52 protein-coding genes (2 of these 52 cut by a window edge) are annotated in these 57,671 nt (G+C 53.5%); 31 read left to right on the forward strand and 21 right to left on the reverse strand.

Annotation, left to right across the window (positions count from 1 at the left end; genetic code table 11):
• Together ABXG94_RS00280 and ABXG94_RS00285 are read left to right on the forward strand one after the other, a co-directional pair.
• Positions 1-423 carry the 3' portion of a dihydroxyacetone kinase subunit L gene (locus ABXG94_RS00280; RefSeq protein ID WP_353531647.1) on the forward strand. The gene continues 180 nt to the left of window position 1, outside the view, so only the last 423 of its 603 coding nucleotides appear in the window; its start codon lies off the left edge, out of view; its stop codon occupies positions 421-423.
• A gap of 152 nt (positions 424-575) precedes the next feature.
• On the forward strand, positions 576-1,607 hold the full coding sequence (locus ABXG94_RS00285) for a GlxA family transcriptional regulator (protein WP_353531648.1): 1,032 nt from the start codon (positions 576-578) through the stop codon (positions 1,605-1,607).
• Positions 1,608-1,735: 128 nt separating this feature from the next.
• On the opposite strand, the gene ABXG94_RS00290 is transcribed toward ABXG94_RS00285, so the two are convergent.
• Complete coding sequence (locus tag ABXG94_RS00290; RefSeq protein WP_353531649.1) at positions 1,736-2,641, reverse strand: LysR family transcriptional regulator; 906 nt, start codon at positions 2,639-2,641, stop codon at positions 1,736-1,738.
• 208 nt (positions 2,642-2,849) lie between these two features.
• Between ABXG94_RS00290 and ABXG94_RS00295 the strand changes: the two genes are divergently transcribed.
• Positions 2,850-3,548, forward strand: coding sequence for an oxygen-binding di-iron domain-containing protein (locus ABXG94_RS00295; protein ID WP_353531650.1), 699 nt, complete (start codon positions 2,850-2,852; stop codon positions 3,546-3,548).
• Positions 3,545-4,312: an MBL fold metallo-hydrolase gene (locus ABXG94_RS00300; RefSeq protein WP_353531651.1), complete on the forward strand. Its 768-nt coding sequence runs from the start codon at positions 3,545-3,547 to the stop codon at positions 4,310-4,312. The genes ABXG94_RS00295 and ABXG94_RS00300 overlap by 4 nt, the downstream gene beginning before the upstream one ends.
• A gap of 294 nt (positions 4,313-4,606) precedes the next feature.
• Here the strand turns inward: ABXG94_RS00300 and ABXG94_RS00305 are convergent, their stop codons facing one another.
• From ABXG94_RS00305 to ABXG94_RS00350, 10 genes are all read right to left on the reverse strand, one after another.
• On the reverse strand, positions 4,607-5,026 hold the full coding sequence (locus ABXG94_RS00305; RefSeq protein WP_353531652.1) for a c-type cytochrome: 420 nt from the start codon (positions 5,024-5,026) through the stop codon (positions 4,607-4,609).
• Between the two features lie 15 nt (positions 5,027-5,041).
• Entirely contained in the window at positions 5,042-5,959 is a 918-nt protein-coding gene (locus ABXG94_RS00310) for an FAD:protein FMN transferase (RefSeq protein WP_353531653.1), read from the reverse strand.
• Between the two features lies 1 nt (position 5,960).
• Positions 5,961-6,533 carry a nitrous oxide reductase accessory protein NosL gene (locus ABXG94_RS00315; protein WP_353531654.1) on the reverse strand — a complete coding sequence of 191 codons (573 nt, stop codon included), beginning with the start codon at positions 6,531-6,533 and terminating at the stop codon, positions 5,961-5,963.
• A complete protein-coding gene (locus tag ABXG94_RS00320; protein WP_353531655.1) occupies positions 6,530-7,357 on the reverse strand; it encodes an ABC transporter permease in 828 nt (275 codons plus the stop codon). Before ABXG94_RS00320 ends, ABXG94_RS00315 begins: the two co-directional genes overlap by 4 nt.
• Complete coding sequence (locus ABXG94_RS00325) at positions 7,357-8,247, reverse strand: ABC transporter ATP-binding protein (protein WP_353531656.1); 891 nt, start codon at positions 8,245-8,247, stop codon at positions 7,357-7,359. Before ABXG94_RS00325 ends, ABXG94_RS00320 begins: the two co-directional genes overlap by 1 nt.
• The gene (locus ABXG94_RS00330) at positions 8,216-9,544 is read right to left on the reverse strand and encodes a nitrous oxide reductase family maturation protein NosD (RefSeq protein WP_353531657.1); all 1,329 of its coding nucleotides are present in this window, start codon (positions 9,542-9,544) and stop codon (positions 8,216-8,218) included. Before ABXG94_RS00330 ends, ABXG94_RS00325 begins: the two co-directional genes overlap by 32 nt.
• Complete coding sequence (gene nosZ, locus ABXG94_RS00335; RefSeq protein ID WP_353531658.1) at positions 9,541-11,481, reverse strand: TAT-dependent nitrous-oxide reductase; 1,941 nt, start codon at positions 11,479-11,481, stop codon at positions 9,541-9,543. Before nosZ ends, ABXG94_RS00330 begins: the two co-directional genes overlap by 4 nt.
• A gap of 16 nt (positions 11,482-11,497) precedes the next feature.
• A complete protein-coding gene (locus ABXG94_RS00340; protein ID WP_353533972.1) occupies positions 11,498-13,630 on the reverse strand; it encodes a 4Fe-4S binding protein in 2,133 nt (710 codons plus the stop codon).
• Between the two features lie 67 nt (positions 13,631-13,697).
• Positions 13,698-14,075, reverse strand: a complete 378-nt coding sequence (locus ABXG94_RS00345; protein ID WP_353531659.1) for a hypothetical protein — start codon at positions 14,073-14,075, stop codon at positions 13,698-13,700.
• Positions 14,076-14,255: 180 nt separating this feature from the next.
• On the reverse strand, positions 14,256-15,260 hold the full coding sequence (locus ABXG94_RS00350) for a LacI family DNA-binding transcriptional regulator (protein ID WP_353531660.1): 1,005 nt from the start codon (positions 15,258-15,260) through the stop codon (positions 14,256-14,258).
• Between the two features lie 104 nt (positions 15,261-15,364).
• Here ABXG94_RS00350 and ABXG94_RS00355 point away from each other — a divergent pair, with 104 nt between their 5' ends.
• The 4 genes from ABXG94_RS00355 (at position 15,365) to ABXG94_RS00370 (ending at position 21,337) form a co-directional block, all read left to right on the forward strand.
• The gene (locus ABXG94_RS00355; protein WP_353531661.1) at positions 15,365-17,695 is read left to right on the forward strand and encodes a DUF1989 domain-containing protein; all 2,331 of its coding nucleotides are present in this window, start codon (positions 15,365-15,367) and stop codon (positions 17,693-17,695) included.
• Positions 17,696-17,723: 28 nt separating this feature from the next.
• The gene (locus ABXG94_RS00360) at positions 17,724-18,689 is read left to right on the forward strand and encodes an ABC transporter substrate-binding protein (RefSeq protein WP_353531662.1); all 966 of its coding nucleotides are present in this window, start codon (positions 17,724-17,726) and stop codon (positions 18,687-18,689) included.
• A 66-nt stretch (positions 18,690-18,755) separates the two neighbouring features.
• Positions 18,756-19,820 carry a quaternary amine ABC transporter ATP-binding protein gene (locus ABXG94_RS00365; RefSeq protein WP_353531663.1) on the forward strand — a complete coding sequence of 355 codons (1,065 nt, stop codon included), beginning with the start codon at positions 18,756-18,758 and terminating at the stop codon, positions 19,818-19,820.
• Positions 19,820-21,337: an ABC transporter permease gene (locus tag ABXG94_RS00370; protein ID WP_353531664.1), complete on the forward strand. Its 1,518-nt coding sequence runs from the start codon at positions 19,820-19,822 to the stop codon at positions 21,335-21,337. Before ABXG94_RS00365 ends, ABXG94_RS00370 begins: the two co-directional genes overlap by 1 nt.
• A 115-nt stretch (positions 21,338-21,452) precedes the next feature.
• Here ABXG94_RS00370 and ABXG94_RS00375 read toward each other — a convergent pair whose 3' ends face one another.
• Complete coding sequence (locus ABXG94_RS00375; RefSeq protein WP_353531665.1) at positions 21,453-22,112, reverse strand: GntR family transcriptional regulator; 660 nt, start codon at positions 22,110-22,112, stop codon at positions 21,453-21,455.
• 206 nt (positions 22,113-22,318) lie between these two features.
• Here ABXG94_RS00375 and ABXG94_RS00380 point away from each other — a divergent pair, with 206 nt between their 5' ends.
• The 6 genes from ABXG94_RS00380 (at position 22,319) to ABXG94_RS00405 (ending at position 29,723) form a co-directional block, all read left to right on the forward strand.
• Complete coding sequence (locus ABXG94_RS00380; protein ID WP_353531666.1) at positions 22,319-23,533, forward strand: mandelate racemase/muconate lactonizing enzyme family protein; 1,215 nt, start codon at positions 22,319-22,321, stop codon at positions 23,531-23,533.
• A 38-nt stretch (positions 23,534-23,571) separates the two neighbouring features.
• Positions 23,572-25,500, forward strand: a complete 1,929-nt coding sequence (locus ABXG94_RS00385; RefSeq protein ID WP_353531667.1) for an ABC transporter substrate-binding protein — start codon at positions 23,572-23,574, stop codon at positions 25,498-25,500.
• 118 nt (positions 25,501-25,618) lie between these two features.
• Positions 25,619-26,602: an ABC transporter permease gene (locus tag ABXG94_RS00390; RefSeq protein WP_353531668.1), complete on the forward strand. Its 984-nt coding sequence runs from the start codon at positions 25,619-25,621 to the stop codon at positions 26,600-26,602.
• Positions 26,599-27,738: an ABC transporter permease gene (locus tag ABXG94_RS00395; RefSeq protein ID WP_353531669.1), complete on the forward strand. Its 1,140-nt coding sequence runs from the start codon at positions 26,599-26,601 to the stop codon at positions 27,736-27,738. Before ABXG94_RS00390 ends, ABXG94_RS00395 begins: the two co-directional genes overlap by 4 nt.
• Entirely contained in the window at positions 27,713-28,747 is a 1,035-nt protein-coding gene (locus tag ABXG94_RS00400; protein WP_353533973.1) for an ABC transporter ATP-binding protein, read from the forward strand. The genes ABXG94_RS00395 and ABXG94_RS00400 overlap by 26 nt, the downstream gene beginning before the upstream one ends.
• A complete protein-coding gene (locus tag ABXG94_RS00405) occupies positions 28,740-29,723 on the forward strand; it encodes an ABC transporter ATP-binding protein (protein WP_353531670.1) in 984 nt (327 codons plus the stop codon). Before ABXG94_RS00400 ends, ABXG94_RS00405 begins: the two co-directional genes overlap by 8 nt.
• 54 nt (positions 29,724-29,777) lie before the next feature.
• On the opposite strand, the gene ABXG94_RS00410 is transcribed toward ABXG94_RS00405, so the two are convergent.
• The 3 genes from ABXG94_RS00410 to ABXG94_RS00420 form a co-directional block, all read right to left on the reverse strand.
• A complete protein-coding gene (locus ABXG94_RS00410; RefSeq protein ID WP_353531671.1) occupies positions 29,778-30,698 on the reverse strand; it encodes a sugar kinase in 921 nt (306 codons plus the stop codon).
• On the reverse strand, positions 30,698-31,405 hold the full coding sequence (locus ABXG94_RS00415; RefSeq protein ID WP_353531672.1) for a FadR/GntR family transcriptional regulator: 708 nt from the start codon (positions 31,403-31,405) through the stop codon (positions 30,698-30,700). The genes ABXG94_RS00410 and ABXG94_RS00415 overlap by 1 nt, the downstream gene beginning before the upstream one ends.
• Before the next feature lie 142 nt (positions 31,406-31,547).
• On the reverse strand, positions 31,548-33,167 hold the full coding sequence (locus ABXG94_RS00420; RefSeq protein WP_353531673.1) for a GMC family oxidoreductase: 1,620 nt from the start codon (positions 33,165-33,167) through the stop codon (positions 31,548-31,550).
• Between the two features lie 234 nt (positions 33,168-33,401).
• Between ABXG94_RS00420 and ABXG94_RS00425 the strand changes: the two genes are divergently transcribed.
• The 8 genes from ABXG94_RS00425 (at position 33,402) to ABXG94_RS00460 (ending at position 42,403) form a co-directional block, all read left to right on the forward strand.
• Positions 33,402-34,871 (forward strand): aldehyde dehydrogenase family protein, encoded by a 1,470-nt coding sequence (locus ABXG94_RS00425; RefSeq protein WP_353531674.1) that lies wholly within the window; start codon positions 33,402-33,404, stop codon positions 34,869-34,871.
• Positions 34,872-34,929: 58 nt separating this feature from the next.
• Positions 34,930-35,904, forward strand: a complete 975-nt coding sequence (locus ABXG94_RS00430; RefSeq protein WP_353531675.1) for an ABC transporter substrate-binding protein — start codon at positions 34,930-34,932, stop codon at positions 35,902-35,904.
• 64 nt (positions 35,905-35,968) lie between these two features.
• Positions 35,969-37,492 (forward strand): sugar ABC transporter ATP-binding protein, encoded by a 1,524-nt coding sequence (locus tag ABXG94_RS00435; RefSeq protein ID WP_353531676.1) that lies wholly within the window; start codon positions 35,969-35,971, stop codon positions 37,490-37,492.
• Positions 37,489-38,496 carry an ABC transporter permease gene (locus tag ABXG94_RS00440; protein ID WP_353531677.1) on the forward strand — a complete coding sequence of 336 codons (1,008 nt, stop codon included), beginning with the start codon at positions 37,489-37,491 and terminating at the stop codon, positions 38,494-38,496. The genes ABXG94_RS00435 and ABXG94_RS00440 overlap by 4 nt, the downstream gene beginning before the upstream one ends.
• 5 nt (positions 38,497-38,501) lie before the next feature.
• The gene (locus tag ABXG94_RS00445) at positions 38,502-39,497 is read left to right on the forward strand and encodes an ABC transporter permease (RefSeq protein ID WP_353531678.1); all 996 of its coding nucleotides are present in this window, start codon (positions 38,502-38,504) and stop codon (positions 39,495-39,497) included.
• 1 nt (position 39,498) lies between these two features.
• Positions 39,499-40,599 (forward strand): mandelate racemase/muconate lactonizing enzyme family protein, encoded by a 1,101-nt coding sequence (locus ABXG94_RS00450; protein ID WP_353531679.1) that lies wholly within the window; start codon positions 39,499-39,501, stop codon positions 40,597-40,599.
• On the forward strand, positions 40,596-41,636 hold the full coding sequence (locus tag ABXG94_RS00455) for a zinc-dependent alcohol dehydrogenase (RefSeq protein WP_353531680.1): 1,041 nt from the start codon (positions 40,596-40,598) through the stop codon (positions 41,634-41,636). The genes ABXG94_RS00450 and ABXG94_RS00455 overlap by 4 nt, the downstream gene beginning before the upstream one ends.
• Positions 41,637-41,638: 2 nt before the next feature.
• A complete protein-coding gene (locus ABXG94_RS00460) occupies positions 41,639-42,403 on the forward strand; it encodes an SDR family oxidoreductase (protein WP_353533974.1) in 765 nt (254 codons plus the stop codon).
• On the opposite strand, the gene ABXG94_RS00465 is transcribed toward ABXG94_RS00460, so the two are convergent.
• Positions 42,404-43,360 carry a LysR substrate-binding domain-containing protein gene (locus tag ABXG94_RS00465; protein WP_353531681.1) on the reverse strand — a complete coding sequence of 319 codons (957 nt, stop codon included), beginning with the start codon at positions 43,358-43,360 and terminating at the stop codon, positions 42,404-42,406. It abuts the gene before it with no gap.
• 128 nt (positions 43,361-43,488) lie between these two features.
• Here ABXG94_RS00465 and betC point away from each other — a divergent pair, with 128 nt between their 5' ends.
• The 8 genes from betC (at position 43,489) to ABXG94_RS00505 (ending at position 50,622) form a co-directional block, all read left to right on the forward strand.
• Positions 43,489-44,988, forward strand: a complete 1,500-nt coding sequence (betC, locus tag ABXG94_RS00470; protein ID WP_353531682.1) for a choline-sulfatase — start codon at positions 43,489-43,491, stop codon at positions 44,986-44,988.
• A gap of 269 nt (positions 44,989-45,257) precedes the next feature.
• Entirely contained in the window at positions 45,258-45,944 is a 687-nt protein-coding gene (locus tag ABXG94_RS00475; RefSeq protein WP_353531683.1) for a Crp/Fnr family transcriptional regulator, read from the forward strand.
• 106 nt (positions 45,945-46,050) lie between these two features.
• A complete protein-coding gene (locus ABXG94_RS00480) occupies positions 46,051-46,218 on the forward strand; it encodes a periplasmic nitrate reductase, NapE protein (protein WP_353531684.1) in 168 nt (55 codons plus the stop codon).
• Positions 46,219-46,226: 8 nt separating this feature from the next.
• Positions 46,227-46,727 (forward strand): ferredoxin-type protein NapF, encoded by a 501-nt coding sequence (locus tag ABXG94_RS00485; RefSeq protein ID WP_353531685.1) that lies wholly within the window; start codon positions 46,227-46,229, stop codon positions 46,725-46,727.
• Entirely contained in the window at positions 46,724-47,008 is a 285-nt protein-coding gene (locus ABXG94_RS00490; RefSeq protein WP_353531686.1) for a chaperone NapD, read from the forward strand. Before ABXG94_RS00485 ends, ABXG94_RS00490 begins: the two co-directional genes overlap by 4 nt.
• Positions 47,001-49,499: a nitrate reductase catalytic subunit NapA gene (gene napA, locus ABXG94_RS00495; RefSeq protein WP_353531687.1), complete on the forward strand. Its 2,499-nt coding sequence runs from the start codon at positions 47,001-47,003 to the stop codon at positions 49,497-49,499. The genes ABXG94_RS00490 and napA overlap by 8 nt, the downstream gene beginning before the upstream one ends.
• Before the next feature lie 11 nt (positions 49,500-49,510).
• The gene (locus tag ABXG94_RS00500) at positions 49,511-49,972 is read left to right on the forward strand and encodes a nitrate reductase cytochrome c-type subunit (RefSeq protein ID WP_353531688.1); all 462 of its coding nucleotides are present in this window, start codon (positions 49,511-49,513) and stop codon (positions 49,970-49,972) included.
• On the forward strand, positions 49,972-50,622 hold the full coding sequence (locus ABXG94_RS00505; protein ID WP_353531689.1) for a NapC/NirT family cytochrome c: 651 nt from the start codon (positions 49,972-49,974) through the stop codon (positions 50,620-50,622). The genes ABXG94_RS00500 and ABXG94_RS00505 overlap by 1 nt, the downstream gene beginning before the upstream one ends.
• Positions 50,623-51,194: 572 nt before the next feature.
• On the opposite strand, the gene ABXG94_RS00510 is transcribed toward ABXG94_RS00505, so the two are convergent.
• The 5 genes from ABXG94_RS00510 to ABXG94_RS00530 form a co-directional block, all read right to left on the reverse strand.
• A complete protein-coding gene (locus tag ABXG94_RS00510; protein WP_353531690.1) occupies positions 51,195-53,180 on the reverse strand; it encodes a TRAP transporter large permease subunit in 1,986 nt (661 codons plus the stop codon).
• Positions 53,181-53,209: 29 nt separating this feature from the next.
• Positions 53,210-54,274, reverse strand: coding sequence for a C4-dicarboxylate TRAP transporter substrate-binding protein (locus ABXG94_RS00515; RefSeq protein WP_353531691.1), 1,065 nt, complete (start codon positions 54,272-54,274; stop codon positions 53,210-53,212).
• A 49-nt stretch (positions 54,275-54,323) separates the two neighbouring features.
• On the reverse strand, positions 54,324-54,947 hold the full coding sequence (locus tag ABXG94_RS00520) for a nuclear transport factor 2 family protein (protein ID WP_353531692.1): 624 nt from the start codon (positions 54,945-54,947) through the stop codon (positions 54,324-54,326).
• Positions 54,948-54,964: 17 nt separating this feature from the next.
• Positions 54,965-56,443: an aldehyde dehydrogenase family protein gene (locus tag ABXG94_RS00525; protein WP_353531693.1), complete on the reverse strand. Its 1,479-nt coding sequence runs from the start codon at positions 56,441-56,443 to the stop codon at positions 54,965-54,967.
• A 78-nt stretch (positions 56,444-56,521) separates the two neighbouring features.
• Positions 56,522-57,241, reverse strand: a complete 720-nt coding sequence (locus tag ABXG94_RS00530) for a GntR family transcriptional regulator (RefSeq protein WP_353531694.1) — start codon at positions 57,239-57,241, stop codon at positions 56,522-56,524.
• Between the two features lie 188 nt (positions 57,242-57,429).
• Here ABXG94_RS00530 and ABXG94_RS00535 point away from each other — a divergent pair, with 188 nt between their 5' ends.
• Positions 57,430-57,671, forward strand: the beginning of a protein-coding gene (locus ABXG94_RS00535) for a maleylacetate reductase (protein ID WP_353531695.1). It continues 826 nt past the right edge of the window; 242 of the gene's 1,068 nt are visible here — the first part of the coding sequence; its start codon is at positions 57,430-57,432; its stop codon lies beyond the right edge, outside the window.

Here is a 57,671-nt window from a genome sequence, read left to right on the forward strand (position 1 = left end):
GGCATGGCCTGCATGGAATGCGCAAAAGCCATGACAAAGGTTTCCGGGTCCTCTTTTGGGACGTTGATGGGCATTTCATTGATGGCCGTCGCGAAACAAACAAAAGGCGAATCTGACATTGAATGGGAGCGCCTGCCGGATCTCTTACAAGCTGCTCTGGACGCGATGATCGCCCGTGGCGGCGCGAGCATTGGCGACAAAACAATGTTGGACTCTCTGACCGCTGTGATCGCAAGCACAGCTGATAAATCGACTGCAGAAGACGCCTTGATTGCAGCGACAACCGCGGCAGATAGCGCCTTGGTAGAGTTCCACGACAAGACTTGCAAGATTGGCCGTGCCCGGATCTTTGGCGACAAAACCAAAGGCATGGATGATCCAGGAATGGTTGCCATCAAATCAATGGTTGATTGCTTTAGCTAAAAACAGGCCCTCTGCGAACACGAAATGTGTCGTTCGCTGAGGGCAAAGGCAATCTCGTCGGTCGTGAGGTGTCTGCAAAATGTTGAATTTTCGCTAGGTCAGCTGAATTGGCTTGGGGCCGACGCGGCATAACCATCAGACCGGGACATGATGTGGTTAACACAAGCACCAAGATAAACACCCAGTTTGGTCCGCCCGTTGTATTTACGGACCTTTCCTTCGAGCTGTTCCTGCAGGATGGGTTTTCAGAACTTGAAGTTTCATCGGTGGTCACGACACTTGAATTTGCCAATCGTATTGGATCATCTATCCAGTTTGAGTGGAAATTTGTTTCTGATCGCTCGGGCTTGATACATGGAAGGTCAGGCATGTCAGTGCGGGCCAAAGCTTGTGTATTTGATCAGAATTTGCCTGATCAATTGATCGTAGTGGGCGGCGATAAGGTCAATACCGAAGCTTGGAGCCCGCGGGTTCGCGAAATGCAGCGTACCAAAAAGCCAGTTGCGTTTTTCTCTGATGCCGCAACAGCTTATATTAGATCTTCCAGTGCTTCCGAGCAAAGGCTCACCACACATTGGCAAGACGTGAAATTACTTTGCGAACTAGGGTATTACCCTGAATTAACCACCAAATATGTAGAACAATCTAGGGGCATTCTAACCTCAGCGGGTGGAAATTATACTACCGAGCTGACGCTGGGGATGATCGCGGCCTATCTTTCGGCCAAGGAATTGGCCAATCTTAGTGCTTTGCTCATTGTAAAAACCGTCAGAGACGGACGTGGGGAACAGCCCAAGGGGCCAGGCTATTTGACTAACGCGTTTTCACCCTCAATTTGCCGCGCCATTCGCTGTATGGAAGAGAATATTTCGCCACCATTTTCCGTGTTGGAAATCGCTGAGGTTGTTGGCATGTCGGTGCGACAGCTCGAACGGCAGTTTGCAGAGGCTTTTAACACGTCGCCGGGACGCTTCTACCGAAGGGTGCGCGTTGAAAGAGCGCATCTGTTAGTGACGGAGTCGGAAATGAAGCTAATCGACGTGGCAGTTGCGGCGGGGTTTTCATCGATCTCCAGTCTAACGTCGGCATTTGTTGCCGAATATGGCATGCCCCCCAAAAAGCTGCGCGGTGTGCAGGCCATTTCCCTGGATTTGTCCGCTGAAAAGACCATAGAACAACAATAGGACGCAATAATACCTTCCGCATAGGGCGCCAAGCAATCTGAGATATCAGGACCAGTTCAACGCATGGGCCAAATTGCAAGCGAGACGCGCCAAAAATCTGTTTGCACATCACACCTCCATCAACAGACCTATAGGGCCGCACTGGACAGTATTTTGATACATTTTGTCGTCAGTTTTTTGCCGAGTCCACGGGATGTCGGAACCGCATAGAGGGTAGCGCTACATTTTTGCCAACCAAACCCAAGGGGCACCAATTGCCCTGAATCCAGATATTGGTCGGCGAAGCCGCGCCACGCCAACACGACGCCTTCACCGCGCGTGGCGGCTTCCAAAGCATAAACATAGTTATCAAACTTGCGATCAGGCGCCGGTGGCAGCGCGACGTGTTGCAGTTCGAACCAATCTGTCCAATTCGCCCAGCCCAAGTTGTCTTTTGTCAATGCCAAGCGCCTGATCCGTTGCCAAAGCGCTGGGTGCTCGCTCAATTCTGCCTTGTGCCGCTCGATGAAGTCAGGCGATGCAGCTGGGGTTATTTCTTCATGTACGATTGCGGCGTAGGGCAAAGGAGGGGGTGCGGTGCGATATTCAAAAACAATATCCGCGCCCGCATCAATCGCAGCAGGGACTGCAGGGTAATCGCAGGTAACAATGCGAATATGTGTTTGTTGCCCAAGCGCCGATTTTATTTCGCCATACCGCGGCATAAGAACCAGATGCGATACTTCATGGGTGCAGGCGATCACCAACTCATTTTTTGAAACCTGCACGCGGTCTGCAGCCTCTCGCAGCTTTGCAAGAGCTTCTGCTACGCCTTGCGCATGGATCCTGCCTGCTTGGGTCAAAGCAATGCCACGTCCGTCTCTGGTGATCAGCGCGACGCCCAAATCTGCCTCAAGCTGACTTAGATGCCGGCTGACAGCAGACTGAGAAGTGTTCAAAGATTCAGCGGCACGGGTCACATTCCCTAGTTTGGCAACTCGCTCTAAGGCACTTAGGGCGCGAATAGATGGGAGCCTTCGATTTGATGTATTCATATCAATTTTGATATCGAAAAGGGTGGAAAAAGCAATAGACCACCAACCGTTGATCTTTGAATACTGGGGCACGCGCAGGGACCAGTTTGGGCGAAACCAAATGTGAATACCCAGCTATTGAAGGGTTAGAACAGACCCGCCATTTAAAAAGGGAACGCATAAAATGCTTCGGCTTGTAAAGCACGATTTATACCAAATTGGAGAGAGCGTGAAAGGCGCAGACGGCTATTTCGAAGCCGTTCGCGTTTATATACTGCTAAATGATGGCTGCCCTTTGTTGTTTGACTCGGGATCACACATTCATCGCAGAGAGATCATGGCGCAGCTGCGCGAATTGCTTGGCGCTACCGCACCCGGATATGTTTTTCTGACGCATACAGAATTGCCGCACACCGGCAACATTCGTGCCATTCTGGATGCTTGGCCAGAAACCCAGCTGGTATGTTCCAGCGCGATTTTGCCCCATGTAGAACTGCCTTGGTGGGTAACAGCTGATCAAGTCCAATACGCTTATGCCGGAACCGAAGGCACTTATGGAGGGCGGTCGATTTCGTTTTTGGACGGAATTTTGAAGGATCAGCCCGGCACACATTGGATGTTTGACAATCGTACCGGCACCCTATTCACAGCAGACGCTTTTGGATACCTCTACCCGGCTACAGCGGATTTGGTTTTTGACGACGAACTTGAAGACAGTGTCTCTTGTGACTGGTTGAAGCGGTATCACGAAGCCGCTTTTCGGTTCCTACCCATGGTCAATGGCGCAAAGGTGAATGCTGATATCGCTAGGGTTTTCAAAAAACGCGATGTCAAAATCATAGCACCGACTCATGGCAACGCCATGCGCGGAAACATTGAACAGTGCCTTGCGCGATTCAAACAAGCGATATTGGAGACCTCAGCATGACAACGAAAGTATTTGGAGAAGGTATTTCCAGAGTTGGAATCCGTGAGATCACACCGAACATATTTTGGATATGTCATTGTGTGGGGAAGGGGGCTGCAGAATTCAATGGAGGCTTTGCCGCGGATTTCGCCAAGATCAATCCAAATTTTGATCCCGAAGCAAACGACATCATCTATAGCTCTTATTTGTTCTTGGATGAGAAAACGTTCATGATCGATACGCTGGCCCCGGCCCAGCATGAAACCGTTTTGCAGGCTTTGGATAGCCTGCTGCAAGGTCGAAAACTGGACTACCTTTGGATTAGCCACACCGAGCTGCCGCATGCCGCGAATACAGTTGCAATCCGCCGCGCGCACCCGGAGCTGGAGCTCTTGACTGTTGGTGGTCACGATCACTACGAAGTGCACGGTCTCGAAGATGCCAAGCTATTGAATTATGGCGATAAGATCGATTTAGGTGAGCACACTGTGGAAATCATCAAACCCCTGTTTGTCGATCACGCTTTGACCCAGTGGATTTACGAACACAACAGTGGTTTTATGTGCCCGGTTGATTGGGCCCTAAATGCGCATAACGAACATCAGTGTTTCCATTTTATGGACGAAATGGCGAAGACTGGCTATTCGTCCGAGCGGTTTATGCACGACATATCGATCACGAATTGTGTGGTGTTTCCATGGCTTCGATGGGCCGATCCTGATCAGGTCGTGGCAATGATCGACGCGTTTTACAAATCGTACGACATTCGTATTTTTTGCGCCTAGCCACACCAATGTCATTCGCAAAGACCTCCCAGAGTACTTGGCTGCCCTGCGAGAGGCCATGCGCCGTGTCGTCATGCATGACTATGAGTTGGTTTATTAGGGTAAAATGAAATTAGCGCGTTGAGTCCGATTTAACTACAGGTCACGCCTGACGGAGTGGCCATTTTTCTTTGGTCAGCAAGAGTTTTTCGGTCCAAGCTCTGCAATAATAATAACCTTTCGGTGTAAGGTATTTGTTCGGAAACGGCCTGTTTTGTCTTTTGAAACAGGCCCTATCCGATTTGAGTTTTGTGCTTAGCTAGACCCCGCAGACGCCAGAAAGGCTGCCACGTCGTCTCCCCCCTTTTTAAGCTTCAAAGTCATTTTGGACTTTGCAGAAGGGTCAGAAAGCACCTCTTTAAGCCAGCCTTTTGGGTCCAAAACAAACGCAGCCAGGTTTTCTTCATCCCACACCAGACCCGCCGCTGCCGCTGCCTGCATCGAGGCGCTATAGTTAAAGCCTTCTTCGGATCCCACAGTGCGTCCGATCACGCCAAACAGATTTGGTCCGGTCTTGCCGCCTTTCATGATTTTTGTGCCATCATCAGCAGTGATCGCATGGCAAGATTTGCACCGTTTAAAGTTTTTCTCACCAAGGGCAGCATCGCCAGCCAGCGCCGCGCCCGCGAAAAAAGGGACTACGGCCAATACGCCAAAATACTTTCCAACGTTCATCGGAATCTCCTGTCTTTAAGTTGTGTCCTGACGGGTTTGCACGTTTTCAAGACGCGCGTCTTTGTGCTGGCGCAACAATTGGTGTGCTTGCGCCTCATTCGCTGCCAAACAAAGCCCGGTTGAAAGCGCATCAGCCAAAGCCGCGCTCTCGGCTTGCACGGATATTTGCGTGATGTTGGACTTTAGGGGGGTGTCGCTGCGCGGGTCAAGGATATGCCCAATCGTGCCGGCTTGGTCCAATTTAGTTCCATAGGGCGCAGACGTGGCCAGAGCACGTCCTGACAAGGCACGTGGCTTGGTGGTGCCAGCAATGGTAACCGGCCAGCCTGATAGTCCCTTGGGCGTGCCCAAGGCGATGATTTCGCCGGTGTCGATCAGGACGTCTGCGACCCCAAGACGACGCATTATACGCGCCAGCCGATCTGCGATATAGCCTTGCGCAATGCCATTAAGTGTAAGTTGTTGACCCCGGCCCAGGGATATTCTGCTGTTATCAATGCGCATACCTTCAAAACCAATGGCCTGGCGCGCCGCGCGCAAGGTTTGTGGATCAATTGCCTTGTACTGGCTTTCTGCCAGTGCGGCCCAAAGCTGTTGAACCGTCGGGTCAAATCGCCCTTCGGTGACCCGGTGGGCCTGTTGCGCCACGCTCAGGCATTCCAAAAGCTCGAACGAGGGGGCTTGCAATGTCCCATGTTGGTTCAGCCGTACAATCTCAGACCCTTTGCGATAAAGGCTAAAGATGTCCTCTAGCCGATCGATCTCCGCCAAGGCCGTTGACGTGATGTGTTTGGCATCTGGATGGTCCAGAATAATCTGGGCATGGGCACCCAGCGCCGTGCCTTGCCATTTAAAGGCGTGAACTGATGCGGCTGGAGCAATTAGGCAGGCTGCGCTTGCCAATCGCAGGAAGCGACGACGTGAAACACTCATATCAGTTGGTCCGTTGGGATGAGGACAAGGCCCGCAAGCGGCTGGCGATGTCTGATGAATCTGTTGCGCTGCTCGCGGGTAAAGACGGCGCTGTTGGTGCAAGCACTTCGTTTGTCGTTATTTCACTGTATCGTTTAACAGTACCGCCGTGCAGCAAGACAAAATTTTCGGCCGCCGCGATGTTAGAAAACGGAACAAACTCAGGCGCGTTCATGCCGCCTAGTTTGTCAGAACCGATCACGTAGTAGGCTTCTGTCAATGGCATCCAACTTTCAGGAGTTGCCCAATTCGCGGCACCCGCCATGTCCTGAACATAGGCCACTTGGATTGCATGGCTTTGCTCTGGCATATGCAGATAGGCAATCGCGTCGCGCACCTGAGAAAAGAATATTGGGCCAGGCATGCCATCCAGATGAATTTGTCCCTTGGGTCCATCATGCGTCAACAGATCCATCTGGCAATAAAACCCAAGTGCTTCTTCGGTCATCTCCACCGCTTGCGGAAGTGCTGCATGCTCTTCTTTGCAAGCCGTAAGCGAAAGGGCCGCAAGACATAAAACAGCGATGCTTTTCATGGTTCCACCTTTCCAAATGCCAATCTGGCCATGCCAGCCGCAGCAACAAGCCAGATTACCAGCGACGCCAGAGGCTTCCAGATGGCAATTGACTGCGCAGCACCGGCCAGCCCAGATGCCGCCCCAACCGCATCTGACGCCGCCAGATTATATATCCGCAATGCGTCAGCAGGATTGGCGACCAATAACCAGGGAAATATTTTGGTGGTGAAAACTCCGCCGTCGTCTGCAACGATGGCCGCAAGCAGACCCAGATCATATAACACCACAGCAACCAACCACAGCCCAATCGCCAGCCCGGCCGCACCAGATGGGCGGCGCGATAGGCTGGAAATCATCTGACCCAGCGATAGGAAAATTGCCCCCAACAGAGCCGAGCTCCAGATCAGGCGCACTAGGGCCGGAATGCCGTCAAAAGCGGTGGCACCACTGAAATAAAATGCCACCAACGCTGCAGCCCCATAACCCAAAGACACGGCCACCGTAACTACCGCTAGTTGCGCTGCCAATTTGCCGATCAATATTTCGCCCCTGCTGACCGGATAGGCCAAATAAAGCGGCAGTGTGCCGCGCTCAAGCTCGCCTGCAATGGCATCAAACGAAATGATCAAAGCAATCAGGGGTACCAGATAAACCGACAAGGAAGTTAGACTTGCGACAGTCACCGATAAACGGTCTGTACCCACAGCGCCGGTCGGGGCCGAACCCGCAACCGATAAAATCACCGAAAACAGCACCATCATAAGCGCCGCTATGCTCAGCCAACGATTGCGCCGTGCGATGGCAAATTCGACGCGAAAAATGGAAAGGATGCGATCAAACATCACGCGGTTCTCCGGCTGAATTGAACATAAACATCATCCAGGCTGGCAGGCTGGAAATCAAAATCCCGCAGGGTATCCCGCACCGCGGTGATACGCGTCAAAATTTCCAGCTTGGCATTGGGAGCGCAGGTTAACGTAAATACCCCATCCACGTCCTGCGCTTCAGGGAATGCAGCTGCGACCTGAGACAGACAGTTTTGATTGGGATAGAGATGAACCGTAAGGGGCAGGGCAGCTTGGGTCCGCAAGCTCTCCAAAGTGCCCTCAGCCACTTTGCGTCCCTGAGAAAGGATCGTGATACTGTCAGAACGTAATTCGATTTCAGACAAAGCGTGTGACGACATCAAAATCGCTGTGCCCTGTGACGCCAATTCGTCCAACAAGGTGTAAAACTCATGACGCGACACCGGGTCTAAACCGGATGTTGGCTCATCCAATATCATAAGGCGAGGGTTGCCGATCAGGGCCTGTGCCAAGCCAACCCGCTGACGCATACCTTTGGAATAGGTGCCAACGCGGCGCCGCGCCGCCTCTGCGAGCCCGACTTTTTCTAACAGCAAATCTGCCTCGCTGGCCGCACGGCCGCGAAGGCGCAGAAAATGGCGAATTTGCTCCCGCCCCGTAAGCGCTGGGTGGAAGGCGACATTTTCCGGTAAATAAGCTGTTATCGCCCGCGCAGCGGAAGATCCCGGCGCGTGACCGTCAATCGAGATTTGGCCGCTTGTGCTAGGGATCAGTCCCAATATCAGCTTCATCATCGTCGATTTCCCGGCCCCATTGTGACCCAGCAAAGCAACACGTTCACCGGGGGCAAGGGACAGATCCACATTGTGCAAAGCGGTCTGCTTGCCAAAGCGTTTAGTGAGGTTGGAAAGGTCTAGAATCGACATCGTTTCCTCCTTTTGCCCAAAGTGGTTCTGCGCTGGCCAGCCGTTGAAATGTCGATGGCACATTCAAAGGCGGGGCGCTGATCATCGGATGGCTGTCGACAACACCGCCGGTGGCCGTGGCAGGAAATTGCGCCTGGCTCCAACGTACCAATTGCACAGCAGGGGTGCCCAGCAGCAATTTGGCGGCGGGTTGTGACCACAGGATGTGGTCCATCAAATCGTTTGGTCGATAGGCGCTGTCAGCGCGCGCATCACCATCCAAATCAAACGAAGGATGGTCAGACCAGAAGTTCCCGCGTTTTTCAAAGCTCCACTCAACATCGCTGGTGCCCACATATTTGACTTGTGTGCGGTTGCCGATAAAGGCATTGCCGGTGATGGTATTGCGCTCAGAACCAGCGGTGAAGTGAATGCCAATCTCGCAGCCATCAAAGCGATTTTCAGCCAACAGATTGCTATGAGCATTATAAATAAACGCGCACTTGCGAGCCCCACCCAGAACCTGATTGCTAAAGACATCGGACTGGTTGGTGTAGTTCAGCATCAGGCCGTAATCGCGGTCATTGATCGAAATGTTGTCACGGGCAATGATGCGGTCAGAATACATCATTGCGAAACCCAGATGGTTGCCAATGCTGATGTTGTCCGCGACTTCGCTGTCATTGGTATACATATAGTGCACCGCAAAACGCAGATCGCGCATCAAATTGCGGCGATAGATATTGCGTTTTGATGTGTTGGAAAAAATGCCATCACGCCCATAGCGTATTTCATTGTCTTCGACGACAGAACCGGGGGCGTTCCACACATAGATGCCATTGCCGCGGCTGTTCATGCGTCTCAGGCGCAGCCCCTCGATGCGATTGCCTTTGATCAAAGCATCGCGCGCGCCATGAATGTCGATTCCAACAAGGTTGTTTTGCAGATCATTGTTCAAAACCAAGGCGCGTTTTGCCCGTTTGGTCAGCAAAATCCCGGCATCGCGCGGCTCATGCGTGCGCCCGGAGTTGATCACAGTCACCGACTGAAACGTTACGTCTGGTGCGTCGATGGTCACAACAGAACCTTGGCCTTCTGCGTCAATCGTCGCCCCGGCAAGGCCAGTGATGGTCAGCGGTGTCTCAATGTGCAGGGGGCCAACATAGCGGCCCGCTGCCAATATTATTTCGTCTCCAGCCCGAGCGGTCGCCAGCGCCTGCGCCAACGCCCCCTTTTCGGGAGTCACATTGATCCGCTCCGCCAAAGCTGGCGAAACGGTCAATGCAAATGCAAGGGCTATAGAGACGAGGCGCATCATCCGTTGCGAGGCTCCACAAGCATACGGCCACGCATTTCCATGTGCAGCGCGTGGCAGAACCACTGGCAATAGTACCAGTAAACGCCAGGTTTGGCTGCAGTGAAGGTGACAGAAGCAGTGGCTTGCGGACCAACTTCCATCGCCACACCATGGTTGTTCAATGTAAAGCCGTGAGTCAGATCGTCGATGTCATCAAGGTTGGTGACATAAACAGTGACTTCGTCGCCTTCTTTAACGGTAAAGTCTGACAAGCTGAATTCAGGGGCTTGGCTTGACATCCAAACCCGCACTTTGTTGCCATCTCGGATCACGCTGTCTTGGTAATCATCGATGTCAACGCCATCAAGTTCGGCTTGCGCACGCGCATCTGCCCACATCGGGTCATTACGATCCCAAACATTGCGCGGGTTCACCACAGAGCGGTGCACCAAGATACTGTCATGGGGTTCTGCAAAAGTTGGGCCATCGTGCACCAGTTCCATCTCGGTGCCATCAATGGCAAAGAGCTGTTCGTTTTCTGGTTTCAGAGGGCCTGTGTTCAAGAACCGGTCTTTTGAGAACTTGTTCATGGACAGGTACCATTTGCCATCCGCTTCAAGGGTTTCACCCATGGTGGTCGAGTTGTGACCCGGTTGGTAATGCACGTCTTTCTTGTTGCGGATCGGATCCACGTCTTCGCCGTTATACAGCTTGATCGCGTCTTCGATGTTCCACATGACCACTTGGCTGTCGAGGAACAGGGTGGTGAAGCAGTTGCCTTTACCGTCAAAGCAGGTGTGAAGCGGGCCAAGACCCAATTCAGGTTCCGCCACAACAACAGAGCGTGGGTCCACATCGCTTTCAAACAGGGCGTCAAATTTGGTGACGTCCAGAACAGACACCGTTGGCGACAGTTTACCAGCAATACAAAGATGCTTTTTGTCCGGTGCCATGTTGATGCCGTGTGGGCTGTTTGGAATTGGCACGTAGCGGGTGTATTTCTTGTTCTGACCTTTCCGGCCATCCAGAACTTTGACGCCATTGAGTTCGATGTAATCACCAGCGGCAATACCGGCTTCGATCTCTTCGATGTTGAAAATAACGACGTGGTCACGTTCGGCTTCCATCATCTCTGGCAGGGTCATACCCATTTCAGAGTTATAAGAAGTCGAGAATGCCCATTTGCCTTCGTAGTCAGCATCGGTGTTGTCAAGGTTACCCGAGACCATGACCTGCCATGCAACTGTCATTTCATCCGCATTGATGGCCGAGAAGAAGTTTACATATTTTTCTGGCTCATCCAGGATTTTGCCATCGTTGACCATTGGCACTTCGTCTTCGCCGTTACAGAAGACATAGTCCGTGCGTGGCCATTTTTGTGGGCGCAGACCATGGATCGCTTTGGCGTTTGGAATGTCGATGATTTTGTCAGGCTTCATCACGTCACACCGAATACGCGCAACGCGGGTATTGGCTTTGTCGTTCATGAACAGGAAGCGGCCGTCATATTTGCCTTCGGTAAAGGACATATGCACGTGGTGAAGGTCACCATTGTCATGCACAATCTTACCCTGTGCGGCCAAGTATTCCTTGGTTTCAGGCAGCATGTCCTGCCGCATGATCTTGATGCTTTCGTTGGTTTGACCCCAACCTGTTGCGGAACAGCGGTTAAACACTGGCACGCGCATCAATTCACGCATAGAGGGCACACCCAGAATACGCATTTCGCCTGCTTGGCCTGAGGACCAGAAACCATAATATTCGTCAAGTTCGCCGGGGGCAGGGGTGGCGTGATCGCCGGTTGAGGCCCAGGACGCACTAGAGGACGCCGCCGTAATGGCCGCTGCACCACCAAGAAGACCAAGCTTACCGCCTGCGCCTCCCAGCATTGCGGCGCCCGTGGCGGAAGCGCCCATAAAGCCGCGTCGGCTTAGACCACGTTTTTCTTGATCAGACATTTTACGTCTCCTTCTCTTAAGCTTTTACATTCGGATGGTTGGCGATTTGCGCGTTTAACACGGGGTCCGGCTGGGCCATTTTGGCCCGCCGTTTCATCTTTTTGATCACAACGGGGCATTTGGCGTCAGATTGATAAAGCACCTGACAATGCAGACAGTTGATGCATTCGTTTGGATTGATCTCGCCGGTTGGATGGATGGCATCCACCGGGCATTCATTGGCACATGTCTGACAAGGCTGGCCGCATTCGTGATAGCGTTTCAGCCAGTCAAACATCCGCAGCCGCGCCGGGATCGCCAAGGCAGCCCCCAGCGGACACAAGTATCGGCAGAAAAAGCGCTCTACAAACAGGCCTGCAATCAGCAGGGCTCCAACATAGGCTACAAACGGCCAGGCACGCATGAATTTTAGAACAATGGCAGTCTTAAAGGGCTCGACCTCTGCCAGACGTTCGGCCTGTTCAATCGAATACAGCGACACGCCAAACAGCCCAAGAAAGATCATGTATTTCAGCGGCCACAGACGTTCATGTAGCGCCCAAGGCAATTGGATTTGCGGTATGCGCAAAGCCCGTCCAATGCGGTTTGTCAGCTCTTGTAATGCGCCAAAGGGGCACAGCCAGCCGCAATAGGCCCCACGGCCCCAGAACAACAGGGCAGTGGCAACGGCAAACCACAGGATAAAGGTCAGAGGATCTAGCAAAAACGCCTGCCAGCTAAAGTTTGTGACCAAGGCCCCAAACAGCGCCATCAGGTTCACCACGGACAGCTGCGCATTGGCATACCAACCTAAAAACACCAAAGAGATGGTCAGGAATGACATGCGGAACCAGAAATAATGCCGCTCGGATCGTGTGACAAAAGTCTGGAAGAAGAACACAATTGTCAAAACCGTCAGCATGGTCATCAAGACCGCGATTTCAAGCGTCTTGCTTTCCCAAATCCGCTGCCAAAGCGCAGACTGAGCATCCAGCTCTACAGTTGGGTTTTCTGCTTGAACCACAGGTTCGTTCACAATTTTGCGCTGAAATTTCGCAGGCAAAAGGTACCCCAGTTCAAAGGTGGTAAAGACCTTTTCGATGGCCGCGACTTCGCGGTGCACCAAAAGCTGCAGCTGGAAAGGGCGGGTGGGGTCAAACCCACTGTCAGCCGGGATCTTGAACAGGTCACGCTCGACAAATTCAGGCGCGTCAGCGGCGGCAATTTTGCCCATACGACGGTGGCCCCGGTCCCGAAACCGCACTGTGACGTCATCTTGGATCAAAACGATGCGATCAAAAATGCCGCCGCGTACATAGCCTGACCCTTTGAATGAATACAGGCCTCTGCCAACAACCGCGATGGCGTGCTCGCCGGGCTTCATCCACTCGCGCAGATTGCGGTCTTCTGCATCGCCCAAAATCGCAGGCCCAATGCCGGGAACACTGACCAATGCAAGTTGCAGGTCGATGAATGTTGTTTCAGCTGGCTCGGTCAATGCACGTTTGATCGCACGCGGATCATCCATCGCAGCAAAAGCAGAGTTGATTTGACCAACATCCAATGCCAGACGTCTGATGGTGCCGTCGCCTTCCATTTCCATCCAGCTTTCAGCGGCTTTGGCTTCGGCATTGACCTCAAAATTATGCTCTGGTGCAACCACGGCAGCCAGATCACCCAATCCCAAGGCGCGAGCAACCTTTAGCCCCGCCCGGATAATGCTGTCATCAATCACCATCACGGTGACTGTTGCGCCGGAAATGATATTCAAATCATGGGCGGACCCACGGGCCGCGGCCTCGGCAATCAGGTCAACGCCCCGATAGCCCTCTACCATGGCTTTGATTTCGCTGTCAGGAATACCAATCAGAACAATTGGCTCATAGTGTTTGACCAATTCCACACCCAGGATGCGCGCGTCGGGCGCGACGGCAACCATCGAATGGATGGGCTTGCCGGAATAGCCCGTGGTGCCAACAAAATCCGAAGTGATAAAGACATGGCCGACCAATGCGCCTTGCTTGAGCAGCGGGGCAACCGGGATGTCGTCTCTGATCTGCCCATAGGCATCCGCACCATCAACAAATGCGTCTGGTGATACTTTTGCGATAAACTGGGACAAAAATGGCTGTGATGCCTGCGCTATTGCCGATTTTGGCAAAGCAGACATCAAAAGGGCAACAAATATAATTGCAAAAATTCGGCACAAGCCTATGGCAGTAAACTTCTTCATATTATTATACCGTGACCACATGCGGTGGGCCCCGCGCCAGCGTGCTAGAACTGCGCGAAACCGCTACAATGTTTGTGAATTCAATGGAGTTTTGGCGCTGGGGTGCAAATCCCTGGTTGATCTGCGCCAGAGCGGGAACATCAAACAATGGCGTGGTAAAGCAATCGGCGCAATGTCCACAGCTTGTCTTTGCTGGTTGAACAGGATTACCATCACGATCCAGCGTGACAGCTTGGACACCGCCTTCGCCGCAAATCACAATTGTTGCATGCCCCGCACGCGCGATCTCATGGCTGGTCTGTAGATAACCGCCTGCCATCGCAGAAACACAGATGCTCGCGATCAAAAGGAAGCTAGGGACAAGGCACAAGATTCGTCTCATAGCGCTGACCCTAATGTGCCTTGGGATTTGATGACTTGATTTAAGACAATTTTAGAGAAAGTTATTTTGGCCCAATACGCGCCCAAACATAGCGCAACTCGCAGCGCGATATTGCATGTCAATATGGATGTAGTGTCTTGTTATATCTGGATAAATGTTTGGTTTGAGTTTTTGCGGATTTCAAAGAGGGAGCGTTGAGCCACGTATCTCAAGTTTAACCTCAAGCATTTCCGGTTGTGGCACCACATTGTTTTCAAGCCAGTCACCCATTGCTGTTCCAGCCTTCTCGCCCATGCGGCGTACGGGCAGGTGAATTGTCGTAAGTGCTGGAAACGTATGTCGGGCGCTGGGCAGGTCATCCATACCCAAAATTGAAAAGTCCTTTGGGATTTTGTAACCAAGGCGCTGTAGCTCAAACAACGCACCCATAGCCAACACGTCAGACAGGCAGAAGAGAGCGGATGGTTTGTCTACCAGATCCGCAATATCCTGTGCTGCACCGCATCCTCCCTGCATAGATATTTCAGCTTCGTGAAAGCTTAGCGTCTGACAATTCAGACTGTGAATGCCAGCAAGCCGCGCCCCTGTTCTGTCATTGTGTGCAGCAGGCCCGTGTATGATTGCGATCTTAGTGTGACCCAACTCCAGCAAATGTGTCAGCCCCATGCGCGCGGCATGCTCGTTGTCATATCCGATTGTTGGGAGCGGCGCAGAGACATCAAAATAGGAGGTGGCTAGGGTGGGCAATTGGGCTTGCCGCACCGTTTCAAACAATTCTGGCGCATGAGAGACCCCTGACAAGATCAACCCTTCAGCCCCGATGTCGAGCAGGGATTTGGCTTTGCGCACCTCAGCTTCGGCGCTTTCTTGGGTAGTGGCCACAACGCAGGACAGACCAAAATCATCAAGTCGGTTTTCCAAAGCCGCTAAGAATCTGGCAAAAATCGCGTTGTCCAACGTGGGCACCAACGCGCCCACAAACCGTGTGCGCCCGCTGTTAATCGCCCGCGCAGCCGCGCTGGGCGTGAACCTAAGCTCAGTGATAACCGCCTGAACTTTGTCGCGGGTATTTGGGGCTACAGAATTCGGAGTGTTTAAGACCCTCGATACGGTCGCAACCGATACATCAGCGGCACGGGCGACGTCTCGCAGATTTGCGCGTTTTATCTTTTTCTTGTCCTGCATTACCCGCCTCAATTCCAGATTTTTGCTTTCTTGTCCAGAAAAGCTTGACGCATGTAACCAGTTACATCAAGAATGTAACCGGTTACAAATAGGCGATTCCGACCATGACACGCGATCCGGCGATTCTATATGATTTCAGCAATATCGGCGCTGCTCAGCCACGCAGGAGTTTTCCTGGGTTTGAAAAAAACACGGGTGTGCGCCGGTCTCTTTTGGCAACCCGCGAGGCGCAGAAGCTTGAATTAGAGAAAGGCGACATCGTTAGTATTTCGGGCGCACAGACTGATGTTTCTGTGGCCATTGTAGCATTCCTGCCAAACGGTGACGACGGCCTTGCTGCACTTGGTCTCAAACCCAAAACCTGCATGGCCTTTACGTCTTTTGACAGCGATCCATTGGTGGGGTGGGCGGCCTCTAACGGAGCAAATCTTCAAGGGGATCTGCCCTGTGAAGTATTTCACGACACTGCAGAACCAATCATCTTACGAGCCACTAACCCGGTCACGCTTTGGGTTATGCGCCCGGTCCCCGCGCAGAATGTGATCGCCGGACACGGCAATGGGCGTGTTGAAATTTCCCACAAATCGACAGCAACATCTGATCCTTGGTTGCCGCCCTTGTTGGGTGACACGCGTGATGAATTTACGGTCAGCAAAGCGACAGGCTTGTCCTACGAATTAAAGCGTGGCGAGTATTTGCAGATCATTGATATCCATGGGCAACAGTGTTCAGATTTTGTAGCGCTGCGGTCTGATGGGTTGATGCGGGGCAAAGAGTTGATGATCGACTCGACGGCCACCCGCAGTATGGTGCGTAAGTCCTATCCAACACCTGGTGTGTTGGACAAATTTTACGATCAAAACATGCGTCCCATGCTGAATGTTGTGCAAGACACCTGTGGGCGTCATGACACTTTTGGCCTTGCATGCACCGCTCGCGGTTATGAAGAGCAAGGTTTTCCAGGACATGTGAATTGCTCTGATAATATTTCCGGGGTTCTTGATCGCTTTGGCGTGCAAAAACGATCCGCTTGGCCTGCAATTAACTTTTTTTGGAACACTTGGGTTGACCCGCATTCGCATCATTTGATGACCGAAGAGTCGCATTCCCGACCCGGAGACTATGTTGTCATGCAGGCCATGCAAGACTTGGTCTGCGCCTCCACAGCCTGTCCAGATGATATTGACCCAATCAATGGATGGAACCCCACCGATATTCATGTGCGCATTTACCGCCCCAGTACCCCGATCCGCCGTGCAGTGGCTTATCGTGAAAAGGAAGACGCCCCTATGTCCATCAGTCAGGAATCTGCTTTTCACAAGCGGCTTGCCCCGTTGACTCAAGATTTCTCTCCCGCCAGAGATTTGTGGACCCCTGTCAGCTTTCCTAGCATTGGCTCGATGGGCGAGTATTGGGCCTGCCGGAACGCGGTCACGCTGCAAGACATGAGTGGGCTGCGCAAATACGATATTGTTGGTCCTGACGCGGTGACGCTTTTGCAAGAAGCTTTGACGCGTAACATAGCAAAGCTCGCGATTTGGCGTGGCACATATACGTTGATGTGCGATGAAAGTGGACAGGTGATTGATGACGGAACGCTATTTCGTTTGGGTGACAAACTCTTCCGATGGTTCTGTGGCTCAGAAGAAAGCGGCCGTGCGCTACAGGAACTCGCCCAGAAAATGGGTCTTCAGGTTCGGGTATGCGCCTTGGGCAATAGCCTGCCAAATCTTGCCCTACAGGGACCAAAATCCCGCGACTTGCTAAAGAAAGTCAGCTTTTTTCAACCGAATGTACCCAATCTAGATCACATAAAATGGTTTGGGGTTTCCGTTGCCCGACTGAACAATCGCGAAGGCGCGCCGTTCATGCTCAGCCGGTCTGGCTACACCGGAGAACTGGGCTATGAAATCTTCTGCACCAAATCCGATGCCGTCGAGATCTGGGATGCGATCATGCTAGCGGGCCAAGAGTTTGGCATACAGCCCATGGGCTCTGCAGCGCTTGAAACCATTCGGATCGAGGCGGGTCTCGCGGCCGCAAATGCCGAGTTCGCCCCTGGCGTGGATGCGTTTGAGGCGGGGTTGGGGTTTGCGGTTGATATGAAAAAAGACAGCTTCACTGGCAAAGCTGCGCTAGAACGAAACGCGAAAGATCCCAGGAAAATTCTCAGAGGTTTGCTGCTGGATTGTGATGACGTGCCCACGCACGGCGCACCAGTGCTTTCCGGGGAACGGCAAATTGGGCAAATCACTTCTGCGACGTGGTCTCCATCACTTGAGCGCGCGATCGCAATGGCCCGTATCTCTATTGAACACGCCGAAATCGGCACAGTTCTCGAGGTCGGGCAACTCGACGGACATATGAAGCGCTTAAGCGCAACTGTGTCTGACATTCCATTCATAGACCCGCAACGCAAGCGGGCACGAGCATAGGGCTCACTCAACTCAACGGGAGATTAAAATGAAAAAATTGAAAACACTGTCACTGACCTTGGCCATTGCTGCCGCCTCGACAGCGGCAATGGCACAAGAGAAAGTCATGGTTGGCGAGCCAAGCTGGCCAGGCGCCAAAATCATGAGCCGCGTGATCGGCCAAATCATCGAAACCCGCCTTGGCGGCGAAGCAGACTATGCGCCTGGCGCAAATGCTGTCATCTTTGCTTCGATGGATGGTGGCCGCGGTGACATTGATGTTCACCCTGACGTTTGGTTACCGAACCAATCGTCCTTTACCAATGAATATGTCGACGCAAAGAAAACCGTTTCCCTGTCCAATGGCAGCTACAAAGGCCGCGCAGGCATCTGTGTGCCAAACTACATGGTCACAGAGCATAACATCAAATCGATCTATGACTTGGCAACACCAACAGCGCAGGAATTGTTTGATTCTGATGGCGACGGTATGGGCGAAGTCTGGGTAGGGGCTTCTGGTTGGGCATCAACAAACACCTTTAAGGTGCGCGTGCGCGACTACGGCGTTGAAACCTTTTTGGCACCGACAACCGAAGACGAAACCGTATTCTACTCGCGTCTGAAAGATCTGATCGATCAAAAGAAAGGCGCGGCGTTTTACTGTTACGCACCACATTACGTACACGCGCTTTATCCGGTAACCATTTTGGAAGAGCCAGAGCATGATGCAAACACCTATAAAATGGTGCAGCCAGATCAAGATGCCGATTGGTTCAAGAAATCACGTGTTGATTCAGGCGAGCCCGTTAAAACAGTGACCGTGGCTTATTCCAATTCACTGAATGAACGGAATCCTGCAGCGGCGTCTTTCTTGGCCAATATTGATATGGACGCCCAGAAGCTTTCTGAACTGACCTACAAAGTGGTTGTTCAGGGCAATGAGCTAGACACCGTTGTTTCCGATTGGATCGCCGCCAATGGGGACACTGTCGATACCTGGCTTGGGCTTAAGTAAACCGCTGAAACAAAACAAACAGCCCCATCAGTCGCGCTGGCGGGGCAAAATCACTGCGGGGATCAGATGACAAAAGAAATTGCAATCGACGCGCAAGGCGTCTGGAAAGTATTCGGCGGGCGCTCCAAAGAAGCGCTGGCCGCTATTCACAAGGAAGGGCTTGGCAAAGCAGAGGTCCTTGAGCGGTTTAACTGTGTTGTGGGCGTGGCTGATGCCAGCTTTGAGATCGAAAAAGGCGAGCTCTTTTGCGTCATGGGCCTGTCAGGGTCTGGCAAATCAACTCTTGTGCGCCATGTAAACCGCTTGTTGGAACCTACAGCCGGTAAAATCTTACTGGGGGGCGATGATGTTATGGCTCTGGCCCCAGATGGGCTGCGCGATTTGCGCAACCGCCGGGTTGCAATGGTCTTTCAAAATTTTGGCCTCATGCCGCACCGAACCGTGCGGGACAACGTGGCGATGCCTCTGGAAATTCGCGGCACAGGCAAGGCCCGCCGTTGGGAAGAAGCCGACCGCGTTCTGGAGCTTGTCGAACTAAACGGGTGGGAAGACAAATATGCCCACGAGCTGTCCGGCGGTATGCAACAGCGGGTTGGTCTGGCGCGGGCGATTGCCTCTAACCCTGAAATCCTGCTGATGGACGAACCCTTTTCAGCGCTTGATCCGTTGATCCGCAAACAGCTGCAAGATCAATTCATGGATCTTAGCCATAAGTTGAACAAGACAACGATGTTCATCACACATGATTTGGACGAAGCCATTCGCATTGGCCATCGTATCGCCATCATGAAAGACGGGCGCATTGTGCAAGTTGGGACACCAGAAGAAATCATCCTGAATCCCGCTGATGACTACGTGGCTGATTTTGTCGCCGGAATTTCCAAGCTGAATATGATTTTTGCCCATTCGGTGATGCAGCCAGTGGACGAATTCAAGGCCAAACACGGTGACCTGCCAAAAGATGCAGCCGAGGCCCGCCCGGATATGGACCTAAGTGATTTAATGAACCTTTGCGTTGATGGCCACGGCATCGTGGCTGTGACCGATGGCGATAATAAAACCGTTGGCGTGATCAACCGCGCAGGTCTCATTCGCGCCATTCAAGACAGCCAAGCCAAGGAGGACGCGTGATGCCAGATGTTGAAAATCAAGAGATCCAACCAGAAACCGCAGAACGCCTAAACAGCTTGATCGAGCAATTTGTTGGCAGCAATGTCAGTTATTACCAAAAAACCTTTGGCTATATGATGGGTGCTCCGGGCTATCGCTTTACACTCAATTGGATGGCCGGCCTTTTGGGACCGATATGGTTTGGTGCGCGCGGGCTATGGTCATGGATGTTGGCATTTCTGTTGCTTGAAACGCTGGCATATATCCAAATCGGTCTAGGGCTGTTTGGCGATTTGGGGCGTGATTTTCGAAACCGCGCCGAACAAATCGCGCAAACGCTTGACTTGCGACAGCAACAGATCTCTGCGGCAGAGCAATCCGGCGCATCTTCGCTTGATGCCCTAAAACGCGCAGCTCAGTCTCTGGAAACCGCGATGGCGGATTCGCAACAAGCGGCAGTCTCGGCAGACAACACCGGCACCACCTATTTCCTCGCAGGCATTGTGATTTTATTGGTTGTGAAATTTATGATTGCCGCACTGGCCAACTGGACCTTAGAAGGCCAATTCGCCAAATGGCGTTCGGACCGCGAGGTTGCCAGCGGATGGGATATGCCTCGAATGCTGATTGCCAGCGTGCTGACCTTTTTGGTTGTTGTGTTGACCAGCGTCAAATTTGCCCAGCCCGATGCCTTTGCCATTTTGAACGCTTTCCCAACAGATCGCGACTGGCGGTTGAACGTTGGTGACGGGGTGCAGGCGGTGTTTGACTGGACCAAAACCTCAGGACGGGGCTTCTTTGACAGCCTCACTTTTGGCATGCGCACGCTTCTTGATTGGATCGAAGTGGTGCTTGTGGACTCCCCATGGCCTGTGGTGGGGCTTGTTATCATTATGCTGGCCTATTTGTCAGGTGGAGCCCGTGTGGCCATCTTTACCACAGCCGCTTTGGCCTACCTTGGGCTGCTGGACTTCTGGGAAAAAGCAATGACGACCATTGCGCTGCTCGGCGCGGCGGCCCTGATTTCCATTACGCTTGGTATTCCGCTCGGGATCTACTGTGCACGTCGCCCAAAGGTTTTCGCCTTTGTCAGACCGGTTTTGGATTTCATGCAATCAATGCCATCCTTTGTTTACCTTATTCCGGTTGTGGCCTTTATCGGCTCTGGCAAACCTGCTGGCGTGGTAGCGACCATGATTTTTGGCAGCCCGCCGGTGATCCGCTTCACCGTTCTTGGACTTCAACAGGTTCCCGATGCTGTACGCGAAGCTGCTTTGGCCTTTGGCGCAACGCCGCGTTATCTGCTTTGGCGTGTTGATCTGCCCTTAGCGCGTAAAACCATCATGGCAGGGATCAACCAAACCATCTTGCTTTCGCTGGCTATGGTTGTGGTTGCGTCGCTGATTGGTGCCAAAGGTTTGGGCGAAGACGTTCTAGAAGCTCTGCAATATGCGGCGGCTGGACAGGGTATCTTGGCGGGGCTTGCCATTCTTTTTTGCGCATTGATCCTTGATCGGATTGTTGCCGGAAAACGCTAGAAATTACCTCTGTACCAACTTAACGGGCTATCGAAAGGTGGCCCGTTTTTTTATGCGCAACACAGGTCTGCGAATACTTGAATGCTCCCGAAATCCCGCGTTTTGTGCAACGGCATCAGATTCCAATGGCGCGCATTTGTTGAGACATTTGGTGGAACGACCCGCTGACATGGCGTTCGATGACCTCAAGGGCCTTGGTCGAATCATTGGTGCGAAAGGCTTCGATCAACTCCGCATGTTCTTTGATAATCGTCTCGATCCGAGGCGCGCTGATCCGCAACCGTGAGGCATGCACGTTCAAGGCGGTTCGCAGTCTGCGCCATGTATCTGCAGCGGAATCATTATAGTGGTGTTTGCAAATGATACGGTGAAACTCTGTGTCCATTTGGCGAAATTTATAAAGGTCCTGACCAGACAAGTCCAACATCTGGTGGTGAACTTTTTCCAATTCTTCTAGCATTTCCGGCAAAGCGTATTCTGCGAACCATTTCACAAAATATGGCTCAAGTAGCTGTAAAATCTCAAAAATATTCTGAATCGTGTGCGCGTTTGCCGAAACGATCACAGCCCCGCGGTTGGGCAAGATCTCGACAAACCCTTCACCCTGCATCCTGCGCAATACCTCTCGAATAGGGCTGGCGCTCTGACCATATTGCTTGGCCAATGCCGAGACCTTCAGCCGATCACCACCTTTAAGATTGCCGCGCGAGATATCTTCGAGAATAGCTTCATACAAAGAGATTTCTGGTTCGAAAGTTTTGCCGTCTGGCTGCATCTTGCGCTTCCTTCAACTGCGAAATCACGATGGTTTGAATGGGTTTCTAAGACAATTTTCAACGAAATCACACTGTAAAAGCAAGAGGATCCGAAAAATAAACGTCAAACTTAAAAAAATCGTCGACTATTTTAAATGGATTGTACTATGCTGCCCTTGAGTATGACGATTCGGAGTTTGCAATGTCGGGAAAGTTGAAGACAAATATGAATAAGCCGACCGAAATAACTGCGGATCAAAACGTTGCCTCGCCGAAGGCGGATTTGGACGCGCGCATTGCCAAGATCCAACCCTTTGTCGCTCGCGTCGGGCCGCGAAATCAGTTGCTAGTAAAGGTCACCACTCAAGACGGTTTGTTTGGCTGGGGTGAAGGTGGGTTGTCAGGGCGCGAAAATGCCGTTGCCGCCACAATCGAGCATTTCTCAACATTCTTGCTTGGGCAAGATTCGCGTCAGATTGGACGCATATGGCAAGAAAGCTACCGCAGCCAATATTTTGAAGGGGGCAGGGTTCTTACCGCGGCGATCTCTGCGATTGATATCGCGCTGCATGACCTTTTGGGCAAGCGGCTTGACCTGCCTGTATATCAGCTATTGGGTGGCAAACATCGCGATGTGATCCCCACTTTTGCAACTTCGATGGCCAAAACCAAAGCAGGTTTGATTTCCGAAATTAGCCGATTGGTCGATGCCGGTTGGAATTGCGTGCGCATCTATCCAAGCGCCTTTGATGATCAACAAATTTTTGACCCCTGGGCCACCCTGGCCAAAACCGCTGATGAATTGATTGCTATTCGCGCCAAATTCGGCCCCTCACTTTGCCTCGGCATCGACATGCACCACCGTTATTCCGTCGCCGAGGCAGCTAATTTTTGCGCCATGCTGCCAAAGGGCACGCTTAACTTCATAGAAGAGCCCATTCGCTCAGAAACCCCCGAAGCCTATGTGTCGTTGCGGGCAATGACAGATATTCCCTTTGCAGTGGGCGAAGAGTTCTCGTCAAAATGGGAAGCTGCGCGCTTTTTAGATGCGGGCATGACCCAACATATGCGCCTGGATATTTGCAATATCGGCGGGTTTACCGAGGCGATGAAGGTAGCGGCCATGAGCGAACGCCACTATGTCGATCTCATGCCTCATAATCCGCTTGGTCCGGTTTGTACTGCGGCAACCGTGCATATGTCAGCCGCTGTTCCAAACTTCAGCTGGCTGGAAACCCGTCAGGGTCCAACAGAATCCTTGGGCTTTCATGACCCAGAATTGTTTCCAACGCAAATCCCGCTCAGTGGGTCGGTCTATGTCGTGCCCGATGCTCCGGGACTTGGCGTTGAGGTGAATGAGGAAAAACTCACTCTACAGACCGCAGAACATATCGAAGCGCCGCATCTGCGGCGACCAGACGGGTCGGTTACCAACTGGTGATCTGCCAAAGCAAAATCATTCGATCAGAGGAGGAAAGAATGGGAATTTCATTTAAAGTTAAAGGGGTGTTGACCAGCACAGTCGCAACCCTCTGTCTGGCCAGCATGGCCACGGCCGGCAGCTTTCAGCAAGCGCCAATGTTGGCCGAGCAAGTGGCCGCTGGCACTTTGCCGCCCGTAGAGCAGCGTCTCCCAAGCGAACCGATGGTACTGGCTCCGCTAGATTCGATCGGCGAATATGGTGGCACGTTGCGTCGCGCCATTCTTGGAGGCGGTGATCAGCACAACATCGTACGGCTGATTTCCAACGAAAACCTTGTGCGCTGGAGTGCTGACTGGAGCGAAGTTCATACAAATATCGCCAAAAACTACACCGTATCAGAGGACGCAACCACATTTACCTTTGATCTGCGTGACGGCATGCGCTGGTCTGATGGCGCTCCTTTTACAGCTGATGACATCATGTTTTGGTACGAAGTGTTCCAAGATGATCGTTTGACCAAATCGCAGCACCCCAACTTTGTAGGCCCTGATGGTCCGGTCCAAGTCACCAAAATCGACGACTATACGGTCGAGTTCAAATTTGGCGAACCAAACGGTCTGTTCTTACAAAATATGGCCTACGGTTTTGGGTACTATGTCGTGAACTACCCGGCGCATTACCTAAAGCAATTCCACGCCGACCATAATCCAGATGTCCAGGCCTTGGTTGACGCAGAACCAGCCGCTAGTGACTGGGTGTCGTTGTTCAATCTAAAAGCCGGCCCAATGCACACGCCGATCTTCTGGCAAAATGTGGACCGCCCAACATTACACCCTTGGCATCTCAACACCGCCTATGGTGCCTCTGATCGTGTGGTCGCAGAACGCAACCCTTATTACTTCAAGGTCGACTCTGAGGGCAATCAGCTGCCCTATATTGATCGCGTAACTTGGGATCAGGTCGAGGACCCAGAAAGCATTTTGCTCAAAGCCTTTAACGGCGAGATCGACTACATGGCGCGCCATATCGGACGCGCGTCCAACCTCGCGGTTCTGACCGACAACAAGGATCGTGGTCAGTATGATTTCTACCAGGTTGGTGACATCACGGCCAGTCAGGCGGCTTTGATGCTGAACTTGAACAACCCGGATCCTGTCAAAAACGAGATCGTAAACACCTTTGATTTCCGGCGCGCGCTTAGCCATGCGATTGACCGTCAAGAAATTATCGATCTGGTCTATCTTGGTGTTGGACGGCCCGTACAAACATCTCCTCACCCGTTGTCACCGGTTTTCAATGAAAAGTGGTCAACGCAATATGCAGAACATGACGCGGACTTGGCGAACCAGCTTTTGGACAGCGTCGGCTTAGACAAAAAAGACAGCGACGGCTACCGGCTGGGGCCGGATGGCGAACGCTTTACGCTGGTCTTCTTGGTGGCGGATGTCTTTGGATTCCAATACCCGGATGTGATGGAGATTGTGGCCGAACAAGCCAAAGAAGTTGGCTTGGATATTCAAGTCCGCGCTTCTGATCGGTCACGTTTGCAAGAAATCGCCGGCAGTGCCGAACACGACGGCTATATCTGGAACTGCCCAGGCGGGCTGGTTGACGCCTATTCTAACCCAGACTGTTATCTGCCGCGTCCAAATGTCGTATATTGGGCCCCACAGTGGGCAGCATGGGGGGCAGACCCAACCACGGGTGAAGAGCCCCCTGCAGAGATCAAAGCCCTATTTGAAGCGTACAACGGCGTGACCTCTTCTGCGGATCCCGTCGCCCAAGAGGCTGCACTGGTCAGCTTGATAGAGCAGTCAACAAGTCAGCTGCTGACAATTGGTATTCGTCAAGTAGACGGAGCCTTTGGGATCGCGCGCAACAACCTGCGTAACTTCCCAGATCCTATGCCTATCGCTGGCCAGCTTTGGACACCCGCGCCCTATACGGCGCAATACTACTTCGAAGGCGGGGACAACCTGAAATAACCGAACTTCGATTAAGTCTAACCCCATCTCTCCAGGGTGGTTAGACTAAACACAGCGGAGTTGGCCAATCCTCCCCGGCCAGCTCCGCGCTAATGTTACCAAAGAATGGCCAAACAGAATGCTAAGTTTCATCTACCGGCGATTGCTCTACATGATTCCGACGGTCTTTCTCGTGTCCGTTGTGACTTTTGCAATTATCCAACTGCCCCCTGGCGACTACCTCGACACGCTCGCTGCCGAGCTGAATGATTCAGGTGGGTTGGATGAGGGAACAATGCAGTCCCTGCGGGATCAGTACGGCCTTGGGCAACCCATGTATGTCCAGTATTACAAATGGATGTCCGGAATTCTGTTTCATGGTGATTTCGGAATCTCGTTTGAAAAGAACGTGCCGGTGAATGACCTGATTTGGGATCGCCTGGGTTGGACGTTCGCCATTTCATTGCTCACGCTAGCCTTTATTTGGATGACAGCCTTGCCAATAGGCATCTATTCAGCTGTTCGCAAATATTCTGTCGGCGACTACGTAGCAACTTTCTTTGGTTTTATCGGTCTCGCTATCCCGAATTTTCTTTTGGCACTCGTCATGATGTATGTGGCCTTCAAGTATTTTGGTCAAAGCGTCGGCGGGCTTGTCAGCCCAGAATATCTTGACCAACCTTGGAGCGCAGCCAAGGTTGTTGACCTGCTCAAGCACATTTGGATGCCGATTGTCGTGGTCGGAACTTCTGGGGCCGCCGCCCTGATACGCATTATGCGGGCCAATCTGTTGGACGAGCTCTATCGACCCTATGTGGTCACGGCACGCGCTAAGGGCATGAGCGAATTCCAGTTGCTTCTAAAATACCCCGTGCGAGTCGCCTTGAATCCCTTTGTCTCGACGATTGGCTGGATATTGCCAACCCTTGTTTCAGGCGAAATCATTGTCGCAGTTGTAATGAACCTTCCGACAACCGGCCCCTTGCTGTTGCGCGCGCTGCTTGTCCAAGACATGTATCTTGCTGGTTCGCTCATTTTTATTGTCTCAATCCTAACGGTGATCGGCACACTTGCTTCTGATCTTTTGCTGGCCTGGATTGACCCAAGGATCCGCTACCAATGACAACTTCCCCTACACTCACGGTCGACGAATCCGACATATCTGCTCCGCAGTTGCTGGGCCCCTGGGCGTTGATGTGGCGCAAATTTCGCCGCCACAAGGTGGCCTTTCTCAGCCTTTGGCTTGTTGTCTTGATCTATCTGATGGCGATGTTTGGGGAATTTATGGCCCCGGCAGATCCCGCAGATACCAACCGTCGAGGCATATTTGCGCCGCCGCAGGGTATCCATTTGTTTGTGACTGACGCCGAGGGCAATTCCAGTTTCAAACTGCATGCCAAAGCCCAAAAAATGAAGATCGACCAAAGCACTATGCGGCGCACCTATGTGTCGGACGAGACAAAAATAGTACCTCTGGGCTTCTTTGTAAAAGGGGCTGAATACAAGACGCTTGGCTTGTTTAAGTCTAATGTTCATCTGTTTGGGCCCGTGAATGCAAAAGATCGGTTTTATCTGCTTGGGGCGGACCGGCTTGGCCGCGACATCGCAAGTCGCATTATTGTCGGGACCAAGGTTTCCATGTCGATTGGCCTGGTCGGCGTTGTCGTGTCTTTGATCGTCGGGGTGACACTAGGTGGCCTGTCTGGGTTTTACGGTGGCTGGGTGGACAACTTAATCCAACGTTTGATCGAGTTCTTGCGCTCGATCCCGACCATTCCGCTATGGATGGGGCTGGCCGCGGCGATCCCTTTAGGATGGCCGCCGCTGCGCACTTATTTTGTGGTGACTTTGATTGTGTCGATGATTGGCTGGACCTCATTGGCGCGCGAAGTCAGAGGCAAATTTCTGTCCCTACGCAAAGAAGATTTCATCACCGCCGCACAGCTAGATGGCCTGAGTGATTGGGAAGTTATCCGCAAACATATGGTGCCCAGCTTTTCCAGCCACATTATTGCGTCATTGACCCTGGCGGTGCCGTTGATGATCCTTGCTGAAACTTCGCTTAGTTTTCTTGGGATTGGGTTACAGCCGCCGATCATTTCTTGGGGTACATTACTCAAAGAGGCGCAAAACATTCGCACCATCATCGAAGCGCCTTGGTTGCTGATTGCACCGGGCACCATGATTGTAATCGCCGTTTTGGCCCTGAACTTCCTAGGAGACGGCCTTCGTGATGCCGCTGACCCCCATGCAAGCTGACGCCCAGCCGATGATCAAAATACGCGATCTTAAAACCCACTTCTTCACTGACGATGGGATTGTGAAAGCCGTCGAAGGCGTGGATCTGGACGTATATGCCAACCGAACCCTATGTATCTTGGGTGAATCTGGTTGCGGGAAATCAATCATGGCGCGCTCTATTCTGCGCATTGTTGACCGGCCCGGTCGTATTGTAGGCGGTTCTATCGAATACACGGCAGCAGACGGGCGCTGTATTGATCTTGCCAAAGCCCGGCCAGGATCGCGCGAACTCCGCTCAATTCGCGGTCAAGATATCTCGATGATCTTCCAAGAACCAATGAGCTCGCTTGGACCTATCACCAAGGTTGGAAAACAGCTTACGGAAACAATTCTTCTGCACCGTAAGATGAGCAAACAAGAGGCCAAAGAGCGTGCGATCGATTTGCTGGACAAAGTCAGCATTCCCGATCCCCACAAGCGATTTGAATCATACCCCTTTGAGCTATCTGGTGGTATGCGGCAGCGCGTGATGATTGCGATGGCGCTGTCTTGTGAGCCGCGTTTGCTAATCGCTGACGAACCCACCACCGCGCTTGATGTGACCACCCAAGCCCAGACGCTAGATCTGATAGCCCAGCTGAAAGAAGAACTAGGCATGGCGGTCATGCTCATAACTCATGATTTGGGTGTCGTCGCCGAAGTCGCCGAAGACGTGGCGGTGATGTATATGGGAAAAATCGTTGAAAAGGGCGACGTCTATTCGATTTTTGAAAACCCACAGCATCCCTATACCAAGGCCTTGCTCGCCTCTGTTCCTGTCATCGGTTCCGAGCGGCGCGAAAGGTTGCCTGCCATTCGCGGCATGGTTCCGCACCCATTGGCACGGCCCTCCGGATGCACCTTTAGAACACGCTGTGACCATTACATACCGGGCATTTGCAATGTTCAGGAACCAAAACTGATGCAAACCGAGTCAAACAGCCAAGTGGCATGCCATCTTCACAATGCGGAAAATTCAGATGTCTGAGGCGATCCTTAAAGTTCGAAATCTAAATATGCACTTCCCAACTGGTGGCGGTTTTGCAGGGAAATCCACCTCTGTGGTCCGTGCAGTCAATAATGTCAGCTTTGAGGTCAATCGCGGCGAGTCTTTTGGAATCGTTGGCGAAAGTGGATCTGGGAAAACGACGCTTGGTCGCTGTATCATGCGTATTTTGGCCCCTACTAGTGGCGAGATGCATTTTGCACCTAGCGGCTTAAGCCCGGTAGATTTGACCTCGCTCAGCAAAGACGAGCTACGGGTGATCTGGCGCAAAATGCGCATGGTGTTTCAAGATCCGCAAAGCTCGTTGAATCCGCGCCTGCGGGTGCTGGATCTGATTGGCCAATCCATTCAAAAGACCGAAGGCCTCCGCGGCACAGAGCTTTCTGCCCGGGTCGCAGAATTGCTGCTGCAAGTTGGCTTGCGTCCCGAATTCCTGATGCGTTATGCCAATGCGTTTTCCGGCGGCCAGCGTCAGCGCATTGGCATTGCCCGTGCCTTGGCAACCCGCCCAGAAATGGTCATTGCAGACGAAGCGGTCTCAGCGCTGGATGTGTCGATTCAGGCGCAAACTTTGAACCTGATGAAGGACCTTCAAGAAGATTTTGCACTCACCTATGTGTTCATTGCTCATGATTTGGCAGTGGTGCAGCATTTCTGCGATCGCATTGCAGTGATGTTTCAAGGACAAATTGTAGAGCTGGCCGCTGCAGATACATTGTATCGCGCGCCCAAACATCCCTATACCCGTGCACTATTGTCAGCCGTGCCAATCCCAGACCCGCGTCAGCGCGGGCGCTTGCGCGGCAAAGTGGCTTTGACAGATGGGATGACCCAGCTGGGTGGATGTGCATTTGCGGGGCGCTGTGCGCATGCTACGGAAATCTGCAAAGCCCAGTTGCCCCCTGTACGCAACATCGACGGTGCTGAAGTCGCCTGTCATTTTGCCGGAGAGATCTAGGCCGGAGACAGGTCAGGGGTGTAACGCGTGGCCTCACCACGCGTTACCGCTGCTCTATTCAGCAATAATTGCCCCGCGGGCAGAAATCACCTTGGCAGCCAGATTGTGCCCAGCCTCAAGTGCGGCCTGCGTGCCTTCGCCCTTCAGGAACGCGGCCAGATACCCCGCGTTGAAACTGTCGCCCGCCGCCGTGCTGTCGATGACTTTTTCAACTTGGTTCAGGTTTTGCGCAACCACCAGCCCCTCTAAATCCAGCGGCCCCTCGGCACCCCTTTTCAGGGCACCCTGTGACACGCCAAAAGACGCCAACCGGCGCAGCACCGAAGCTTCATCAGCATCCCCAAACAAAGCCATCTCGTCGTCAATTGATGGCAAAGCGATGTCGCAGACCCGCCACAGGCTTTCGTTGACCTTCTGGGCCTCCTCCTGGCTCTCCCACAAACGCGGACGATAGTTGCTGTCATAGGCAAACAGCCCACCGCTCGCGCGATACGCTTGTATAAAATCAAGCACCTTTTGGCGCGCATCAGGCTGCAAGATCGCCATTGTTATTCCGGACAGATACACCATCCCAAAACCAGCCAATGCAGACAGCTTTAGCGTGCTGTTGGTAGAAAACATATCCCGCGCGGCCGAGGAATCGCGCCAATAGGAAAAGCTGCGCTCGCCTTGGTCATCCGTGTCCACCGCATAAAGCCCAGGCATTTTATCTGCCCGCCGTTCCACCAGCGACAAATCCAAGCCATGACTTTCCAGTGCTGCGGCGATCCGGTCAGAATAAAGATCCTCACCAAGCGCCGTCACATAAGAGGTCGTGATCTCTGTCCCGCGCAGCTGCCGCATCAGGTAAACGGCTGTGTTATAAGTGTCTCCGGCAACGCCCAAGTTAAGCGCACCATTTGGGGCATGCACCAATTCAATCATCACTTCGCCGATGCAACAAATGCTCGAAGTGCTCAGTTTTTCTGTCGTCATTAAAGATCTCCGAAGGTCTCGCGGACTTGCGACCACGCGCTTTGTAAGTGTTTTCGTATTTCTGCCTCAGCGGCATCTGGGTCTCGCATCAGGATCGCCTCGTAAATGGCTAGATGCGCGCGATAGTTTGATTGGTTTCGCTCTGGCAGCCGAGGCATTTGCGACCAATGCGGGGCCAGCCAACTGGTATAAGCTTTGTTCACAGCGGGTAAAACGGGATTGCGAGGGATGCTATAAAGCACTTGGTGAAAACCAATATCGGTTTGGTAAAAGGCCTCACTGTCATCAATGGAATCTTCATTGGCTTTCAGTGCAGCCTTGAGGGCCACAAGATCCGGTTTTTCAGCATTCTTAGCCGCCTCGCGCACCAGCATGGCTTCGATCATGATCCGCGTGTCAAACAGGTTTCGTATCCCACCGGGTTCGTGCAACAAATGGCTGACCACGCTTTCAATCGCATCAAAAGCCGCATCATAACCCGGTTTTCGCACCACCGGACGATGGCGTGGCCGCGCTTCGATCAGCCCTTTGTTGGACAGAGCCACAACGGCCTCTCGCACCACGGTACGGCTGATGCCGAACTCTTCCATCAAATCACGTTCAGCAGGCAAGGTTTGGCCATCTTCCAGTTCACCCGATTGGATTTTCAGTGCAAGCTGGCGCACCACAAGGTCTGCGGCGCGTCCTTTGTCATTTTGAACTGGCAATGTTGTTGCTCCTCATGTTGCACTGAAACTAATCTTAGAAACTCAAGTCTTTGACCCTGCGTTTGTGCTTATCTTGGTTTAACGCAGGCCCAACCCCGAGTAAATTCGCCAATCAACTTTGATGTTTGGTTGGGCCGCATTACTAGAGCCGCCCCATGACCATATCGGCACAGCGATCCCCAAGCATCATGGCAGGGGCTTGTGTGTTACCGGCATTGATGTTTGGCATGGCTGACAGATCACACACGCGCAGCCCCTTAACGCCCCGCACTCGCATGCGCGGATCCAACACCGCCATTGGGTCACCATCTTTGCCCATACGCGCTGTGCCAGCTGGATGATAATTGGTTTTTACAAAGCGCCGACAATAGGCGCGCAGGGCCTCGTCACTGCGATCCTCCGGGCTTGGCAACATCACCTTGTCGACCTGCTGAGCAAGAGGGCTGGCTTCAAAAGCGCGTAAAAAGAACTTTTGCCCGTCAACCATTGCATCCATATCTGCTTCGTCTTTCAGCAGGTTTGGCGAAACAAGCGGCATATCCTTAGGATCCGCCGAGGCCAGTTTGACAGATCCACGTGACTTTGGTTTTACAACCACCGTAGTCACGGTCAGCCCATAGCCATCTTCGACCAAATGACGTGTGTCGCGATCCACATAAACAATCGGCACACAAAAGGCCTGGATTGTAGGGGCATCGGTTGGCGCAGCCGGATTGACAAAGGCCCCAGCTTCGACGCCCGCCGAGGTAATAGGGCCGCTGCCAAACAGCTTGAACTGTAAGCCGTTCTTAATCATGCGCCAGCCGTCGCCTTGCTTATAATAGCCATGTTTGCCTTTCACGCGGGCGGTGATGGGCACTTCCGGGTGATCCACAAGGTTCTCGCCCACCCCAGGCAAATCAATCTGGCAAGCGATGCCGAATTCTTCCAGATGCGCCTTGGGTCCAATGCCTGACAGCATCAAGACCTTTGGGGTCACCAGGGCACCAGCGGCTAGAATTACCTCGCCGGTGCATTTCACAGAATGCAGCTTGCCGGTCTTATCCGCATAGGTGACGCCAACAGCCTGATCATTATCCAGAATGATGGACTGTACTTCGGCGCGCAAACGAACGGTCAGATTTGGGTTCTTGGCCTGCGGCTCGATATAGGCGTAGGCCGCAGAGGATCGCTTTCCAAAGCGGTTCATGAATTGGTAAAACCCTACGCCGCGCTGGGCCTTGCCATTGAAGTCTGGCGAAAATGGCTCGCCTAATCCCTGAACAGATTGCACGAATAGTCGTGACAGGTGATCAATGTGACCGGGGTCCGAAACCAAAAGGGGACCGCCAGAGCCATGCAGATCATTCTGCAGCCGGTTGTTGTCTTCCATAGCCCTAAAATGCGGCATCACCGCGTTCCAATCCCAATCCACACCGTCATTGCTACCGCGCAATTCGGCATGCCACTCGTCGTAATCGGCGGGGCGCCCACGCATATAGACCTGTGCATTCACCGACGATCCCCCCCCTAGAACATGGCCCTGCGGAATGTCGTGAACGCGGCCCCCCAGGTGCTCTTGTTTGACCGTCTTATGGTAGCGCATGAATTTGGTGCCGTTGATCATCTTGAAAATACCGGGTGGCATATCCAACAGGGGGTGCTTGTTGGAATACCCGGCTTCCAGCAGCAAGACTCGCGCCTCACCCTCAGAGGCTAATCTTGCAGCGACGACGCAACCTGATGCCCCGCCCCCTATGACAATGTGATCAAATTCTTCCACGATCTCTTTCCTCCAAACGCCACCTTCTCAGCGTGCTGGCACTTTTTGCACGCTTTGGTCGAATCAGATCGCCTCCCCGCGATCCTGATGTCTGGTGGGCTCTATATGATCATACCAAATAAATCAATAAAACTAGCAAAATCAGCATATCTCGACAATTTTGGAGATTCTTCTTGACTGAATCGCAGGAATCATCAACAACAAATATTGTTTGGTACGACCAAAGAGGCAAAAGTGACGAATTTCGACCTAACATCCGGCAAGCCCCTCAAGGCATCAATGTTTATTGATGGCGCTTGGGTTGGTGCAGATAGCCGCGCTACCGTTGACGTAGAGAACCCGGCGACAGAACAGGTGATTGCAACCACCCCGTTGGGAACCGAAGACGATGCAATGCGCGCCTTGGAAGCCGCGCAGCGCGCCCAGCTCGTTTGGGCCAAAGTGCCTGCGGTGCAACGTGGCGCAGTTGTGCGCAAATTGGCTGACCTGATAACGGCGCGCGCAGAAGAGCTTGCGGTTCTGATCACGTCAGAGCAGGGCAAGCCTCTGGACCAGGCTCGTGGCGAAGCACAAGCGACCGCTGCGTTTCTTTATTATGCCTCTGAAAATGCCCGTCGCATCGAAGGCGAAATCATTGCCTCTGAAAATCCTGACGAAGAAGTGCAAATTCGCCGCCATCCCTATGGTGTCGTGGTTGGCTTGACGTCTTGGAATTACCCCGCAGCGCTTGCGGCCAGAAAACTTGGGCCAGCCTTGGTGGCAGGCAACGGTTTTGTGCTTCTAGCGCATGAAATCACTCCTTTGGCGGGGCTTTTCATTGCGTCGCTCGCAAATCAGGCTGGCATTCCTGCGGGCCTCTTCAACGTTGTTACCGGATTTGGCCGCGTTGTGGGGCAGGCGCTGGTTCAAAGCCCGATCACATCCTTGATCACAATGACCGGCAGTAATCGCGCTGGGCAAGAGATTTTTCGCGCCGCTGCAGATGGCATGAAAGTTCTGCGTCTGGAACTTGGGGGCAAAGCGCCCTTTATTGTACTGGATGACGCAAACATTGACAAAGCCGTCGATGCCGCCGTCACCGCTCGCTATACCAATTGCGGCCAGATCTGCACCTGCAATGAGCGCATGTATCTGCACCGCGCCATCGCAGATGAGTTTCTAGAGAAATTTGTCGCAAAGTCAGCGGCATTAACCATTGGCGATCCGATGACCAACCCTGATATGGGGCCCAAAGTCAGCGGCGTCGAGGTGGAAAAGGTGCACTCTCTGGTGCAAGCAGCCGTCGCAGAGGGTGCCGAAGTTCTTTTGCAGGGTGGGCCGCTCAACGAAGGCAAATACGCGCAAGGCCATTGGTACGCGCCAACCGTTCTAGAAGTGCAAGACAACAATTCTTCGCTGGTACGCAACGAGGTCTTTGGCCCCGTGGTGCCCGCTGTTCGCATCGATGATTTTGATCAGGCAATTTCATATGCAAACGACACGCAATTTGGATTGTCTGCCTACATCTTTACCGAAAATCACAAGCGCATCATGCAAACGCCTTATGCGCTGAATTTCGGCGAAATCTATGTCAATCGCGCCAACGGCGAACAAGTGCATGCCTTCCACAATGGGTGGGGGCAGTCAGGCCTTGGTGGCGAAGACGGCAAACACGGATTCGAGGGCTACCTGCGCAAGCAGAGCCTTTACGTAAACTGGGGGTAATTCCCGGTCAAACTGCGGCCGGGAGGAAAGGCCGCATATTCCAACTGGAGGAAACTAAATGAAACGACGCATTCTGCTTGGCACTGCCATTGCCCTGGGTCTTGGATTCAGCGCAGCCGTATCTTCGGCTGACACACCACCACTGGCCGTCAAAGACACCTATCGTGTTGGCTTTGCGCAAATGGAGTCCAACAACCCATGGCGCATCGCGGAAACAAAATCGTTCCATGACACCGCAGCATCTTGCGGCTGGGAGCTGATCGCAACCGACGCTGCGGGCTCTGCAGCCAAACAGGTTGCAGATGTTGACTCGATGATCGCCCAAGGCATCGATGTTCTGTTCTTGCCACCACGCGAAGAAAAACCATTGATCCCAGCAGTTATGAAGGCCAAACGCGCTGGTATCCCAACCTTCCTGGTCGACCGCTCTGTTGATCCAAACGTTGCCCAAGCCGGCGAGCATTTCGTGGCCTTCCTTGGCTCTGACTTCATCGAACAAGGTGACCGTGCGGCCCAGTGGCTGATCGAAAACTTTAGCGGCGACAAAGGTGTCATCGTTGAACTGGAAGGCACCACAGGGTCTTCTCCGGCAAACGATCGTAAAAAGGGCTTTGACGACCGCATTTTGCAAGATGGTCGCTTTGAAATCGTTGCTTCGCAAACGGGTGACTTCGCGCGCGACCTTGGCCGTCAGGTCATGGAAACTCTGCTGCAAGCCCATCCAGACGTGAACGTGGTTTATGCTCATAACGATGAAATGGCGATTGGCGCGATCCAAGCTTTGGAATTGGCAGGCCGTAAACCAGGGGAAGACATCACTGTTGTTTCCATCGACGGCACGCGTGACGCGCTTCAAGCCATTATCGATGGCAAAATGGGTGTGACCGTTGAAAGCTCACCTTTCTTTGGACCTTTGTCTTGCGACGTGATGAAGCGTTATGCGGCTGGCGAAGAAATTCCGGGTTGGGTGAAAGTTGAAGACCGTGTCTTCACGATCGACAACGCCGCCGAAAACATCGACGCAGCTTACTAAATCTCCCTGAGCCAGGGGGGGCGGTTTCCGTCTCCCTTGGTTCCTTGACGAAAAGGGCTGCGAAATGTCTCACCTGATCGAAATGAGCGGGATCAAAAAATCCTTTGCCGGCGTTGTTGCGCTGCAAAACGCGAACCTTCGCGTTGTTCCGGGCGAAGTTCACGCCATCATTGGCCAGAATGGCGCCGGTAAATCAACGCTCATCAAAATTTTGACTGGCGTCTACCGCAAAGATGACGGGGACGTAAAAATAAACGGAAATGTCGCTGCAATCACCACCCCGCGCGAGGCGCAGGACGCTGGTATTGCAACGATTTATCAAGAGCTTAGCCTCGTACCTCTGCGCAGTGTTACAGAAAACGTCATGATTGGTTATGAGCCAAGAACGCGTTTGGGAACCATTGATTGGAAGGCGGCTCATGCCAGAACCCGTGAAATCCTAGAGCGTTTTGGCATCGACATCGACGTGCGCGCCCAGCTTGGGTCTTACTCGACCGCCATTCAGCAGCTGGTGGCCATTGCACGCGCCGTTTCCATGAACGCCCAGCTGGTGATCATGGACGAGGCGACCTCTTCGTTGGATGACCAAGAAATCGACATCCTGTTTGGCGTTGTGCGCGAACTCAAGAAAGAAGGCGTTGCCGTTCTTTATATCTCGCATTTTCTCGACGAGCTTTATCAGATCTGCGACCGCGTCACGATCATGCGGGACGGCCAAACCGTGGCTGAACACAACATTGCAGAGACCACCAAGCTTGGCCTGATCTCCGAAATGCTTGGGCGCGACCCCGAAGAAATCGAGGCCGCAGGCATGACAGGGCTAGGTGGCGAAGCAAAAGCCCCCGGCGACGTTTTGCTCGAGGCCAAGGACATTGCAACGGGCCGCGGGCTGAAAAAGCTTTCGGTCACCGTGCGCAAGGGTGAAATCGTTGGATTGGGCGGCTTGCTTGGGTCTGGCCGTACCGAAGCCGCGCGGGCTCTGTTTGGCCTGGACAGCCTGAAAGCGGGGTCTATTCATCGCCCGGGCCGCAAGTCAAAATCCAACACACCAGCTGATGCGATTGCAACAGGTGTGGGTTTCCTGACCGAAGACCGAAAACGCGAAGGCATCATCCCGCATATGACCGTGCGCGAAAATATGACGCTTGCACTATTGCCACGCCTTAAGAAAATGGGGCGCGTAGACCGCAAGCGAGAGACCGAATTGGTGGATCGCTTCATCAAATCTCTTGGCATCAAAACCGCGGGTATGGAGCAACCCATTCGCGAGCTCTCAGGCGGCAACCAGCAAAAAGTCTTGCTGGCGCGTTGGTTGGCTTTAGAGCCTGAAATTTTGATCCTAGACGAGCCAACCCGTGGTGTGGACGTCGGCGCAAAATTCGAAATCCAATCCATCATTCGCGACTACGTTGATCGCGGTCTTGGCGTTTTGCTGATCAGCTCTGAATTTGAAGAACTTGTCGAAGGTGCGGACCGCATTGTTGTGCTGCAAGACGGCCATTCGGTTTCTGAACTGCAGAACCCGGGTGTCACCGAGGAAAGCCTCATCGCGGCCATCGCCCATCATCACGATAGGACACCCCAATGACCTCACAGGAAAAACCCTTGGGGGTCGCGCCGGTCTCATCGCGCGTCACCCAAAAGCTCTCATGGAGCATGATCTCACAACACGGTGGTGTTGTGGCTTTGATCGTCATCCTTTTGTTCAACATTCTTGTCACGCCGAACTTTTTGCATGCGCAAACTCTGTTTGTGAACATCAGTCAGGTGGCCACCATCGCGATTGTTGCAGTGGGCATGACACTGGTGATTGCGACGGGCGGCATTGATCTGAGTGTTGGGGCAATCATGGCGCTGTCAGGCGCCTTGGCCCCCTTGATATTCACCTCTCCATTCGCGGATGCCAATCCAGAATTGGGTCTGGCATTGGCCATTGTGGTTCCAATTCTCGTGGCACTTGCTTGCGGTGTTTTTAACGGCGCGCTTGTCAGCCTGCTTAATGTGCAACCCATTGTGGCCACACTGATTTTCTTCATCTCTGGGCGCGGCATTGCTTTGGTTCTGACCAATGGCAACCTACAAACCTTCACCCATCCCTCGTTTAGTTACCTGGGCACGGGCAAGATATTGGGCTTTCCATTTCAAGGCTATCTGGTGCTGGTCATTGCTGTGGCCGTGTGGTGGTTGATGGCGCATTCGGTCTTTGGCAGACAGCTCTTGGCGGTGGGTGGCAATGAGCAAGCTGCCAAACTGTCTGGTGTGCCAGTCAAACGCGTAAAAATCGGGGCCTATGTGATTTGCGCAGGCCTGTCCGGACTGGCGGGGCTGATCGTGGTTGCGATCAACTCGGCGTCAGATGCGGCCCGTATCGGTAATCTGATGGAGCTTGATGCTATCGCCGCAGCCGTCGTTGGCGGCACGCTGCTTCAGGGCGGCAAAGCTCCGATCTTTGGGGCCATTCTTGGGGCCATCATTATTCAATTGGTGAAATACACATTGCTTGCAAATGGCGTGGCCGACGAAGTCGCGCTGATCGCCAAGGCTGGCATCATTATTCTTGCTGTTTATGTCCAGCAAGCTCGGAAGGAGTGACCAAAATGCTTGATACTTCTGCTTTTGATCTGCGTCGCTACCTGCAAGGCAACACCCACAGTCTGGGCGTCTGGATCACCCTCGTTGCCCTGATTATTTTTGGCCTTCTGCGCTATGATAACTTTGGCGGGGCCTACAACTTTTCGTCTGTTTTGAACTACAACGCCATGTTCATCGTGATCGCAGTTGGCATGTGTTTCGTCATTATGACCGGCGGCATCGACCTGTCTGTCGGGTCGGTGGCGGCCTTCACCTCGGTCATCGCGGCCTATCTGTCGCCCTATGGCATTCAGGTGGCGTTGCCCGGTGCAGTCCTGGCTGGCTTTGCCATCGGGGCGCTGAACGGCTTTTTCGTGGTCGCCATGCGCATCCCACCTTTCATTGCCACTTTGGCCACGATGCTGGGGGCCAAAGGCGGCGCGCTGGTGATTTCTGGTGCCCAAACCGTCTCCATCGATTGGACGTCAAACTTTACATACCTCGGTATGGAGCAAGCCTTTGGCATTCTGCCGTGGACCATTGTCATCACGCTAATTGTTGTGGTGATCCTCTGGGTGGTGCTTGAGAAAACCTCGCTCGGTCGTACGGTTCTGGCAATTGGCGGCGGCGAAGATGCCAGCGTCATGATGGGGCTGAATGTCTCGCGTGCCAAAGTTTTTGTTTATGTGCTCAGCGGTGGCTGCGCAGGCATGGCAGGTCTGTTCTTGGCCTCGGGCTTTGGGGCAGGGCAGCCTCTCGAAGGCATCGGCTGGGAACTGTCGGCAATTGCCTCTGTCGTGGTCGGCGGCACGCTGCTGACTGGGGGTATGGGTTCGATCACCGCCACCGTGGCCGGAGCGCTCTTGCTGGGTCTAGTCTTTAATATTCTCAATTTCGAAAACGGCCGGGGCGTCATCAGTCTCAGCGCCTACTGGCAGATGGTGATCCGAGGGGCCTTCCTCTTTTTGGTGATCGTTTTCCAAAGCCGCGTGGCGCAATCCGGCAAAAAAGGAACCGCATAATATGGCTACGATCGCCAATGTCGACGTAAAGATCTTTGATGTTCCGCTGGCAGAAGTGCTTTCAGACGCAAAACACGGCGACCACACACATTTTGAGCTGGTCACGGCTACTGTGCGTTTGACCGACGGGTCCGAGGGCACTGGCTATACCTACACGGGCGGCAAAGGCGGTCGCGCGATTGCTGCTATGATCGAGCACGACCTGACCGATTTCCTTGTGGGGCAAGACGCCGAAAACGTCGAAGCGCTGTATGAAGCCATGCAATGGCACCTGCATTATGTGGCCCGTGGCGGCATAGCCTCTTTTGCGATTTCTGCGGTGGATATTGCCTTGTGGGATCTGCGCTGCAAGGCGGCGAACAAACCCCTGTGGGCCTACCTGGGCAGTGGCACAGACCGTTGCCCAGCCTATGCGGGTGGTATTGATCTAAACTTTCCGCTGCCCAAGCTATTGAATTCCATCCAATCCTATCTGGATCGCGGGTTCAATGCGGTGAAAATCAAAATTGGCCAACCTACGTTGGCCGAAGACGTCGAACGCGTAAAGGCTGTGCGCGAGCTGATCGGACCTGAGGTGACCTTCATGGTTGACGCCAACTATTCGATGAGTGTCAACGAAGCCATCGCAGCGGCCAAAGCCTTTGAACCTTACGACCTAAACTGGTTCGAAGAGCCAACGATTCCAGATGACTACAAAGGTTTTGGCGAGATCGCCAAACACTCCACGATCCCGCTGGCCATGGGGGAAAACCTGCATACAATTCACGAGTTCGAATATGCTGTGGATCAAGCCTGCCTGGGCTTTTTACAGCCCGACGCGTCTAATTGCGGGGGGGTAACCGGTTGGCTACAGGTGGCCGCCCTCAGTCAAAAACACAACCTGCCGATATGCTCTCATGGCATGCAGGAATTGCACGTGAGCTTGGTCAGCGCCCAGCCCAATGCCGGTTGGATCGAGGTCCATTCTTTCCCCATCGATCAATATACGACCCAGCCTTTGGTTATTCAGGATCACATGGCTCTTGCGCCAAACGCACCCGGTGTTGGTGTGACCTTTGACTGGGATAAACTTGCGAAAGCACATAAGGAAATGCACTCATGAACGCTGAAACAATGACAGCGGCCTTCTACCGCGGCGACAAAAGCTTTGTTGTCAAGCAAACCGCAGTGACTGCGCCCAAAGCAGGCGAGGTCTCTGTGCGCATCGCTTTTTGCGGCATCTGCGGCACCGACATGCATGTTTACCACGGAAATATGGACGGCCGCGTCGGCCTGAACCGGGTGATTGGTCACGAAATGTCAGGCGTGGTGCACGCGATTGGCGCGGATGTGACCGGGTTTGAAGCCGGGCAAAAAGTGGTGGTGCGCCCCTTGGATCATTGCGGCGATTGCCCAGCCTGCAACGCAGGGCACCAGCATATCTGTCACAATCTAAAGTTCCTAGGTCTGGACACCGATGGTGCCATGCAAGAAGTCTGGACTGTACCAGCTCACACTTTGCATGTTCTACCCGATGATCTGCGTCTGGATCATGCGGCCCTTATCGAGCCGGTTGCTGTGGCCTGCCACGACGTGCGCCTGTCGGAACTGAAACCCGGCGAAGATGTTGTGGTGATCGGCGGCGGCCCAATTGGCATTCTTGTGGCGATGGTGGCGCGCGATGCTGGCGGCAATGTTGTGATATCTGAAGTGAATGAGAACCGCCTTGCGATTGCAGAAAAACTCGGTTTTGCCACTGTGAACCCGATCAAGGCAGACCTGCCAGCAGTCATCAATGAAAAGACTGGCGGAAAAGGCGCAGACGTTGTGTTCGAAGTCTCCGGGTCACAGCCTGGCATTGACGCGATGACAACGGTTGCCGGCACGCGCGCACGTATCGTCATGGTGGCCATTCATGCCAGCAAACCAAATGTCGATATGTTCCAATTCTTCTGGCGCGAACTGCGGTTGATCGGCGCGCGGGTGTACGAGCCACAGGACTATGAAAAAGCGATCTCCGTGATTGAAAGCGGTGGCATTGACGCCGATACGGTTATCACCGACGTCAGCCCACTGGCCGACATCCAATCGGCGTTTGAAGCGCTGGACCGCAGCCCAACGGCAATGAAAAGCCTGATCAAAGTCGGAGACATCTCATGAGCGTGCTATCCAGTTTTGACCTGACCGGAAAAACCGCCCTAGTGACCGGCTGTAAACGCGGCATTGGACGCGGCATCGCCGAAGCTTTGGCTCAAGCCGGGGCCAATATCGTTGGTGTCAGCGCCACGCTTGAACTGCAGGGCAGCGCCGTTGAAAAATCGGTGCAGGACCTTGGGCGTAGCTTCAAGGCCTATCAATGTGATTTTTCCGATCGCGATGCGGTGCGCAGCTTTGCCGCGCAGGTGCAAACCGATGGCGTCTCCCCAGACATTCTGGTGAACAACGCTGGCACCATCAAACGCGCCCCTGCCGCCGATCATCCCGATGAACTGTGGGACGAAGTCATCGACGTCAATCTAACGGCCCAATTCATTCTGGCGCGCGAAATTGGCCGAGGCATGATCGCGCGCGGTTCCGGTAAAATCATCTTTACCGCCTCTTTGCTGACCTTTCAGGGCGGCATCACGGTGCCGGGCTATGCGGCCTCCAAGGGCGGAATTGGGCAGCTGACCAAGGCTTTGGCAAACGAATGGGCTGGCAAAGGTCTGAACGTGAATGCCATCGCGCCTGGCTATATCGCCACCGACAACACCCAAGCGCTGCAAGACGATGCGGATCGGTCCAAATCTATTCTCGAACGCATCCCCCAAGGCCGCTGGGGCACGCCACAAGATTTTGCGGGCCCCGCCGTGTTCCTGGCCTCTCAGGCTTCTAATTATGTCAACGGCGAGATCCTGGTGGTTGACGGCGGCTGGATGGGCCGCTGATCACTTGCCCTGCCGCGTTGGTGGCAGGGCGCTTCCGGTGGCTTGTGCAACAATCCATTCGTGTACACGGCGCTGTTTTGGCGTCTGATTGGTCGCAGTCGAGCGGATGTAATAGCCAACATTGGTACTAATGCTTTTGGAAAAGGGCCGCACAAGCTGTTGGTCTGCAAGCAGGGTGTCCAGCAGCACATTCCACCCCAACGCCACCCCTTGGCCACTTTGGGCGGCGCGCACCACCATTTCATAGGTATTGAACTCGGTTTCAACCGGCAATTGCGGCGCGGGTACGCCCCCGGCAGCAAACCAGTGCTGCCAATCAAGCCAGGGCGTGTCGCTGCACGGTGGGCGCAAATGGATCAGAGGCACCCCCAAATCGATCAGATCAGCAGGTTGTTTTAAGCCCGGATTGGCGTGCATGAATGCCGGGCTGCAAATTGCTGAAACATCTTCAAAAAATAGCAAATCAGCCTGCGCATCCCTTTGATCTGCCCGCGCCATATAGACCTCTATGTCGGTCTCAGCCCCTTCAACACCTGCCGGGTCCTGCGAGGTCACGATACAAATATCGGTGCTGCCCAATTCTTCGCGCAACTGTGGCAGCCTTGGCAAAAGCCAAAGTGCCGCAAAGGCGTGGTCGACAGACAAAACGACCCGATCTTTGCGCGCGCGATCGCGAAATGTTTGGAACTGCAATGCCGCCCTGTCCATCGGGTCTTGCAACATGCCAAACAGCGCCCGTCCGGTGGCCGTCATGGTCACACCAGTGGACTTTCGCAAAAACAAGGTCGTGCCAAGCGTGGTTTCCAGGTTCTTGATCCGCACGCTCAAACTGGGTTGCGACATTTTCAAGACCCGGGCCGCATGCGACAAAGTCCCACTGCGGCAGACCAGAACAAAGGCGCAAAGATCAACAGAGCTGCGCGCCAGCTTGTCATAGGCTATATCTATATCTTTCATACGAAGTTTTTACTTCAAATTCATGTAAGCATCAATCAACATATATGAATGTTATAGTTTAAGTCTATGCCAACTAGAGCGTCCGAACAGGGATCAGTTGCGACATTCCAACGACAAAAGGCAAGCCGATGAATATTCTTATCCTAATGGTGGACCAGCTCAACGGTACGCTCTTTCCTGATGGGCCAGCGGATTGGCTGCATGCACCAAATCTGAAACGCTTGGCAGAGCGGTCTGCGCGCTTTGCCAATTGCTACACGGCGTCGCCGCTCTGCGCCTCAGGCCGCGCCAGCTTTATGTCTGGCCAATTGCCCTCGGTCACCGGGGTCTATGACAACGCCGCCGAATTCCCCTCTGATCTGCCAACCTATGCGCATCACCTACGCCGTGCGGGCTATTACACCTGCCTGTCTGGCAAAATGCACTTTGTGGGCCCCGATCAAATGCATGGATTTGAAGAACGGCTCACCACCGATATCTACCCCGCTGATTTTGGCTGGACGCCGGACTACCGCAAACCCGGCGAGCGCATCGAATGGTGGTACCACAACATGGGCTCTGTCACCGGCTCTGGCGTGGCAGAAATCACCAATCAGATGGAATATGACGACGAAGTGGCCTTTAATGCCTGCGCCAAACTCTATGATCTGGCCCGCAAGAAAGACGACCGCCCTTGGTGCGTGACCGTCAGCTTCACCCACCCGCATGACCCCTATGTGGCACGTAAAAAATACTGGGATCTTTACGAAGATTGCGCCCATCTTTCGCCACATGTGCCGGCGATTCCCTATGTGGATCAGGACGCCCATTCCAAGCGGATTTTTGACGCCAATGACTGGCGCAATTTTGACATCACCCAGTCTGATATCGAAAATTCACGCCGCGCCTATTTCGCAAATATCAGTTATCTTGATGACAAGGTCGGCGAAATCTTAGACGTGCTTGATCGCACAGATCAAGAGGCCGCCATTCTGTTTGTCTCTGATCATGGCGATATGCTGGGTGAACGTGGTCTGTGGTTCAAGATGAGCATGTTTGAAGGCTCAGCGCGTGTGCCTCTGATGATTTCTGCCCCCGGTATTCCCGCGGGCCGCATTGACACGCCAGCCTCTGCAATTGATGTCTGCCCAACGCTGGCAGATCTGGCAGGCGTCAGCATGGACGAGATTGCGCCCTGGACCGAGGGCCAAAGCCTTGTGCCGGTGGCCAATGGCACAGCCCAGCGGGGTCCAGTGGCCATCGAATATGCCGCCGAAGCCTCTTATGCGCCCATCGTGGCACTACGTGACGGGGCTTACAAATACATTCGCTGCAATTTGGATCCCGATCTGCTGTTTGATCTGAGCGCAGATCCATACGAACAAATCAACCTGGCCAATGATCCGGCCCATGCAGAGGTGCTCGCAAAAATGCAGGCTGACGCGGATGCACGGTGGGATTTAGACCGCTTTGATGCCGAAGTGCGTCAATCCCAGGCGCGGCGCTGGGTTGTCTACGAAGCCTTGCGCAATGGATCTTACTACCCCTGGGACTACCAGCCGCTGCAAAAGGCCTCTGAACGCTTCATGCGAAACCACATGGATCTCAACGAGGTGGAAGACAGCCAGCGCTACCCGCGCGGCGATTAGTTACCGTGCGCGGCACGCCCCACAGGGCTGCTTCATCTTTCCTTAAATACTCTCTTCTCTTACGTCTTATTTACGCTTTCACCAGGTCTTGCTTGGATCACTCTTAGGTCATTCTTAGGTTTCTGGGGCGCGGCAATTGCCCGCCCCAACACCTGTGCTTCTATGGGCCAAGACGTGCCGCTTTTGTTTGCGCTAGATCATAGACAATCAGACGCGCCAAAGCCTATACGGCTGCCAAATTCAAACCAATTTGGCGCGGAACTCAGGCCATGAAGAAACAGACCTCGCTAAAATCAGATGTTGCAACCGCGCTCAGTTCGGTGTTTTTGCGCGATATGCCCGCCAGCGTGGCCGGGCAGTTGCTAGAGACGGCCCAGACCTACTCTGCGGTGACCGGAGAAATCCTGTTTGACGCCGGTGAAGCGGCTGAAAACGTTCTGATTATCACTGACGGTCTTGTCAAACTCAGTCGCACCACGCGCGCCGGAGCCGAAGCTGTGGTCGCCGTCTCCAAAGCAGGTGACAGCGTTGCCACCGCACTGGCGTTTGGTCCGAGCCTTTACCCGGTCAGTTGCCATGTCCTCAAAGATTGCCGCTATGTTGCAATAAGCTGTGCTCATGTGCAGGAAACAATCCTGTCCTCGCGCGAATCCGTGGCCTCTGTCTTGTCAGCCACCTATGCCCACCTGCATCAGCTGGTCGAACAGGTCGAACAACTCAAATCACGCTCGGCAGACAAGCGTGTGGCGCGCTTTCTTGTGTTGCAATGTAAATCCCTGACCGGCGCAACATCCTTTAAGCTGCCGTTTGACAAGGTGGTGATTGCCGGATTGCTCGGCATGACCCCGGAAACCCTGTCGCGCGCCTTTGCAAAACTAAAGCCCAAAGGGGTCGAAATCAGCGGCCAAAACGTCTCCATTAGGCGGGTGGAAACCCTGGTGACATTCCTAGATTAAACGCCGCCGCTCATAGCAATAAAAAAAACTCGGACTTTGATCTTCGTCAAGGTTATTCACTTTTGCGCGATCTAGGTTGGCTGAAACCAAACTGAGAGAATGAGCCATGTCAGACCTCCCTGATACCAGCCAAGACTACCCACAAGCCAGCAAACGCGCAGAACGGTCTACGTTTTTGTTTTTGGTGGTCTTGCTTGCCCCGATCCTAAGCGTCGTTCTCGTTGGCGGCTACGGCTTCGCCATTTGGATGTCCCAACTCATCTTTGGTCACTGAGGCATCTGATGTCGGATCAAACCCTTAACAGACGCGATTTTTTTCGCGGTGCCAAGCGGCATGCCGACAGCGTGGTTGTGCGCCCTCCGGGGATCACCACCGCGGGCTTGTCTCGCTGCACCTCGTGCAAAGACTGCGCCACTGCCTGTCCTGAACAGGTGATTGGATTTGGCCCCGACAAAATGCCGTTCCTCGCGTTTGCGCAGGGCGGCTGCAGCTTTTGTGGGGACTGCGCAACAGCCTGTCAACACGATGTTTTTGATCCCGACCATATGACCCTGAGTGCAGATGTCGCTATCGCAAGCAAATGCTTGTTGCAGGCGGGAACCTCTTGCCAAATCTGCACCGATTTTTGTGACACCGAGGCCCTGCGCTTTGACCTGAGCGTGCGTCCCTTTGGTGCCATCCACATAGATAACGCAGCCTGCACAGGTTGCGGTTTCTGCGTCAGCGCTTGCCCCGTTGATGCCATCTCCGTCACAGCCAATCGTCAAAAGGTGGCCGCATGACCTCAATAACGCATATTTCCAGCCTGCTTGTCAGCGCGCATCCCGGTCAAAAAGACCAGGTGTGTTCAGACATTCTGGTGCACGACTTTGCTGAAATCGCCCATGCGGACGAGACCGGCAAAATCATCGTGACCCTCGAGACCCCCGACGAAAGCGCGATTGTCTCTGCGCTCACCGAAATTCAACTCATCAAAGGCGTCGTGAATGCATCGCTGGTGTACCACCAGGCCGATAACACCGACGCCCTCGAAACTCTCGCAACAGGAGTCCGCCATGACTAAAGTAACCCGACGCCAGGTTGTCAAAGCCCAAGCCGTTGCTGCCGCCGCAGCCGCCGCCGGCGTACCCGTGCCACTGGCCGCACAAAACCTCGTCACCGACGCATCGTTGACCGATCTTAAATGGTCCAAAGCCGCCTGCCGCTTCTGCGGCACAGGCTGCTCGATCATGGTGGCCACCAAAGCGGGCCGCGTTGTGGCAACCCACGGCGACAGCAAGTCCGAAGTGAACCGTGGTCTGAACTGCGTCAAAGGCTATTTCCTGTCTAAAATCATGTACGGCAAAGACCGTCTGACCCAACCTTTGTTGCGCAAAACCAATGGTGTATATGACAAAGAAGGCGAATTCACCCCGGTATCCTGGGATGAAGCTTTCGACATCATGGCTGAAAAGTGGAAGGCCACACTCAAGGAAAAAGGTCCCAAAGGCATCGGCATGTTTGGCTCTGGCCAATGGACCGTTTGGGAAGGCTATGCCGCATCTAAATTGATGAAAGCTGGCTTCCGCTCTAACAACATCGACCCCAACGCGCGCCATTGTATGGCCTCTGCGGTTGGCGGCTTTATCCGCACCTTTGGTATTGATGAGCCGATGGGCTGCTATGATGACTTTGAACACGCAGACGCTTTTGTGCTGTGGGGATCCAACATGGCCGAAATGCACCCGATTCTTTGGACCCGGATTGCAGATCGTAAATTCAGCCACCCCCATGTGAAAGTCGCGGTTCTGTCCACTTATCAGCACCGCAGCTTTGATCTGGCCGATATTCCGATGATCTTCACACCTCAGACCGATTTGGTGATGTTGAACTATATCGCGAATTACCTGATCGAAAACGATGCGGTGAACCACGATTTTGTGGGCAAACACGTGAACTTCCGCCGCGGTAACACCGACATCGGCTATGGTCTGCGCCCAGAGCATCCTTTGGAACAAGCTGCTGAAAACAATGACAAAGCTGGCGGCTCTTCCCCCATGTCATTTGAAGAATTCGCAGAATTCGTCAAACCATACACTCTTGAATACGCAGCAGAAATGTCAGGCGTTCCAGCGCATCGTCTCGAAGCGATGGCCAAGCTTTATGCGGATCCAAACACCAAGGTGATGTCGCTTTGGACCATGGGCGCGAACCAGCACACACGCGGTGTCTGGGTCAACAACATGATCTACAACATCCACCTTCTGACCGGTAAGATCTCCACTCCGGGCAACTCGCCGTTCTCCCTGACAGGTCAGCCTTCTGCCTGTGGTACAGCCCGCGAAGTGGGTACATTTGCCCACCGTCTGCCCGCGGATCTGGTGGTTGCCAATGAAGAACACCGTCGCTTTTCCGAGGATATTTGGAAAATCCCACACGGGACCATTCCGGGTAAAGTTGGTGCACATGCAGTGTTGCAAAACCGCCTGCTGAAAGATGGCAAAATCAATTGCTATTGGGTGCAGGTCAATAACAACATGCAAGCCGCGCCAAACATGTTGGAAGAGGGCCTGCCGGGCTATCGCAACCCTGCCAACTTTATTGTTGTGTCTGATGCATACCCAACCGTCACAGCCGAAGCCGCTGACCTGATCTTGCCAACCGCAATGTGGGTGGAAAAAGAAGGGGCCTATGGCAACGCGGAACGCCGAACACAATTCTGGAAACAGATGGTGAATGCGCCGGGCGAAAGCATGTCTGATCTCTGGCAGCTGGTCGAATTCTCCAAACGCTTTACCACCGAAGAAGTTTGGGACGCCGAAATTTTGGACGCCAATCCAGAATTCAAAGGCAAAACCCTGTATGACGTTCTATTCAAAAACGGTCAGGTCGATGCCTTCCCACTAGAAGAATCCGGCACTGACTATGAAAACATCGAATCCGAAGACTTCGGCTTCTATATTCAAAAAGGTTTGTTTGAAGAATACGCTGCCTTTGGTCGCGACCACGGTCACGATCTGGCCACCTTTGAAACCTATCACAAAGAGCGTGGCCTGCGCTGGCCGGTTGTGAATGGCAAGGAAACCAAGTGGCGCTTCAAAGAGGGGTCAGACCCCTATGCCAAACCTGGTTCTGACTTTGACTTCTACGGCAAGCCAGATGGTCGCGCGGTGATTTTCGCGCTGCCATTTGAACCTGCCCCAGAAAACCCAGACGAAGAGTATCCTTTCTGGCTGTCCACCGGTCGTGTGCTTGAACATTGGCACTCAGGCTCGATGACCCAGCGGGTTCCAGAGCTGTACAAAGCGGTGCCAGACGCACTTTGCTACATGCATGTGGATGACGCCAAAGCCATGGGCCTGCGTCGCGGATCCGAGGTCAAAGTTTCTTCGCGTCGCGGCAGCATTGTCACACGGGTTGAAACCCGAGGCCGCAACAAGCCGCCGCGCGGTTTGGTCTTTGTGCCTTGGTTTGATGCCAGCCAGCTGATCAACAAAGTCACCTTGGATGCAACTGATCCAATTTCGAAACAGACGGACTTTAAAAAGTGCGCCGTTAAAATCGAAGCCGTGTAAGGGGAAAACCAATGAAACGCTTTCTCATTCCCGCCCTCATCGCAGCCACCGTCTCGGTTGCTTTTGCAGAACCCCAAGTGGCCACCCTGCGTGGCCCAGCCTCTCTGGATCAAACCGAAGCGGCACCGGTGATTGCCAAAGTGGTGAATTCCGACGTCAAAAAAGCGCGGAATTACCCCGAACAACCGCCTGTGATCCCTCATAAAATCACAGGTTATCAGATCGATACCAACCACAACCAGTGTCTGACCTGCCATTCACGCACCGCTGTCGAAGTCAGCCAAGCGCCAATGATCTCGGTCACCCACTTTATGAACCGCGATGGTCAGTTCCTGGCCTCTGCATCGCCACGCCGATATTTCTGCACCCAATGTCACGTGCCGCAATCTGATGCGCGTGATCTCGTGGAAAACACCTTTGTGGATGTGGACGAGGTGTTGGACTATTTGCAGCTGCATGGGGATGACAAATAATGTTTAAATTCATCTCCAGAGTGTGGTGGATTATGCGCAAGCCATCCACCCACCTGTCGCTCGGGTTCCTCACCTGGGGTGGCTTCATCATGGGGGTCATTTTCTGGGGTGGGTTCAACACCACACTGGAACTGACCAACACCGAAGAGTTCTGTACCAGCTGCCACGAAATGCGTGAAAACGTCTTTGTAGAGTTGCAATCCACGGTGCACTACTCCAACGCATCTGGCGTGCGGGCAACTTGCCCGGATTGCCACGTGCCCCATGAATGGTCCGCCAAAATTGCACGCAAAATGGCCGCTTCCAAAGAGGTCTACGGCAAAATTTTCGGCACCATCAGCACCCGTGAAAAATTCGAGGAAAAACGTCTCGAACTGGCCCAGCACGAATGGGACCGTTTTGAGGCCAACGACAGTCTCGAATGCCGCAACTGCCACTCCGCTGACAGTATGGACATCACCTTGCAAAGCAAACGGGCCTCAGAAGCCCACGAGCGCTTTCTGCTGACCGGCGAGAAAACCTGTATCAACTGTCACAAAGGCATTGCGCACCAATTGCCAAACTCGGCCCCCACCAATGCGCATTCCAGCAACATGACCAGCGGCGAAGAAGCCGCTTTGATCAAGCAATTCCTAGCCAAATCTGACTAGAAGTTGACCCTATATGGTTTAGTCAGGCGGCCTCACATCAGAGGCCGCCTTTTTTGTGCCGGGCGGACGACGCAAGACCGTGACGGGCCTGTCATGCCCATTCCCAACTGGCGCTTTATAACGATTGATACGAAACGCTTGCTGCACGGCGCGCGAATGGCTGCTTCCATCAAACTCGCTAAGTACCAGAAGATGCAAACCGGGCAAGAAATTGGACTATTTTGTTATCGAAGGTGGAGCGCTTCTTCTGCCTTACAATCGCCGCGCAGGCTTCGGTTTACGGTGAAACAGTACATTATTCCGTTACTCGGATCGGATCAGTCAGTGTTCCACATCGCCCGAGAAAAGCACTTTGACCGCCGCAGAGTATGACGATCATGCGATCCTCGGAAACGGCCAAATGTACACTCTGTTCCTAACGCTAGGCGTATCCCTGCTTTAGGACGGTAACCATTCCGCATGTACAGAGCGGGGAACGGATTTGTTCTTTAAGACCTTTCATCCAGGCCAACGAGCAAGGTTTTCCTGTTTCCTTCCTCTTGACCTGGCAATACCACAATCGCTTTCCACAGTTATTTCTGGAAGGTCATCGACGCGAGGCTCGGGAACAGGATGATCAGGATTGTCATCAAAAACATAACCAAAACAAAGGGTTTCACACCTCTGAAGATATCGGTCAGATCAATTCCTTTGTCTTTGAGCGTTGCCGCGACGACATAACACGACAGGCCAAATGGCGGTGTCAGCAGCCCGATTTCAACAGCGATCACTGTCAGAATACCAAACCAGATTGGATCACCACCCAGGGCTGCCACGGTTGGCAGAGCAATTGGCACGACAATCAGCATGATCGAAACCGACTCCAGAAACATACCCAAGATAACGAGCAAGATCACATAGATCACTGCGAATTGAAGAAGGCTCAGGTCTAGACTATTGATCAACGTCCCGATGTTTTGCACGAAGCCGGAAGAGGCCAGCATGATCGTGAATATGTTCGCCGCAAGGATAAGAAACAGAACGGTGGTCGCGATCTGTCCAGTCTCGACCATCACCTGCCACAGCTTTTGCATCGGCAACCGGCCGCGCAGGAGTGCATAGATCAAGGCACCTGCCGATCCGACAGCGCCGCCCTCCGTCGGTGTAAAGAATCCACCATAAATCCCACCAAGGACAAGGACGATCAGGCCAATGATAGGGGCCAAGTAAAGAGCCGCATGGCCAATACCCGAAATCGCGTCAACGTCGGATCCGGCACCCGGTGCGGTTTCGAACACTGTGTGCGGACGAAACGTTGCGTTTAGCCAGATCATCAAGGACATCGCTGTCGCCAGTATGAAGCCCGGAATGATGGCCGCGATAAAGAGGTGACCCACTGATTGTTCGGCCAGAAACCCATAGACGATCAGCAGCAAGCTCGGCGGGATCAACATACCCAGCACCGAACTGCCTGCGACAACACCAACAGAGAATTGTTTGTTATATCCGTGACGGATCATTTCCGGCGTGGCGACTTTGGAAAAGACAGTGGCCGACGCAACCGAAGATCCAGTGATTGCAGCAAACATTGCGTTTGCACCAACGGTTGCGATGCCCAAACCGCCGCGAATTGGCCGGGTCAACCAGCTTGCCACTGCAAACGTCTCCCGCCCGATGTCTGCGGCGGCGACCAACAGGCCCATCAGCACAAACAGCGGCACGGCGCTGAAATAGTAATTGGCGAGAAATTCATTCCCAGCCAGCCCCAGCATGGAATAGCCAAAGCCAATGCGACCCTTAAGCAACCACAACCCGATAAAGCCGATCAACAACATCGCGACACCGATATGGACGCCGGACATGACAACTACGATCAGGGTTGCCAGCAAGATCGCTCCGATTGCAAAGGTCGAAAGCCCTGCATCCATGACCACCGGAAACAACGTGAACCAAAGGGTCGCCAAGATTGCCAACGTCACACCCAAACCGATCAATCCGCCATTACCACGGCCGTCAAACACAACGCTAGATTTCCGGATTGCGCGCGCAAGAAATGCCAACGCGGTCATGACGCTGCCAACAAAAACCAAGCATCGCAATGGCCAGACCTGAAACGAAAACTCGCCCGGGACGCCGACAATTTCAGATTCGACAAAGGCATCAACCAGCTTGGGCCAGGTGGCTTGGGCCAGCAAGACCATGGCGATGAGCCCAATGATGGACACGACCACTTCGATCACTGCAACACTTGCCGGCAACCGTTTGCCAAAAATCGACAACATGAAATCCGCGCGAGCCATCCGTTCGGCGAAAACCGTGTTCGCAAGCTGAAGAAACGCCGCCCCGACAACTGAGTAAGCGACAATTTCTTTCACTCCGCGGATGGGCGACAGAAAGAATTCGCGGGCAATGATTTCGGTACAGATCAAGATCACCAGCGCAAAGAACCAAACGGTGCCTATGCTGCTCATGAATTCAGTGACGCGTTTCAGTGCCGTGCTGGCAAGAGTTGCAAATGTAATGGCCGAGCGCTGCCCGGCCTCCGAGAGAGTGTTCGAGTCTGGGACGTGATCGGCCATTACAATTTTCCTAGCTTAGATGTGGTTTCTTACTCAGCCCAATCGCGCAGCGGCTCAAAGCCACGGCTGCGCGCGGCATCCAGAAACGCGTTCAGTACTTCTCCAGCAGGCAGACCCGCCTCTTCGTTACGCGCAACCCAGTCGCCTGCGAGGTCAGGCAACCCAGCAGCCCAGGCCTGACGATCTGCATCGCTTAGGGTCGATACATTGGCCCCTTCTGCAATCATCAACTCCATGAATTTGGCTTCGCGGCCAGCAACCTGATCAGCAACCAACGTGCTGTATTCACCGCCCAGCTCTGTCAGCACGTCTTGCACATCTCCGGGCAAACTATCCCAAGTGTCATTGTTGATCGTCAGCGCGCCGGTGATCGGCCCGCCCATATCAACCAAGGTAATATACGGGGCAACTTCGTGAATTTTGAACGGAAACATACCGTTGGTCGTCATGACAGCGCCGTCGGCAATACCAGTCGAGATGTTGTTGTAGAATTCCGGAAACGCCGCATCGACAGCAATTGCCCCGGTGCCATGCAGCCAGTTTGCAACCGCACCCGCCGCAAGCAACTTCATCCCGTTCAAGTCTTCGATCGAGTTGATCGGCTCTTTGGTGATCAGGTGGTATGAGCCATCCGCCATCGCCCCGAGGAACCGCTGATTGTAGCTATCCCACTGCTCGTTCATGGCCGGCACGGTTGCATGCAACTCGTTGCCAATTTCGGTCAAAGCGTGAACATCGCCCACCAGAAACGGGGCATAAAAGTGCACGTTCTGCAGAGGCAGGTTTGCCGGTTCAAAGATGGTGCCGACCCAGGCCAAATCGGCCAGTCCAATCTCGACGCCTTCCAACGCGTTTGGCGCGTTAAACAATGCGCCCGCATAGGCTTCTGTCCAGGCGATCTGATGATCGCTTCCCTGTGCGGCAAGCCGCTTGTTTGTTTCCGGCACCACATGGTTGGTGATGACCTCAACCCATGGTAGAACCGGAGGGTGACTTGACCCGGCTGTCATGCGGATCGTGTCTGCGAATGTCACAGTGGATGATGCTGCCAAGCAGACAGCAGCCCACAGGTGTGTTCCTTTGAGTTTCAACATTTTCTCCTCCCAAAAAGTCTTTATGCGGATTTCTCCGCGTTTGCTCAGATCATTGCCAGGTGTTTCCCGACCAGCTGACGGATCCACCGTTCAGCCATTTACGGCCTTCCGCATATAGCTCTTCAACGCGGTCGCCTTTCAGGCCGGGCATGTTCTTTTCAACGTCGTAACCCACCTTCGTCTGGATGTAGGCCAGATGGCGGTAGCCGATTGGAAACTGCTCAAGCAGCGCCTGATCAAGGACCAGTTCCGCGTTTGGATCAACGGCATCCAATCGGTCTTTTTCGTAGATCGGTTGGCGCAGACACATGCCCCAAACGCCATCGCGTTTTTCCAGAAAATCATAGAAGCGACCGGTGCAGACAACGTCACAAGAGACGCCATGAACATCACCGCGCTGCGAGATGGTCATCTTGGTTTGCGTCACGGCGCGATTTCCTTGAATTTCGGCGTTGAACCCGCCCAGAAAGTGCAGAATGGATACGCCGCGCTTCCAGCCTTCCTTGTTCATTGCGATGAATTCATCGGCTGTGCCTTGTGTCCATGTGGCCATCATGCGCCCGTCGTCATGCCAGACTGTGCGGAATTTTTCCCACATTCCGGCATCGCGCCAGATGGCCCAATTATCGATGAGCTGCCTGAGTTCCAGGCGATCCAGAAGATCCTGTTTCACGTCCAAATTCCTTTCAGTTAGAACGGCGTTTTCCGACCGCCACGTTCGATTGTCAGCCACCGTGTCTGGGTAAAGGTCTCGACTGACCAACGCCCGCCATGACGCCCCATTCCGCTGTTTTTCACGCCCCCGAAAGGCACAGTCGGCTCGTCATAAATCGTTGTATCGTTGACATGCGCCATGCCGCTTTCGATGCGATGTGCCACACGCAGACCACGCGCTTCGTCACGGGTCATCACCGAGGCCGATAGCCCGTATTCGCTGTTATTAGCCAAGGCGATCGCTTCGTCTTCGCCGTCGGCAAATATAATATTTGCAACCGGTCCAAAGACTTCTTCGTGGAAGATATTCATATCAGGCGTCGCACCAGTGATCACTGTTGGCTCAAAGAACAACCCATCGCGCTTGCCGCCATGTTCCAAGGTAACGCCCTGTTCCAACGCCTGCGCAAGGCGCTGGTCGACGGCCTCGGCTTGCTTTTGGTTAATGATCGGGCCGATCTGGTTTTCCAACTTGGTCGGATCCCCCAGGTTCAGTTCTTTGGTGGCCGCGATGAATTTTGTCAGGAACGCGTCGGCCAGGGACCGGTCCACAATGATCTTTTCCGTGGCCATGCAGATTTGTCCCTGATGGAAAAACGCGCCGAACCGTGCTGCACTGATCGCCCGATCAAGATCCGCGTCATCCAGAACCAGAAGAGAATCCTTACTGCCCAGTTCAACACAGGCCTTTTTTAGCAATCCGCCCGCCGTCGCGGCTATTTGCTTTCCCACAGCGGTCGAACCGGTAAAGCTGATGGCCTTGACCAACGGATTGACGACCAACTCGTCACCCACTTCGGCCACGCGGTCTCGTGAGCAGGTCACCACGTTTAGAACACCCGGTGGCATCCCGGCCTCTTCGAATACTTCAGCCAGCATCAAGCCGCCGGTGATCGGAGTTTCCTCGGAAGGCTTCAACACGATCGTGTTGCCAACCGCCAGAGCGACACCAAGCCCCCGGCTGGACAGCAAAAGCGGCACATTCCACGGAGAGATGACCGAAATCACCCCCAACGGCGAGCGTTCAACCTGACTGACCTTGTGACTTTCAGATCGCAGTGTTTCGCCCATAACCGAATAGGCCTCGGCGGCGGCGGCGCGGTAAACCGTGGGGGCATAGTTGATTTCAAACATGCTTTTGCGCACCCAACCGCCGCATTCAGCGGTCAGGGCAGCAATAAACTCGTCGCGACGACGTTCCAGCACGTCAGCCACGCGGTTCAGCAAAATCGCGCGTTCCGTGAATGGCAATGCGGCCCAGGCAGGTTGCGCTTTAGAGGCCGCGCTAATGGCAGCGGCGGCATCCTGACGCCCAGCATCGGCAACCACTCCCCAAACCGCGCCGGTAGCAGGGTTTAGCACCTCGAAGGTTTTCCCGTCATGGGCTTTCACCCATTCACCGCCGATCGGCATGCCTTTTGTAGCAAATCGCGCGCTCAGCTTCTGATTTTTCATTAGTTCGTCAAGTGACAAAACAGGCCTCCCAATCAATGTTTAGAGCAGCGACGGCCACGGTATGTGCCTCCGCTGAGTTCATTTTCGTGATGCAAGCTTCAATGTGGGGATGTGGGCATCCACGTCTTTCCCCACAAACAGCCGTGCATAATCAAGCGTTGCATTCGAGTGTTCGCGCATGACCATTTCCGCGCGCATTGCATCGCCACGCATGATCGCGTCATGGATGACCGCATGCTGCGCATGGCCGATCGACATCCGCAAAAATTCGCCATCCAGACGGTCTGTGCGGGATGCAACAGCACCCAACTCGGCGAGTGGCAGATGTCGGATGCGATCATAGGCCATCATGATATATTCGTTTCCGCATTGCTCCATGATGGTCGTGTGAAACAGCGTGTTCGCCGTCTGATAGTCTTCGACATCACTGATCGACGCAGAATTCTTAGCAACGATGGCTTCGGTCAGCCGCAGGGAATGTGAAAAAGCGCGGCGGGCTTCTTCTGACGCGCCATTGGTGGCCATATAGCCGGCAGCGGTGCCCTCTAAAACGCCGCGTGCCATCAGTATCTTTTCGACATCACCGAGTTTGACTTCGCGCACTGTGTAGCCACGTCCGGGACGTTTCTCGACGAGACCGGTTGACTCAAGGCGCGCTAGCGCAAGTTTGGCCGGGGTTCGCGAAACTCCCAGCATTTGCGCGACCACGACTTCGGAAATCTTTTCTCCAGCCCCAATTTCACCTTCTAGGATCAACTGCCTTAGCTCCGATAGGACCCTTTGCTCTGCATCCGCCATGTCTGGCCTCCTGATATCAACTGCATGCATTATGGGATCCATTTTAGGGTTAACGGCGGGGATATTGAAGGGATATTGGCATTATTGGATTCTGTCAATAAATAATGCATCCATTATGCCAATAAATTTCCCCTATTGACACTTGATAGACTTTAATGGATCCATAATGGCGAACTATGGAGGTGCTGATGAACCATTTTTCCTACAAAGCAGGGGCCGCTCGAATCGAATTTGGGCGTGGAAGCTTTGCGCGGTTGCGCGATCTAGTGTCGGATTTGGCCTGCAATAGAGCTGTTGTTTTGGCGACGGCGCAGCAGACCGAAATCGCCCAAAGCGCTCAGAATCACCTCGGACCTACTGCTGCGGGGCTCTATGCTCGTGCCGTTATGCACACACCCGTCGAGGTGACAGAAGACGCTGTGGCCTACTG

Source organism: Cognatishimia sp. WU-CL00825 (assembly GCF_040364665.1).
Taxonomy (GTDB): Bacteria; Pseudomonadota; Alphaproteobacteria; order Rhodobacterales; family Rhodobacteraceae; genus Cognatishimia.

Excerpts from the sequence above, each read along its gene's own strand:
- ABXG94_RS00290 (WP_353531649.1), bottom strand. The coding sequence starts at position 2,641 with ATGAATACATCAAATCGAAGGCTCCCATCTATTCGCGCCCTAAGTGCC.
- ABXG94_RS00300 (WP_353531651.1), top strand. The coding sequence starts at position 3,545 with ATGACAACGAAAGTATTTGGAGAAGGTATTTCCAGAGTTGGAATCCGT.
- ABXG94_RS00305 (WP_353531652.1), bottom strand. The coding sequence starts at position 5,026 with ATGAACGTTGGAAAGTATTTTGGCGTATTGGCCGTAGTCCCTTTTTTC.
- ABXG94_RS00310 (WP_353531653.1), bottom strand. The coding sequence starts at position 5,959 with ATGAGTGTTTCACGTCGTCGCTTCCTGCGATTGGCAAGCGCAGCCTGC.
- ABXG94_RS00315 (WP_353531654.1), bottom strand. The coding sequence starts at position 6,533 with ATGAAAAGCATCGCTGTTTTATGTCTTGCGGCCCTTTCGCTTACGGCT.
- ABXG94_RS00320 (WP_353531655.1), bottom strand. The coding sequence starts at position 7,357 with ATGTTTGATCGCATCCTTTCCATTTTTCGCGTCGAATTTGCCATCGCA.
- ABXG94_RS00325 (WP_353531656.1), bottom strand. The coding sequence starts at position 8,247 with ATGTCGATTCTAGACCTTTCCAACCTCACTAAACGCTTTGGCAAGCAG.
- ABXG94_RS00330 (WP_353531657.1), bottom strand. The coding sequence starts at position 9,544 with ATGATGCGCCTCGTCTCTATAGCCCTTGCATTTGCATTGACCGTTTCG.
- nosZ (WP_353531658.1), bottom strand. The coding sequence starts at position 11,481 with ATGTCTGATCAAGAAAAACGTGGTCTAAGCCGACGCGGCTTTATGGGC.
- ABXG94_RS00340 (WP_353533972.1), bottom strand. The coding sequence starts at position 13,630 with ATGTCTGCTTTGCCAAAATCGGCAATAGCGCAGGCATCACAGCCATTT.
- ABXG94_RS00345 (WP_353531659.1), bottom strand. The coding sequence starts at position 14,075 with ATGAGACGAATCTTGTGCCTTGTCCCTAGCTTCCTTTTGATCGCGAGC.
- ABXG94_RS00350 (WP_353531660.1), bottom strand. The coding sequence starts at position 15,260 with ATGCAGGACAAGAAAAAGATAAAACGCGCAAATCTGCGAGACGTCGCC.
- ABXG94_RS00355 (WP_353531661.1), top strand. The coding sequence starts at position 15,365 with ATGACACGCGATCCGGCGATTCTATATGATTTCAGCAATATCGGCGCT.
- ABXG94_RS00360 (WP_353531662.1), top strand. The coding sequence starts at position 17,724 with ATGAAAAAATTGAAAACACTGTCACTGACCTTGGCCATTGCTGCCGCC.
- ABXG94_RS00365 (WP_353531663.1), top strand. The coding sequence starts at position 18,756 with ATGACAAAAGAAATTGCAATCGACGCGCAAGGCGTCTGGAAAGTATTC.
- ABXG94_RS00370 (WP_353531664.1), top strand. The coding sequence starts at position 19,820 with ATGCCAGATGTTGAAAATCAAGAGATCCAACCAGAAACCGCAGAACGC.
- ABXG94_RS00375 (WP_353531665.1), bottom strand. The coding sequence starts at position 22,112 with ATGCAGCCAGACGGCAAAACTTTCGAACCAGAAATCTCTTTGTATGAA.
- ABXG94_RS00380 (WP_353531666.1), top strand. The coding sequence starts at position 22,319 with ATGAATAAGCCGACCGAAATAACTGCGGATCAAAACGTTGCCTCGCCG.
- ABXG94_RS00385 (WP_353531667.1), top strand. The coding sequence starts at position 23,572 with ATGGGAATTTCATTTAAAGTTAAAGGGGTGTTGACCAGCACAGTCGCA.
- ABXG94_RS00390 (WP_353531668.1), top strand. The coding sequence starts at position 25,619 with ATGCTAAGTTTCATCTACCGGCGATTGCTCTACATGATTCCGACGGTC.
- ABXG94_RS00395 (WP_353531669.1), top strand. The coding sequence starts at position 26,599 with ATGACAACTTCCCCTACACTCACGGTCGACGAATCCGACATATCTGCT.
- ABXG94_RS00400 (WP_353533973.1), top strand. The coding sequence starts at position 27,713 with ATGCCGCTGACCCCCATGCAAGCTGACGCCCAGCCGATGATCAAAATA.
- ABXG94_RS00405 (WP_353531670.1), top strand. The coding sequence starts at position 28,740 with ATGTCTGAGGCGATCCTTAAAGTTCGAAATCTAAATATGCACTTCCCA.
- ABXG94_RS00410 (WP_353531671.1), bottom strand. The coding sequence starts at position 30,698 with ATGACGACAGAAAAACTGAGCACTTCGAGCATTTGTTGCATCGGCGAA.
- ABXG94_RS00430 (WP_353531675.1), top strand. The coding sequence starts at position 34,930 with ATGAAACGACGCATTCTGCTTGGCACTGCCATTGCCCTGGGTCTTGGA.
- ABXG94_RS00435 (WP_353531676.1), top strand. The coding sequence starts at position 35,969 with ATGTCTCACCTGATCGAAATGAGCGGGATCAAAAAATCCTTTGCCGGC.
- ABXG94_RS00440 (WP_353531677.1), top strand. The coding sequence starts at position 37,489 with ATGACCTCACAGGAAAAACCCTTGGGGGTCGCGCCGGTCTCATCGCGC.
- ABXG94_RS00445 (WP_353531678.1), top strand. The coding sequence starts at position 38,502 with ATGCTTGATACTTCTGCTTTTGATCTGCGTCGCTACCTGCAAGGCAAC.
- ABXG94_RS00450 (WP_353531679.1), top strand. The coding sequence starts at position 39,499 with ATGGCTACGATCGCCAATGTCGACGTAAAGATCTTTGATGTTCCGCTG.
- ABXG94_RS00455 (WP_353531680.1), top strand. The coding sequence starts at position 40,596 with ATGAACGCTGAAACAATGACAGCGGCCTTCTACCGCGGCGACAAAAGC.
- ABXG94_RS00465 (WP_353531681.1), bottom strand. The coding sequence starts at position 43,360 with ATGAAAGATATAGATATAGCCTATGACAAGCTGGCGCGCAGCTCTGTT.
- betC (WP_353531682.1), top strand. The coding sequence starts at position 43,489 with ATGAATATTCTTATCCTAATGGTGGACCAGCTCAACGGTACGCTCTTT.
- ABXG94_RS00475 (WP_353531683.1), top strand. The coding sequence starts at position 45,258 with ATGAAGAAACAGACCTCGCTAAAATCAGATGTTGCAACCGCGCTCAGT.
- ABXG94_RS00480 (WP_353531684.1), top strand. The coding sequence starts at position 46,051 with ATGTCAGACCTCCCTGATACCAGCCAAGACTACCCACAAGCCAGCAAA.
- ABXG94_RS00485 (WP_353531685.1), top strand. The coding sequence starts at position 46,227 with ATGTCGGATCAAACCCTTAACAGACGCGATTTTTTTCGCGGTGCCAAG.
- ABXG94_RS00490 (WP_353531686.1), top strand. The coding sequence starts at position 46,724 with ATGACCTCAATAACGCATATTTCCAGCCTGCTTGTCAGCGCGCATCCC.
- napA (WP_353531687.1), top strand. The coding sequence starts at position 47,001 with ATGACTAAAGTAACCCGACGCCAGGTTGTCAAAGCCCAAGCCGTTGCT.
- ABXG94_RS00500 (WP_353531688.1), top strand. The coding sequence starts at position 49,511 with ATGAAACGCTTTCTCATTCCCGCCCTCATCGCAGCCACCGTCTCGGTT.
- ABXG94_RS00505 (WP_353531689.1), top strand. The coding sequence starts at position 49,972 with ATGTTTAAATTCATCTCCAGAGTGTGGTGGATTATGCGCAAGCCATCC.
- ABXG94_RS00510 (WP_353531690.1), bottom strand. The coding sequence starts at position 53,180 with ATGGCCGATCACGTCCCAGACTCGAACACTCTCTCGGAGGCCGGGCAG.
- ABXG94_RS00515 (WP_353531691.1), bottom strand. The coding sequence starts at position 54,274 with ATGTTGAAACTCAAAGGAACACACCTGTGGGCTGCTGTCTGCTTGGCA.
- ABXG94_RS00525 (WP_353531693.1), bottom strand. The coding sequence starts at position 56,443 with ATGAAAAATCAGAAGCTGAGCGCGCGATTTGCTACAAAAGGCATGCCG.
- ABXG94_RS00530 (WP_353531694.1), bottom strand. The coding sequence starts at position 57,241 with ATGGCGGATGCAGAGCAAAGGGTCCTATCGGAGCTAAGGCAGTTGATC.